The organism is Mesorhizobium sp. RCC_202, assembly GCF_041355295.1.
Classification (GTDB): domain Bacteria; phylum Pseudomonadota; class Alphaproteobacteria; order Rhizobiales; family Rhizobiaceae; genus Mesorhizobium.
Genome location: NZ_JBFUPO010000002.1, coordinates 225,647 through 282,312 on the forward strand (window position 1 = coordinate 225,647; position 56,666 = coordinate 282,312).

Genomic DNA, 56,666 nt, shown 5'->3' on the forward strand with positions numbered 1-56,666 from the left:
CCTCGATCTCGACCGGCAGGTCGCGCACGAAGGTGGTGAGCACCCAGACGGTGAACGGCAGGGTGAAGATCATGTAGGACAGGATGAGCGCCAAGAGCGAATTGTAGAGGTGCAGCGCCCGGATGATCTCGAACAGGCCGGCCAGAGCGGCCACCTGCGGAAACATCGAGACCGACAGGATGGCGAGCATCAGCAGCGAGCGACCGCGGAAACGGATGCGCGCCAGCGCATAGGCCGAGGTTACGCCGAGCAGCAGCGAAATCGCCACCACCGCGCCGGAGACGATCAGCGAATTCATGAGATTGCGCAGGAAGGGCCCTTCGGTCAGCACGTTGCGGTAATTGGCGAGGCTAAACGATCGCGGCCACAGGCCGGCTTCGAACAGCTCGGTTCCTGATTTCAGGCTGGTGACGATGGCATAGTAAAACGGAAACACCGCGACCAAGACGATCGCCAGAAGCAGCAGGTAGAAGCCGGCGCGCTTCACCAGTTTCATGTCAGCGACCTCCATCCAGGCTCAGCCGGCCGATCCGGATATAGGCGATCGTAAGCAGGCCGACGATCAGGAAAAGCAGCGTCGAGGCGGCCGAGCCATAGGCGAACTTGTCGAACTCGAACAGGTTCTCGCGCGCGAAGATCGACATCGACTTGGTCTCGACATTGTTGGGCGTCAGCACATAGATCAGGTCGAAGATGCGCAGCGCGTCGAGCGCGCGAAAGATCACCGCCACCATCACCGCCGGTCGGATCAGCGGCAGGGTCACCCAGCGGAACACCTGCCATGGGCTCGCGCCATCGAGCCTTGCGACCTCGACGATCTCGCGCGGCAGCATCTGCAGCGCCGCCAGGATCAGCAGCGCCATGAACGGCGTCGTCTTCCAGATGTCGACGATGAGCACGGCGATCATCGCCGTGTCGGCGCTGGCGGTCCAGGCGATCTTGGCATCGATCAGGCCGAGGTTGAGCAGCACGACATTGATGATGCCGAACTGGTCGTTGAGCATCCATTGCCACATCTTGGCCGAGACGATCGTCGGGATCGCCCAGGGAATGAGGATCGCCGCCCTGACGATGCCGCGTCCCGGGAATTCGGCGTTGAGCGCCAGCGCGACGATCATGCCCAGCACCGTCTCGCAGGCCACCGACGCCACGGCGAAGCGCATCGTGTTCCACACCGCGCGCCACCAGGCGGGATCGGCGAGCAGCCCGTCATAGAGCAGCCGGCCGCTCGGCAGGCGCAGCACCGAGAAGTAGTTGTCGAAGCCGACCCATTGCCGGGCATCGAGATCGGCCAGCGAGGCGTCGGTGAAACTGTAATAGACGGTGCGCAACAGCGGCCAGCCGGCGACGGCGGCGAGCACCAGAAGCATCGGCGCGACAAACAGCCATGCGGTGCGCACGCGCTGGCGCATCAAGGCCGATCGCCTTGCCGGCGTCGCGGTCACCAGCCCTTGCCTTTCAGCCTGGTCAGCCTCGCTTCGAGATCGGCGAGATTGTCTGCAGCGTCGCCCTCGCCGGACAAGGTATTGTGCACCGCGGTCCAGAACTCGCTCGATGCCTCGTTGTACTTGATCCTGGCGGTCGCCGAGGGCCGCGGCTGAGCATCGAGAAAGATCGGCTTCCAGCGCGGCACGATCGGCTGCTGCCTGGCGATGTCGGCGTCGTCATAGAGCGCCGCGATGGTCGGCAGGTTGGACGTCTTCAGCGTGCGGTACTTCTGCATTTCGGGCGAGGCGATGAACTTGACCAGGTCGATCGCCGCGTCTCGATGTTTGGAATATTTCGAGACGGCGAGGTTCCAGCCGCCGAGCGTCGCGACCGGCCGCCCACCTTCGCCCGCCGACAGCGGCGCCACGTCGAACTTGCCCTTGATCGGCGAATTCTCGCTGTTGCCGAGCGCGTAGGCATAGGGCCAGTTGCGCATGAAGACGGCATTGCCGGTCTGCCAGACGCCGCGCACCTCCTCTTCCTGATAGGCGAGCACGCCTGGCGGCGCGATGGTGCCGATCCACCCTTTCACCATGTCGAGCGCGGCCGCCGCTTTGGGGTTGTTGATGGAGATGGTTCCGTCCGGTTCGACGATTCCGCCACCGCCGTTCGACATCACCCATTCGAGCGCGTTGCAGGTAAGCCCTTCATAAGCATTGCCCTGGAAGACATAGCCCCAGATGCCCTTGTTGCCGGCGGCCCGCTCCTTATCCATGACGAGCCTGGCGGTGTCTTGCAGCTCCTTCCAGGTGGCCGGTACCTTGGCGCCGTATTTGTCGAGCAGGTCCTTGCGATAGTAGAGCGCCGGCGCGTCGGTGAAGATCGGCAGGGCAACCAGCCTGCCGTTGACGGTCTGCGACTTGATGATCGATGGAAAATGCGCGCCGACGACGTCTTTCGTCGCCTCCGTCAGGTCGACGAGCTGGCTGGCCAGCTGCGGCGCCCAGATGACGTCGGTCTGGTAGACGTCGATGTCGCTGCTGCCGGCGGCAAGCCACAGCCGGTATTGCCCGAACTGGTCGGTGGTCGAAGGCGGGATGACGACGATGTCGACCTTGTTGCCGCTCTTTTTCTCGAAGCGGTCGAGGATCTCGCGCAGCACCTTGATGCCATTGCCGGTGTCGCCCGACACGATCGAGAGCTCGACCGCATGGACCGGAGCAACCATAAGCAGGATGGTGGTCATGAATGCCAGAAATGCGGGAAAGAACTTCACGGGGCGGCCGATCTCGCTTCAAGGCCGGCGAGACGGATGTCCGCGCGTCGTCAGCTCGTCAGCACCCCCGCCCTGCGTTGAATGCGGAGCGCCGCATTCGGTTCCGTGGCGTGACGATCAGGCCGGTGGATCGGCGAAGCTTGGCTCGGTCGGCTCGACCACATCGGTGTCGCGCTCCCAGCCTTCGTTCTCCAGCTTCATGGTCTGGATAGCCACGGCGTTGGCGTTGGCATCGAGCTCGGGCAGCATCTGGACTTCGGACGGCCAGCAGCGAAAGATCCTGTAGACGAGCGCCACCTGGCCGGCCTCGTTGAGGAATTCGAGGATGATGTCCTTGCGAAAGTCCTTCAACGACACTTCCGCGCCAAGGCCGTTCTGCAGGTCCCACACCTTGTTCGCCCAGCGCTCGAATTCGAGGTCATGGGTCACGCCGCGTTCGATGGTGATCGGCTCGAAGCGGGTGATGCCTGGCGATTTGCGCGTGTTGCCGGGAGAGCCGCCGTCGCGGTGTTCAATGACTTCGGTGGTGCGCTTCAGTCCGCTGACCTTCGAGATACCGGCAACGTATTTGCCGTCCCATTTCAGCCGGAACCGGTAGGTCTTGTAGGGATCGAAGCGCTGTGTATTGACGGTGAACGGAGCCAAGGCGGACATCTCCTCCATGGGCTTTGCACGAAAGCGGGCGGGCTCCGAAACCCACCGCCCCGGAGCCCGCCTGGGAGTGGCTGACGCATGCCGGCACAGCCCCCTCCGACGCCTTGCCCGCGTCGATCCGCCGATCGGCCGCCCGGCACGACGACGAATTAGCATGCCCTAACGTCAGCCTATGTGAAGGAATTCACAATGCCTGTGCGGATTCCGGGAAGTTTCGGGATCCGCACAGGCGCCGAAAACATCAGTCGCCGATCGGATTGAGCGCCTTGTCGGGATTGGCCGGATCGGCCGCCTTGGCGACGAACTTCAACAGGTCGGTCATCAGGAAAGTGCCGGGCGTTGCCGCCGGCAGGTCGGGTTTCCAGCCCGGCTTCGACAGGAAGGAGGTTTCGTCCCCCTGCACCAGGCCGACAAAGACTTCGCCGACGATGCGCGCGCCGACCGGTCCGAGCCGCTCGGCACCGCCCTTTATCTGCGCTTCCTTGAGGACGTAGTACCAGAGCGGCGTGTTCTTGTGGAAGCCGAGCGACTTCGCCACCGCGCCGTCGGGTCCGCTGGCGATCTCGTCCTCGGTCAGCGGCGTGAAGGCGATCTGCTTGCGCATCTCCTTGGCCACCGCCTGTCCGGACGGCAGGCCGATGCGCACGCCGCGTTTCAGGTTGCGGAAGGCGAGGCTTGGCGGCGCGCCCGGTCCGCCTGATCCAGGCAGATTGTGCAGCGCCGGCGTCAGCAGCGGATCGAGCCGGCGCGAGAAGTTGAACTCGAACTGCGCCTTGTTCGCCGGCGGCGGCAATTCGAAGAAGCGGCGCCAGTCGATCACCCAGTCGCTGGGCAAGGTGCCGTTGCCGGGCACGCTGCTGGAGAGCGAGCCCGAAAGATTGGTGAAGCGGAACAGCAAGCCGAGCGTTCCTTCGGCAAGGTGTGGAGAAGGCGTGCGGAAAATACGGTTGTGGCTGTATTTTTCGCGCACCATCGAGTGTCCGAGACGATAGGCGGCCGCCGAGAATTCCCACGGCATGAATGGCTTGGTCTGGAAGCGGTAGAATTTGCGGCCTTCGTGCAGAACCTGGGCCACGAAACCGGGACCGGTCAGTCGCTCCACCCAATCGTGCAGCACCATCCATTGGTAGTGCCAGCGCACCGTGCGCGCGGCTTCCTCGAACAGCGTGTCGTCGGGCACGCCGTTGGCCTTCAGATGGTCGATCACCGCATTGTGGAATTTCAGGAACGTCAGATGCAGCTGCGCGACGATCAGGTTCTCGTCGTTGCGATGGTCGCCGATCAGCGCGACGCCTTGCATGTTGCGCGGCAGGTCGTTGGGCAATTCCGGCACCTGTTGTCCTGGACGGTCGCTGTTTTCGCTGGAGGCCTGCGCGGTGCCGATCAGAAGTTTCGGCGTATCCACGACAGCGCCGCCGGGCCCTGGCCCGCGCGCGAACAGGAAGCGATGCGGCCCGGGGCCGGCGCCGTAGACGCAATCGAGGTCGAGGCTCGGCGAGCGGAAATTCTTCACCATTTCCGGATCGGCGAGCGCGCTGCTCAGCGGCGTCATGTCGAGCGTGATGTCGTGGTCGACGAACTGGCCGAGATAGGTGAATCCCGACGGGATCTTGGTGTTGTCCAGCGGGTCGGGATTGGGCTGGTCGACGACAGCCGTCTCCTTCATCGCGTTCGCCAGCGTCTGCAGGTCGGCGTCGCTGGCGCTGAAGGCGGGAAGTCCCTTGAACATAAAATCGAAGAAGCCTGACCCTTGCTTGCCGCCAGGCGTGACCTTGGCCGCCGCCAATCCCTTGGCCTTGGCCAGGCCTTTGGGTGCTGCCGGCGCGGCTTGTGCCTTATCGGCCTGGGCTTCCTTTACAATCGCGGCTTCGGCAAAAACCTGCCGGCTAACGAAGCCATGTCCAATTCTCTGCCTAAGATTCGGGCCTGCCATAGTGTCGTCCCTCCGTGATGAAATCGCTTTTGAAGAAAATATTGATGGGTAGGAAAAAATAGTAATGGGTAGGCACTGCATGACGACTTTATATTATCGCTTACTTATGATCGATCGATGTGAAGCACATCACAGAACCTGTCGCTGCGCTCTCCACTGACAATAAAGTTTGCGGCGACAGCAATGCTGACAATGTCTTGAAAAAGCCGGAGATCTAACCTTCCCAGGCGACCCGGATCATGCCGAGCCGTTCGTAGAGCCTGACGGCCGCGGCGTGCTCCACCCTATGGGTCTTGAGGTCGACATGCGCGGCGCCGCGGTCGCGAAAGGCGGCAAAGACCCGCCCCACCAGCGCCTCGCCGATGCCGTGGCGCGCGCTTCGGGATGGACGACAAGGTCCTTGACGAAAGCCGAGGCCCAGCACAAAGCCGCTGCCGCCAACCGATCCCTGGCATCGATGACGAGGAAACACAACGCCGGGTCGAATTCGGCGTCGCCCGAGACGGCTGGCCACCACGCGTCGAACGGTGCTTCAGCGCCTTTGCTATAGGCTAGGTCGAGCAGCGCATGCAGGGCGATCGCATCGGCCGGTTCGAAGCGGCGCATGGCAAAGCCAGCCGGCCAGCGCGGCGTTATCAGGCTATCGTCGAGGATCTTGCGCGGCCGGATATCGTTGGGTCCCTCAGGGCCCGTCCGAACATCGGCTTCAGGCGTCGGGTGGCAGGCGGTGCCGCTTGCGGTCGACGCCGAGGCCGGTCGCCTCGAGCAGGCCCTTGCGCTTGGCGTCGTAGTAATAGCCGGTCTGGTAGAGCATGTCGGCGCGCTTGGCGTTGCCACCGGAGACGAGCCAGGCGCCGCGCAGATACTTCACCGCGTATTTGAGATTGGTCTCGGCGTCGAACAGACCGGTCGCCGGCCCGGCATAGCCCATGCCGCGCGCGGTCGCGTGCTTGATCTGCATCAGCCCCCAATGGCCATGATTGAAGGCTTTCGGGTTGAAGGTGCTTTCACGGTTGACGACATGGCGGACCAGTTCGACCGGCACTTCATAGATCGCCGAATATTTCTCGATCAGCCGCTCGATCTCGGCGCGCGGGCCGGAGGCGTGCTGTTCCGTCTGGCCGGGTGGCGCAAGCAGCGCCGGATTGTCCGGCAAAACATAAGCGACCTGTTGGACGCCAGGCATCGGCGCGATCTTGGCCGTCTGGCCAGTGACCGGCATGGCGACGCCGGCGGTGGTGTAGACCGCTGCCTGTTTGAGCGCGCCGGGGCCGGTCGGCGAGGCGCCGGCCATCAGCACCGGCGGCGGCGGAAACTTGCCCGCGACAGGCGTCGCGCCGGCAAAGGCCGCGGGCTGCGCCAATATCATTGCGGACTGCGGCGCGCCGGGCTGTACAGGCGGCGGCAAAAGCGCGCTTTGCGTCGCGGGCGCACCTGGGGTCGTCGCCAAGGCCACGGCATCGCCGGCCAAGGCCGCTGTCTGCACCTGCGCCAGGCCGGACGGTTCCGGCAGCACCGCTACGGTTTCCGGCAAAGCGAGGGTCGGCGTATCGTCCGCGACAACAGGCGTCGACGCCGCCGCAAGCGTGGGCGCGGCCTTCATTTGCGAGGTCGTGTTGCAGCCGCTGAGACCGGCTGCTGCAACGAGCACGCCCACCGCGGTGATGATGATCTTAACTGGCAAGCCGTGCGGGTCCGGTTTGTCGGGTTGTTAAGGAGTCCTTACACCAGCGATTCACACCCGGCAATCGGGGCCGGTCGGCGGTTTTCGGGTGGCAAGAACAGGGCCGAGATGCCATATTGTTCCGGATATGTACTCGTTTTTCGCCGTTTTACGGAAGGAACACGCCATGAAACCCACCTCTGAGATCACGGCCGGCCACGCAGTGTTAGAAACAGTGATCGGCTTCATGGCGATAGCCTGGAGCGAAAAGGGCCTGATCCGCGTCTGCCTGCCCGAGCGCAGCCGCGAAACGGTCGAGCGCCGACTGTTCCGTCACCCGGGCGTCTCCACCTCGACGGAGCAGCCAGGGTGGATCGTCGAGCTGATCGCTTCGATCAAGGCCTATGCGGCCGGCGAGGATATCGACTTCTCCGGCGTGCCGGTCGACCTTGACGGCGTCGATGATTTTCGCCTCGCCATCTACGGCGCCGCGCGCAAACTCGGCTTCGGCGAGACCACCACCTATGGCGAGCTGGCCAAACGCGCCGGCCACAGCGGACTTGCCCGCGAAACCGGTGCCGCTCTTGGCGCCAACCCGGTGCCGCTGGTCATCCCTTGCCATCGCATCCTGGCGGCAGGCGGCAAGATCGGCGGCTTCTCGGCGCCGGGCGGCTCGTCCACCAAGGAAAAGATGCTGGCCATGGAAGGCGTGCGCGTCGGCCCGCCGCCCGCCGCGCAGGCGTCATTTGGGTTCTGAGGGCGCCGCACTTAGAGTCCGTTTCGAAACTCGCTCCCGCGAGTCAGATGGCGGTGGCATCGAGAACCGGAGCGGAGCGTACTTGTAGTACGTGAGTAGAGTTTCCAAATGAACTCTTAGCGGCGGTGGGGGAATCGGCGACGGAAATGGTCGAAATCCGGCCGCTTGCAGACATAGACCGCGCAGGACTTGGTGTCGGCGCTCGGCACATAGGCGCGGGACCGCACCTCGCCCATGTTGCAGAAGCGCTCGTCGCGCACATAGCGGTCGTAGAGCGGCAGGCCTGGCACACGTGTCGACTGGTAGCGCAGGATGACCGCGCCTTGCCTGGCGATCGTCGCCTGCACCCGATCGCAGCTCATGCGGGTCGGGTCGTAGCGCGAGACGGCCTGTGCCTCGGCGGCCACCAGCACGAGGCAAGCAGCAAGCAGAATGGTTTTCATGGTTCCTCTCCCAAAGCAATTCCAGGAAAAGTGCGCAGCGGTTTTCCGTCTGGAATTGCGTCAAAGCAGAATTTAGAGCGGTTCGACGTTTTGTAAAACGACGACCCCTCCAGAACGGCGAGCATGTTCATCCCTCCACAACGCGCGGCGCGTGTCAAAACTTCCTTCGATACTTCTGTTCGGTTCCGGCGGTTTGCTGTCGGCGCCCATGCGGACCATCTTGTTTTCTAGGCAAAATCATCCTATATGCGTCCCATTGAATTTGGCCGATCGATCGGGCCTCGCGATACCTCGCGTTTGCTGACGTCTATCTCCAAAATTTCGATGCAACCGGCCGGACGTTGGTCCGGTCAAACGTAAGCAAATGTGGAAGGGCATTTAGATGGCAACTGGTACGGTCAAGTGGTTCAACGCCACCAAGGGCTACGGCTTCATCCAGCCTGACAATGGCGGCGCGGACGTTTTCGTCCACATCTCCGCTGTCGAGCGGGCTGGCATGACCAGCCTCGTCGAAGGCCAGAAAATCAACTTCGAGATCGAGCAGGACCGCCGCACCGGCAAGTCCGCCGCTGGGTCTCTGAGCAAGGCAGCCTGATTTTTGCGAATGGCGCGCACTGGGCGAGAGCCTGGGGCGCGCGGCAAGTCACGGATGTACTGACGGTCGCGCGATAAGCGCGCCGGAGCGAAAGAACCGACACGCTGGAACAGCAGATAGCTGCCAGCCCGGACCGGACGCTCCCGATCAGGCTACCGAAATGGGAAGGCGGGATTTATCCCGCCTTTTTGTTTGTCTGGAGTCGGGGCGAAGCTGCTTTCTTCTCCCCGTCACTATACGGGGAGAAGTGCCCGGCAGGGCGATGAGGGGCGGCGCCAACATTTCAGGACTACCCGTCACAGATCAATTTGTAAAAGCTGGCGCTGCCCCTCATCTGGCTGCCGCCATCTTCTCCCCGTAAACGGGGAGAAGGACGCTGTCGCCGAAGGTTTCGCCAATCGCAGAAGTCGCTTCCTACCCCATCCACTCGATCGGCACGTGCCCCTTATCCAGCTCGACGCGCTTCAGCCAGGCCGCCACGGCCGGATAGGCATCGAGCTGGAAGCCGCCTTTCTCGGCGGTGTGGGTGTAGGCGTAGAGCGCGATGTCGGCGACGCTGTAAGAACCGCCGCTGAAAAACGCGTTCTGCTCCAGGTGCCTGTTCATCACACCGAGCGCCTTGTTGCCGCGCTCCAGCGTCGCCGCCAGCCGTTCGGGCGTGGCGTCCTTCGCTCTTTCGGGGAATGTCAGCAGCGCCTTGCGCACGGCGATATAGGGCTCGTGGCTGTACTGCTCGAAGAACAGCCACTGATAGGCCAGACCGCGCTCGTATTTATCGGCCGGCAGGAAGCGGGTGCCTTCGGCGAGATAGAGCAGGATGGCGTTGGATTCGGCGATACGCCGGCCGTCGTCGAGCTCCAGCATTGGCACCATCGCGTTCGGATTCTTGGCGACATAATCGGGCTTGCGCGTGTCGCCGCTATGCGAGCTGACCTCGACCCGGGTGAAGGGGATGCCGAGCTTGGCCATCAACAGCCGCGGCTTGTAGCAATTGCCGCTGTCGCTCATGTCGTAAAGGATCATGCCGTCACCTCGCGCGTCGATAGCAGGCTCTACCGCGCTTCAGCGCAGCTCATCCAGTGATTTGTTCTTGGGGGAAAGCATCAGCGATGCTGATGTGTTTCTGGGGATCCCGCATCAGCGCCGCTGATGCAGGGGCACGACCTTGTTGTCGGTGCCAAGCAGCGCGTCGATGGACAGCGGCTCTTCATTGAAGATCGTGCCGGCGAGCGCCGGGCGGGCAAGATGGAAGCCCTGCAGGAGGTCGACCCCGCCATCCAGCGCGACACGCAGATGCGTCGCCCGCTCGATGCCTTCGACCAGCACCTTGGCGCCACGGTCGTGCAGCATCGAGACCAGCGGCCGGAAGAAGCGTTCGGCCGCGGCATGGCGGCAGAACTCGGCGAACCAGGTGCCGTCGATCTTGACGATATCCGGCGCAAGCAGGCCGATCCGCTGCTCGGTCGAATGTCCGGTGCCGAAATCGTCGATCGCGATGCGGATGCCGTGGCGCCGCATCTCGTGCACCAGGCTGATCAGGACGCCATCGTCGGCCGCCTGTTCGGTGATTTCGCACACAAGCAGGCCCGGCTGCAGGTCGAAGTCACCGAGATGCCTGGTCATCAGCCGGATTTCCGCCAGCGCCCGCCCGAGGTGATCGTTGATCATCGGATTGTAGTTGAAGAACAGCGTCAGCCCATCGGCGCCAATGTTGCGGTAATTGCCGAGATGCAGCATCCGGCACATCGTCTCGACGAACAAACGGTCGGCTTGCGGCACACTGTCGAAGAAGACGGAAGGCGCCACGGGCTGCGCGACACGGCGCGGCTCGATCAGTCCTTCGACGGCCACAGGCTTCAGCACCCTGCCCTGCGGCGCGAAGATCGGCTGATAGGCGCTCCACAGCCGGAACTCGCCATAGACGCCGAACTGGATGCCGATCTCGTCGGCGAAGATCGCCTCGGCGGCGTTGCGCCGCCTTTCGGTATGTCCGGTCATGGCGCGACCTTGCGCCCGAACACCCTTGCCGGTCGCGCCGGCGAAACCGGGCCCGGGGTCGCAGCGGGCGAAATCTTGCTCTCCCCGACCTGGGGCGGCTCGGTACCCTTGCCGAAAACGCGAAAGCTGGTCGGCGCCAATTCCGGCCGGGCGAGCACATAGCCTTGCACCATCGAGGCGCCGGATTTCTCGGCGAGCTCCAATTGCCAGCCTTCCTCGATGCCTTCGAACACGGTGCGGATGCCCTGGTTCTCGAAACTCTGCACCATGGCCGTCAGCAACGCGAAACCGGCGCCGGACTCCATCAATTGCGTGATCCATTGGGCGTCGAATTTGACGATGTCGGGCTTGAGTTCCTTGATGCGGTTGATGTCGGAATCGTCGGCGCCGTAATCGTCGACGGCAATTCGGAAGCCATTGGCCCGCAGCGCCTCGACGAAACTGTAGAGCGTTTCCTGCGAGGCCGACTTCTGCTCGGTCACCTCGCACACGATACGACGCGCATCGATACCGGCCTCGTGCAGCACCAGCCGCATGTCGCGCAACGCCTTATCGGCAATGCTGCGATCGGTGAACACCGACGGGTCGAAATTAACGAAGATCGACGCTTCCTGCGGCAGGCAGGCGCCAGCGTTCAAAAGATGCAGCGTCCGCGTCAGCGCTTCGATATGCAGCCTGTCGGCGGCCGGGCATGTGCCGAAGAAGGCCCCCGGCGACTGCGGCTCGCCATTGCGAAACGGCCGGATCAGGCCCTCGAAAGCCGCGACCGAAAGCTTGCCCTCCTTAAAGGCGAAGATCGGCTGAAACGCGCTCTGCAGCGTATAGATGCCCCAGACACCACTGGAGGTGCCGTCATCGTTGCGGATGATGTGGGCAAGCCCGATGCTGCGCGACAAAGGTTCCTCGTTTCGCAATTCAACCTGCGATCGTGCCAGTCAAGGGTTTACCGGTCGTTGATGAATTTAGCGTTGCCGCTCACGCGGGCTTGACCATGGTCACGCCTCCTTGACCTCTGGCTCATCCAACAATGCTTGCGCTTCCCGCCATGTTGCGACATGAGAAGCGCCGCGGCCGCTCGTGGCCGCTTTCCTAGGAGACATTTTGTCATGGCCTTTCTCGCCGACGCCCTTTCCCGCGTTAAGCCTTCCGCGACCATCGCGGTGACGCAGAAAGCGCGCGAGCTGAAAAATGCCGGCCGTGACATTATCGGCCTCGGCGCCGGCGAGCCGGATTTCGATACGCCCGACAACATCAAGAACGCGGCGATCGAAGCGATCCGCCGCGGAGAGACCAAATACCCGCCGGTTTCGGGCATCGTGCCGCTGCGCGAGGCGATCGCCAAAAAGTTCAAGCGCGAGAACAACCTGGACTACCGGCCGGAGCAGACCATCGTCGGCACCGGCGGCAAGCAGATCCTGTTCAACGCCTTCATGGCGACGCTGAACCCCGGCGACGAGGTCATCATTCCGCGCCCCTACTGGGTTAGCTATCCCGAGATGGTGGCGATCTGCGGCGGCACCTCTGTCTTTGCCGACACCTCGATCGACAACGGCTTCAAGCTGACACCGGCCGTGCTGGAGAAGGCGATCACGCCGAAGACCAAGTGGCTGTTGATGAACTCGCCGTCCAATCCGTCGGGCGCCGCCTACACGGAAGCCGAACTGCGCGCGCTGGCCGATGTGCTGTTGAAGCACCCGCATGTCTGGACGCTGACCGACGACATGTACGAGCATCTGACCTATGGCGACTTCGTCTTCAAGACCATCGCCGAGGTCGAGCCCAGCCTCTATGAGCGCACGCTGACCATGAACGGCGTGTCGAAAGCCTATGCCATGACCGGCTGGCGCATCGGCTATGCGGCAGGTCCAGTCCAACTCATCAAGGCGATGGACATGATCCAGGGTCAGCAGACGTCGGGCGCCTGCACGATCGCGCAATGGGCTTCGGTCGAGGCGCTCAACGGCCCGCAGGATTTCATCGCCAAGAACAAGGCGATCTTCCAGGGGCGGCGCGATCTCGTCGTGTCGATGCTCAACCAGGCGCGCGGCATCACGTGCCCGTCGCCGGAAGGCGCCTTCTATGTCTACCCGTCTTGCGCGCAGCTGATCGGCAAGAAGACGAAGGCAGGCAAGGTCATCGACACCGATGAGACGTTCTGCGCCGAACTGCTCGAGGCCGAAGGTGTGGCGGTGGTGTTCGGCTCGGCCTTTGGCCTCGGTCCGAACTTCCGCATCTCCTACGCCACGTCGGACGCGCTGCTGGAAGAAGCCTGCACCCGTATCCAGCGCTTTACGGGATCGCTGACCTGATCGGCGCAAAGCCACTCAACACCAGAAAAACCCGGCTTCGGCCGGGTTTTTGTTGACGCCTGCATCTGTTGTTTTGCTTCTCTGGCCGAGCGGCAGCGCGACATTGACGATGCTGACATCGAGAAGCGCGACGAAGGAGCCGAGATAGACGGCGCGACGAGCGGCAGGCGGTTGTTCGGTATCATGAATTCCAAACGTGACTCGGCGGCGATTGCGCCATCCGAAAGGGCCGCATCAAGGCGACGATGTGATCAGGAAAGGTCGAGCGGCGCCATTTTGTGCGGGACGCACGGGTAGAGGCGCCGCTATCCGCGATACTGGTCGTCGGAAACCTCTTCCAGCCACTCGGCGTGGACACCGTCCAGCGCCTCCTGCATGGCGATATGCGTCATGACGGTTTTCGCCCCGGCGCCGTGCCAGTGCTTCTCGCCGGGCGCAAACGAGATGACGTCCCCCGCCCTGATCTGTTCGATCGGCCCGCCCCAGCTCTGGGCAAGCCCGGCGCCGGAGGTGACATAAAGCGTCTGGCCAAGCGGATGCGTATGCCAATGCGTGCGGGCGCCCGGCTCGAAGCTGACCAGCGTCGCCCTCAATCGTGCCGGCGCTTCCTTCTCGATGATCGGCGTCTGCAGCACCCGCCCGGTGAAATACTTATCCGGTGCTATGATCGTCGGCACTGTGCCGCACGCAATGATCTTCATCGTCGATTCCCTTTCTCGCGAAACAGCTTGCCGCGAATGCGTGTCCTGCAACACAGTTTCATGCCGACAAGGGTTTGCGCAACCGACGTTTTCAGCTGCCTGACGACGGCGCCGAGGCGGCCCGATAGAAGTTCATTGGCCAGTCAACAAGTTGTCATAAATCGTTGCTTTTTAATCATAAATTCCAACCGATTAATGCCGCGGGGCGGTAGCCGAACTCAATGTTTGTTAACGGCCGCCCCCTAGCCATGTCGTGTGCTGCGGGGGTGCGGACATGAGTACCCTGGCGACGATCAAGGATCACAGCGGCCGTATCTATCGCGGCGTCCAGGCATTGCTCCTGCTGAGCATCGCCGCCACCTCCATTGCCGATTTCGGTCTGACGGATGCTGCTTCGCGCACCGGCGCGTTGGCCATATCGGCGACATCTACCTTGATGGCGCTGCTGGTGCTGCGGCCTCGGCTTCCAGATCGCGTTAGACGACTTCGGCACTGGGCATTGCGGTTTCAACTATTTGAAGTCGCTGCCATCGACAGCGTCAAGATCGACCGCTCCTACATAAGCAGCCTCGCGCATGACCAGGCGGCGCAGATCTTCGTCTCGGCGCTTGCCCAGATCGCGCGCATCCAGGACATCGCCACCGTCGCCGAAGGTGTCGAGACGGCGGAGGAGTTCATGCTTGCGCGCGCGGCCGGCTGCAGCCGTTTCCAGGGCTATTTCTTCGGTCGGCCGGGGCCGCGCGACAAAATGAGCGCCTTGTGCGCCGCGGCTTCCGAGCCGCTCGCTCTCACCGCGTGACAAACAGGCGACCGCCGACAAAACCAAGCCGGCGAATTTCCTATTTTTCTTGCCCTCTCCGCAAACCCGTGTGACGATGGCTTTGGGCAGGAGGAAATAAACCGCCCGCGACGGCCGAACAGGCCGGCCGCCGCTCTTCTAGAGAGTGCGATCCGACGCAAAACCGGTTTCCACTTTTGCCGATCGCTCTCTCGGGAAACGCCTGAGTGGAGGTCAGCCATGGGTACTCGCGCCGGAGGACGACGCACGGGACCGAAATGCATCGCCATAGTCGGTCCCTTTGCAAGCGGTAAGACGACACTTCTCGAAGCAATCCTCGCCCGCACGGGCGCCATTCCCCGCCAGAACCCCGTTTCATCGGGCAGCACTGTTTCCGATCATTCGCCCGAGGCTCGCGCCCACGCCATGAGCGTCGAGGCGAACTTCGCCACCACCGAATTCATGGGCGAGCAATTGACCTTCGTAGACTGCCCCGGCTCGATCGAATTCGCCTTCGAGGCCGAGCCGGTGCTTGCCGCGTGCGATCTCGCGGTTGTCGTCGCCGAGGCCGACGAGAAGAAGATCCCGGCGCTTCAGCTCATCATGCGCAAGCTCGATGAGCTCGCCATTCCACGCATCCTGTTCCTGAACAAGGTCGACAAGGCGGTCGCCGGTGTGCGTGACACGCTGAAGATGCTGCAGCCGGCGAGCTCCATGCCGTTGCTGCTGCGCCAGATTCCCTTGCGCAAGGATGGCGTCGTCATCGGCTCGATCGATCTGGCGCTGGAACGCGCCTACATCTACCGCGAATATGCCGAGAGCGAGGTGGCCGAAATTCCCGGCGACGACAAGGCGCGCGAGCTGGAAGCGCGCTTCTCCATGCTGGAGACGCTCGCCGACCATGACGATCATCTGATGGAACAGTTGCTGGAGGAGATCGAGCCGCCGAAAGATGCGGTCTTCGACGATCTCTCGGCCGACCTGCGCACGGGCGCGGTGACACCGGTGCTGATCGGCACCGCCGAGAAAGGCAACGGCGTGCTGCGCCTGTTGAAGGCGATCCGCCACGATGCGCCGGACGTCGAGGCGACCAGAAAGCGGCTGGGCGTGCCCGACGGCAACCAGACGGTCGTGCAGGTGATGAAGACCATCCACACGGCGCATGGCGGCAAGCTGTCGGTCTCGCGCGTGCTTTCCGGTCAATTGGCCGACGCGGCCGAGTTCTTCCTTTCCAATGGCGACACGGCGAAGGTGTCCGGCATCTACAAGATGCTTGGCAAGGACCAGATCAAACAGACATCCGCCAAGGCCGGCGACACGGTCGCGCTCGGCAAGCTCGATAACGTCAAGACCGGCCAGACGCTGAGCTCCGCCAAGGGCGGCATCAGGCCGCTGGTCGCGCTTGACCCGCCACAGCCGGTCTTTGCCTTTGCGCTGCGTCCCAAGGAGCGCAAGGACGAGGTCAAGATGTCGGCGGCGATCCAGCGCCTTGCCGAGGAGGATCCTTCGCTCGGCCTGCGCCACAACCAGGACTCCGCCGAGACCGTTCTATCTGGGCACGGCGAGATGCATCTGCGCGTGGTGCGCGAACGCCTCGAGGGCAAGAACCAGATTCCGATCGAGGGCCATGCCCCGGCGGTGCCCTATCGCGAAACCATCCGCAAATCCGTGCAGCAGCGCGGCCGCCATAAGAAACAGTCGGGCGGCCACGGTCAGTTCGGCGACGTGGTCATCGAGATCAAGCCGCTGCCGCGTGGCACGGGCTTCCAGTTCTCCGACACCATCACCGGCGGCGTGGTGCCGAAGACCTACATCCAATCGGTGGAGACAGGCGTTCGCGACTATCTGAAGACGGGTCCGCTCGGCTTCCCTGTGGTCGATGTCGCGGTCAACCTCTCGGACGGCTCCTACCACGCGGTCGACTCCTCCGACATGGCCTTCCAGATGGCGGCCAAGCTCGCCATGAAGGAAGGCATGGCCGCCTGCTCGCCGGTCCTGCTGGAGCCTGTGATGAAGGTAGCGATCGTCACGCCTTCCGATGCGACCTCGAGGATCATCGCGCTGATCCCGCAGCGGCGTGGCCAGATCCTCGGCTATGACGCAAGGCCGGACTGGCCGGGCTGGGATGTGGTCGAGGCGACCATGCCGCAGGCCGAAATCGGCGACCTGATCATCGAGCTGCGCTCGGCGACCGCCGGCGTTGCCAGTTACAAGGCCGTTTTCGACCATATGGCCGAACTGACTGGACGCCTCGCCGACGAGGCGATGAACGCCAACGGCAAAGCCGCCTGATCAGGTCGCCAGCCTGAGTAACTGTCGAAGACATGAAAACGGCGTCCGGATGACCCGGACGCCGTTCTATTGCGGACCGTCTTCCTGGGAGGCAACGGCAGGTCCGCCGCATCCGGAAAAATGGTTCGGACGCGGCAGCTGCCTGAGCCCGGTCTTCCGAGTGATGCCCCCATCTCCCGAACCGACCAACCGCGTCCTATGGTCTACTTAATCGATAGAGTGCGTCGGCGACATGTTACCCGATGTTACATGTCACTGTTACGTGGTGGATTTTTTCGATTCTCCCGGAGCCCGCAGGCAAACGGGCAACAAAAAAGCCGGATCAGTAAAGATCCGGCTGAGTTTGATTGGAAGTGCCGATTAAGGCTAACCTCCAGAGGGGAACACTCGAGGGCGCTAATGGGAGGAGAACGCGCCCCGGAGATGACACTATATATCTACTCATCATGCCCAAGAAACAAGCATCTATTTTGCAACACACGCATGCAAAAAGGCGCAGGCTGTGGTCCAACCCATTCCCGGAACCCATAGGACCAGCAAAATAGCCGATTTCAGAACGTTTTCGGGCCGATAGCGACTGCTAAAATACAAAATTGGGGCGTTTTTTCTCGGAATTACGTGAGTCGGCAAATGCTGCCGGTTTCATCAGGCCAAGTTTATTTTTGCGGCAGGAGACCCACGATGCGAACTTTATCAGCAATCGCCGGCAGCGCGCTGTTCCTGGTCGTCGCGCCCGGTGTCGTTGCCGGACTGGCGCCCTGGCTGCTGACCGACAGCTATCGCGCCCCGCTGTCCGCCGTGCCGGGCTTCGTGCCGGCGGGCTTTGTCCTGGTGGTCGGAGCGACTGCAATCCTGCTCCATGCCTTCGCGCGCTTTGCGCTTGAAGGCCTCGGTACACCGGCGCCGGTGGCGCCTACCGAGAAGCTGGTTGTCGGCGGCATCTACCGCCATGTCCGCAACCCGATGTATGTGGCAGTGCTCTCGATCATCCTTGGACAGGCGCTTATTTTCTCGAGCTGGCCGGTCGTGATCTACGGCCTGATCGCCGCCACCGCGATGGTCTCCTTCGTCAAGGTCTATGAAGAGCCGACGCTGGCGCAACGCTATGGCGCCGAATACGAGGCGTACCGCCGCGCCGTACCCGGCTGGCTGCCGCGCATCACGCCGTGGCGCGATTAGCTGTTTAACCGGCGCAGGGTGTGTCGAGATTCAGGTCAGGCCGAGTCGAAAATGGTGGGTTCCGAGAACCGGAGCGGAGCGTACTTTTCGTACGTGAGCACCGGAAGCGCAGGAACCCGCCATTTGCAGGCCGGCCTCACCTGAATATCGACACACCCTAATACGACCAGCTGCGTGCCTTGGCGATGATAAAGTCGCGGAAGACATGCAGCTTCGCCTGGTTCTTCATCGCGTCCGGATAGGCGAAATAGGTGTCGAAGGACGGCACCTCGGTTTCGGGCAGCAGCTGGACAAGGTTGGTATCCTTGCTGATCACGTAGTCGGGCAGCATGGCGATGCCGGCGCCGCCCTGCACGGCCCGCTTGATCGACAGGATGTCGTTGATTTGCAGCGTCGGCACCCGCTGCCCGCCCTCGAAATCGCCGACCGTCTCCAGCCAGTTCAGCTCCGACAGATGCGAGGGCACCGGCAAGCCGAAGGTAACGATGCGATGATTCCTGAGTTCGGCGATCGAAGCCGGCTTGCCGAATTTCGCGATATAGGAGGGTGCGGCATAGAGATGGAAATGCACGGTGAACAAGCGGCGCTGGATAAGGTCCGGCTGTTGCGGCTGGCGCAGTCGTATAGCGCAATCGGCCTGGCGCATGGTGAGGTCGAGCTCCTCATTGGCGAGGATCAGCTGCAGGCTGATCTCTGGATAAAGCTCGATGAATTCCTGCACGCGTTCGGTCAGCCAGCCAGCGCCCAGGCCCACCGTGGTCGTTACCCTCAGCACACCGGACGGCCGGTCCTTGGTCTCGGTCAACCGGGTCTTGATCGTCTCCAGCTTCATCAGCACGTCATGCGCCGTGCGAAACAGCATCTCGCCCTGCTCGGTCAGCACCAGCCCGCGCGCGTGGCGATGGAATAACGGCACGCCGACATCGTGCTCCAGCGCGCTGACCTGCCGCGAAATCGCCGATTGCGACAGGTGCAGTGTCTCGGCGGCGTGGGTGAACGATCCAGCCTCCGCCGCTGCGTGAAATACGCGTAGCTTGTCCCAGTCCAGCGCCATGATTCCCCTCGCGTTGCGTTTGGCGTCTGAATGAAAAATCAGGCTTTTAAACGGCCTTTCTCAGCCGATTTGTCATTCCGCCGCTTCGCGGTGAACCTCGATCCCCGCCAGGTACTTCTCCGCCTCGAGCGCCGCCATGCAACCAAGCCCGGCCGCCGTCACCGCCTGGCGGTAGACATCGTCGGTAACATCGCCGGCGGCAAACACGCCGGGCACATCGGTGCGGGTCGAATCCGGCGCCGTCCACAGATAGCCGTTCGGCTTCTGCTTCAGCTTGCCGGCGAAGAGCTCGACCGCCGGCGCGTGGCCGATGGCGACGAACACGCCATCGATCTTGAGATGGCTGATCTCGCCGGTCACCGCATTTTTGAGCTTCAGCCCTTCGACCGAAGGCGGCAGCGGCGTCTTGCCCGGCCGGCCGGTGATCTCGTCGACGACCGTGTCCCAAATGACGTGGACATTGTCCTTCTTCAGCAGCCGCTCGCGCAGGATGCGCTCGGCACGGAAATCGTTGCGCCGATGAATGACTGTCACGCTCTTTGCCAGATTGGAGAGGTAGAGCGCCTCCTCCACGGCCGAATTGCCGCCGCCGATGACCGCCACATCCTTGCCGCGATAGAAGAAGCCGTCGCAGGTGGCGCAAGCCGACACGCCAAAACCCATGAAGGTCTGTTCTGTCGGAATACCCAGCCACTTGGCCTGCGCGCCCGTGGCGATGATCAGCGCGTCGGCCGTATAGGTCGTGCCGGAATCGCCCTTGGCGCGGAACGGCCGCACATTGAGGTCGACCTCGGTGATGATGTCGTTGATGATGTCGGTGCCGACATGCTCGGCCTGCTTGAGCATCTGCTCCATCAGCCAAGGTCCCTGGATTGGGTCGGCGAAGCCGGGGTAGTTTTCGACATCGGTGGTGATCATCAGCTGGCCGCCCTGCTGCAGGCCGGCAACGAGCATCGGCTTCAGCATGGCGCGCGCGGCGTAGACCGCCGCCGTATAGCCGGCAGGGCCGGAACCGATAATGAGAACAGGCGCGTGTTTGGTGCTCATGAAAAAGTCCCCTGCGGCGCAAGGCCGTGGTTTTGTCGAGGATAATGTAAGGGTTGCCACCCATGGCAGCAAGGCGAACGGACCGTCGTCCCCGGAAAGCTGTGGCCAATCAGCTATTCGCGAAATCGCGGCTTTTGTTACGCTAGAAAAATCGCGCCGATGAGGGCTGGCGCGGACACAAAAGTCGTTTAATTACAAAATTGCGAAAGATTCTTGCGCCTAAGCCGAGACAGCCATGCCGCTCAAAGCCGACCTCGACGCCATCGACTGGAAGATCCTGCGCGAGCTGCAGGGTGACGGGCGCATGACCAATGTCGAATTGTCGAGCCGTGTCGGCATCTCGGCGCCGCCCTGCCTTCGCCGTGTCAGGCGGCTGGAGGAGGCAGGCATCATCCGCGGCTACCGCGCCCTGCTCAACGCGCCGGCGCTCGGCATGGATGTCGTCGCCTTCTGCCTGATCGGCCTGCATCACCAGGCCGATGCAGAGCTGAAAACCTTCGCCGAACGCACGCGCGGCTGGCCGATCGTGCGTGACGCCTGGATGGTGTCGGGTGAATCCGATTTCCTGCTGCATTGCGTGGCGAGCGATCTCGGCACCTTTCAGACCTTCGTCATCGAGGAGCTGGCCTCGGCGCCCAATGTCGACACGGTGCGCACCGCTTTGACCATCCGTCGTGTCAAGGATGAGGGGCTGGTGGCCTTTCCCCCTTAACGCGCCGACCTTCGATAACGCGTCGGAAATCAATGGCCTGGGGCCCGGCTCTGAATCAATCCGTGATCAAAGCGATTGGATGGCGGTAACCAGTCCATCCAGGTCATGCGCATCGCGGAGCGGCAGAACCGAAAGCCCATCCATCGTTGAAGCGTCGCCGTCGACGAGCCAGCCGCGCGCGAGGCCGGCGCCCCGGCCCGCTTCCATATCGGCGGATTTGTCGCCGACGATCAGCGATCGCTTCAAGTCCAGGCCAAGCCGCCGCCCTGCCTCGATCAGCATGCCCGGATTTGGCTTGCGCATCGGATGGTCGGCAACAGCCAACGGACCCGATCCCGCCTCATGGTAAGCGCAGGCAAGCACCATATCGACGAAGGCATTCTGTTCGGCCAGAAGATCGAGCACACGGCCATTGACCTTGGCGAAAGCGTCCCAGCCGAAATAGCCGCGCGCGATGCCGGACTGGTTGGTGACGACAGCGACCGGAATGCCGCGTTGGTTGGCGGCCTCGATTACTTGCGCCATGCCGTCGCGCAAAATTATCGCATCCGGATCGTCGGGATAGCCGGTATCGACATTGATCGTGCCGTCGCGGTCGAGAAACAGCGCCGGCAGGCCGGCTGCAAAGGCCCTTGCTCCGACGCGTTCGACCCAAAGGCCGGGCTCGGCAAGCGGAAGACCAGCGTCGCCGTCAGCCATTGCTGAGGCGCGCTTCGACCACCTCGCACAGATAATGGTAGAGGCACAGATGCCCCTGTTGGATGATCGGCGTCGAGGTCGACGGCACGTTGAGCAGGATGTCGCTCAGCAGCGCGAGCTTGCCGCCGGTGTCACCGGTCAGGCTGATCACCGTCATTCCCATCGTCCGCGCCTGTTCGGCCGCCGCGAGGATGCTCGGCGAATTGCCGCTGGTCGAGATCGCCAGCAGCACCGCGCCTTCCGATCCATGCGCCTCGACCTGGCGCGAGAAGACGGTGTCGAAGCCATAGTCGTTGCCCCAGGCCGTCAGCACCGCCGCGTTGGCCGGCAGCGCGATGACATTGTAGGCCTTGCGCTCCTTGAGGAAGCGGCCGACCAGTTCGCCAGCGATGTGGATGGCATCGCTGGCCGAGCCGCCATTGCCGCAGATCAGAAGAGCTTTCCCCGACGCAAGCGCCGCCACCACCGCGCTCGCGGCGCGTTCCATTGCGCCCGACAGGTCACGCTCGACCGTCGCGGTGATCGCGGCCGCGGAGCGGACCAGATAGTCGTTGAGTTCAGACATCGAAACCCTCAGTTTGCGGCGCGCATCTTGCCGATCGTGTTGGTCGTGCTCTTGCCGGCGACGAGATCGACCAGCACCACGCGCCCGCCCGCCTTCTGCACCACATCGGCGCCGACGACGGTCTCGACCGTATAGTCCGCGCCCTTGACCAGAATGTCGGGGAGCAGCGCCTCGATGAGCTTGAGCGGCGTATCCTCTTCGAAGACGACGACGGCGTCGACGGAAGCAAGGGCGGCGAGCACGCAGGCGCGGTCATGCTGGTCGTTGACCGGGCGGCCCACCCCTTTCAGCCGGCGCACCGAGGCGTCACTGTTGAGGCCGAGCACCAGCCGGTCGCATTGGCTGCGCGCGGCATGCAAGAGGCTGACATGGCCGGCATGCAGGATATCGAAACAGCCATTGGTGAAGCCGACCGTCAGCCCTTCATCCTTCCACGCCGCGACCATCCGGGCGGCGGCATTGGCGTCGAGAATGGCATCGATATGGGCGACCGGCCCATGCGAGCGGAACAGCGCGCCGGAAAGCTCCTCCACCGACAGCCGCGCCGTGCCGCGTTTGCCGACGACGACGCCGCCCGCCGCATTGGCGATCACGGCGGCGTGCACCCGGTCGGCCCCGGCTGCCAGCGAAAGCGCGAAGCTTGCAATGACGGTATCGCCGGCGCCCGAAACGTCGAACACTTCGCGCGCCTGCGTGGAGATATGGCGGGCGTCTTCGGCGCTCACCACGCTCATGCCCTTTTCGCTGCGCGTGGCGACGATGAATTCGAAATCATGCGCCGCGATCAGATCGCGCGCGGCAGCCACGATCTCATCGTCGCTGAACACCTTGCGGCCGGCCGCCTCGCCAAGCTCCTTGCGGTTCGGGGTGACCGCTGTGGCGCCCGCATAGCGCGCATAGTCGTGGCCTTTCGGATCGACCAGCACCGGCTTGCCGGCGTCGCGGCAGATCGCGATCAGCTCGGCTGCCACGCCCTCGAGCAGGATGCCCTTGCCGTAATCGGACAGGATGACGATGTCGGCGCGGGCAAGTGCGGCCTGGAAATGGTCGATGAGTTTTGCCCGCTCGGCGGCGGTGAGCGGCTTGATCTCTTCCTCGTCGAAACGCAGCACCTGCTGGTTGAGCGCGCTGAAGCGGCTCTTCGACGAGGTCATGCGGCCCTTCCGCTGCAGCAAGCCGTCGGTATCTACGCCGACCTCGCCGAGCATGCGCATCAGATTGTCGCCGGCCTGGTCGGCGCCGATCACCGAGACGGGAATGGCGGCCGCGCCCAGCGATACAATGTTGGAGACGACGTTGCCGGCGCCGCCTATGGCCAGCATTTCGCCCCTGCCGTGCAGCACCGGTATCGGCGCTTCCGGCGAGATCCGCTCGATGACGCCGCTGACGAAACGGTCGAGGATGAAATCGCCGACCACCAGCACAGTGGCCTCGCCAAAGCCGGCGATGGTGCGATGCAAGGGTTCAGGAGAGGGCAGATGCTGTTTGATCATCTTAACTCGAGGCAGGCCAAAAAAGGGCCAGGCTTGGTTAGGTTGCGGCGCCGAAATTGTGACGCCGATCGTTCAACGCGATGCGGATATACCGCAATTCGGGTCAGTGCAACGCTGGCCCGCCTACCTCAGCTCTTCTGCAGGGCGACATGAACGCCGAGACCGACCAGCACGGCGCCGCCTGCCCGTTGCATCAGGCGCTGCGCCCGGCTGGACCGGCGAAGGCGCGCGATCATGGCGCCGGCGAGGAACACGCAGGCGATATCGGCCGAGGAGAACATCAGGTTGACGATGGTTCCTAGCACCACGAATTGCAGCCAGACCGGCAGCGCCGTCGAGGCGTCGATGAATTGCGGCAGGAACGCCATGAAGAAGATCGCCGTCTTGGGATTGAGCACCTCGACGGTGATGCTCTCGAAAAAGGCGCGGCGAGCCGATTTCCGCTCGATGGCGGGCAAGGCCGCCTCGCCATCCGCACGCTTTCGGAACAGGCAGACGCCGAGCCAGATCAGATAAAGCGCGCCGATCAGCTTGACCGCCATATAGAGCGGCGGCACGGCGTGAAACAGCACCGACAGGCCGGCGGCGGCCGCGAAGACATGCACATAGCCGCCGAGATGGATGCCAAGTGCGGCTGTCAGCCCGGACCAGCGCCCACGCGCCATGGTCTGCGCCGCCGCATAGAGCATGGCGGGACCGGGAATGTAGGCGAAGATCGCCGTGGTGGCGAAAAACGCGACAAGCAGTTCGGGCGACGGCATTTCTCTTGTCCCTCATGATCCGAATTTAGGCGGTTCAGTCTGCACGCGGAATGGATTTGGATTGGCTTGTCCGGACAGCTGCTATGAAAGCGGCCATGACTTTCTTATGAAATGACGGACTGAACGCGCCGATCCGGGCATTGGGTTCAGAATAGGCTGAAGATTCCAGGATATCGTGATTGTACTCGTCGACTATGACCCAAAGGGGAATGGGGTCAAGACCGGCGCGGCGGCATTCAATTTCCGGAACGCTGACGGCGATGCGATCACGGCCCGGCTGCGAGGAGGTGATTGCAAGGATGAAGAGATTCGTGCCGCCGGCTTTGCCGGGAAGGACGGCCACGAAGGCGGCGGGTCGGGCCTTGCGGCCTTCGGTCTCGCCGTCTTCATGCTGGCGATACCACAGATATGGATACCGCCAGACGTCGGCGGCATGAGGTTTAATCACGATTCAACTCTGCGGAATATTCCTCAAGCATCTCGACATGATCGGGCGGGGCGTCCTTGGCAGCGTAAGCGCGGCGGCTGTCGTCGACGAAGCGAGCCTCGTAGGTCTCTATGCTCATTAGAACGTATCTCGGCTTGTTGTGACGGGTGATGGAAACGGGTTGCTGGCTGGCAGCTGCAAGCACGTCACCGAGATGCTGTTTCAGATCGGTCGACGGATACTGTTTCATGGGACGCTCCATTTTATACATAATAGACAAAACAGACAAAATGGACAAGCGTGGGAATGGTGGCGGAGGGCGACGCCCGCTTTTGTCGACAGCCCGGCTGACCTCCCTTATAAGAGCCGGAATCGCAAGCAGACAGAGGCCATCATGATCATCGTCACGGGCGGCGCCGGCATGATCGGCTCCAACATCGTCGCCGCTCTCAACGCTGAAGGGCATGACGACATCGTCGTCGTCGACGATCTGACCGACGGCCACAAGATCGCCAACCTGGCAGATCTCAAGATCGCCGACTATCTCGACAAGGATGATTTCTGCGCGCTGCTCGAAGCAGGCGCGCTCGGCCGCATCGAGGCGGTGTTCCATCAGGGCGCCTGCTCGACCACCACGGAGTGGAACGGCAAGTTCATGATGGAGGTCAACTACGCCTATTCGAAGCGGCTCTTGCATGCCTGCCTCGAACTGCGCGTGCCCTTCCTCTATGCATCCTCGGCCTCCGTCTATGGCGGCGGCAGCGAGTTCCGCGAGGAGCCCGCCTTCGAGCGGCCGCTCAATGCCTATGCCTATTCGAAGAAGCTGTTCGACGATTACGTCCGCCGCAACGTCTTCGACACCGATCATTCGCAAGTGGCGGGCTTGCGCTACTTCAATGTCTACGGGCCGCGCGAGGCGCATAAGGGCGCCATGGCCTCGGTCGCTTTCCATTTGTTCAACCAGGTCGAGCGCGGTGAAAACCCGAAACTGTTCGGCGCTTATGGCGACTTCGGGCCCGGCGAGCAGAGCCGCGACTTCATCCATGTCGGTGACGTCGCCGACGTTAATCTCTGGCTGTGGAAGCGGGGGCTGAGCGGCATATTCAACTGCGGCACCGGCCGCGCGCAGCCGTTCCGGGCGATTGCCGAGACCGTGATCGATACGCTTGGCAAGGGCGAGATCGAGTTCATTCCCTTCCCCGACCACCTCAAGGGCAGCTATCAGAGTTTTACGCAGGCTGATATGTCCCGCTTGCGCGCGGCCGGCTACAATGGCCAATTCCGCACCGTCGAAACCGGCGTGAGAGACTATGTCGAATGGCTGAAAGCCCAACGATCCTCGTGATCGGCCCACGCTGGGTGGGCGACATGGTCATGGCGCAGTGCCTGTTTTCAGCGCTGAAGGAAAGATATCCCAACGCCGCGATCGACGTGCTGGCGCCTGGCTGGGCAGCGCCCCTGGTCAAGCGCATGCCGGAAATTCGCTGCCAGATCGACTTTCCGCTGATGCCCGGCGCGCTCGAATTCCGCAGCCGCCGGCGTTTCGGCCGCCTGCTGCGCGGCCGCTACGACATGGCTTACGTGCTGCCCGGCAGCTGGAAATCGGCGCTGATCCCGTTTTTTGCCCGCATTCCGCGCCGCGTCGGAAACTTGCGCGAAATGCGTTACGGCCTTTTGACCGATGTCGTGCCGCTAGCCGACGGGCTGAAGCGGCGCACGGCGCGGGCCTATTTCGGCCTCGCCCGTGGCGGCACGTTCCGCATGCCCAAGCTCACCATCGATACCGCCAACCAGGCGGCTCTGCTGGCACGGTTCGGACTGACCGGACAGGATTTCGTCGCCTTGATGCCGGGCGCCGAATTCGGCCCGGCAAAGCGCTGGCCGAGCGACCACTATGCCGAGCTTGCGCGGGACATGATGGCAAAGGGCCTCGGCGTCGCCTTGCTCGGCTCGAAGAACGATGCCGACGTGACCGGCGAGATCGCAGCGCTTGCGCCTGGAGCCATCGACCTTGCCGGCAAGACCCGGCTCGAGGACGCCATCGACCTGATCGCCGCGGCAAAACTCGCGGTTTCGAACGACAGCGGCCTGATGCATGTCGCGGCTGCCGTCGGCACGCCGATCGTCGCCGTCTACGGCTCGACCTCGCCCGAGAACACGCCGCCGCTGACGGACCGTTCGGAGCTGATCTGGCTGCATCTGTCCTGTTCGCCCTGCCACAAGAAGGTCTGCCCGCTCGGCCACCTCAACTGCCTGAAGACGCTCGATGTCGCGCGCGTCGCGGCGGCCGCCGACCGGCTACTCAAGGTTCCAGCGACCGCATGAAGGTGCTGATCGTCAAGACATCGTCGATGGGCGACGTCATCCACACTTTTCCCGCCGTCGAGGACGCGCTGCGCAATCGCCCCGATGTGACGTTCGACTGGTGCGTGGAAGAGACTTTTGCCGGCATCGTTGCCCTCCATCCGGCGATCCGGACCATCCACAAGGTGGCGATCCGGCGCTGGCGCAAGCAGCTTTTCGACAGCGGCACGTGGCGCGAGATGGCTGGGCTGCGCCGGGCATTGCGAGCTTCCCGCTACGATCTGGTCATCGACGCGCAAGGCCTGTTGAAGTCGGCTCTGGTCGCCGTCCAGGCTGGCGCGCCGATTGCCGGCTTAGACCGCGCCAGCGCGCGCGAGCCCTCCGCGACGCTGTTTTACCGGCGCAAATATGCCGTGCCGCGCGATCTGCATGCCATCGAGCGCACGCGCCGGCTGTTCGGCCTGGCGCTGGATTATCAGCCGGACCTAGCGGTGCTTGGCTCCGGCATCGTGCCGCCGGCGGGCGGACTTTCCAATGTCGAGGGCAAGACCGCGTTCCTGCTGCACGGCACCAGCCGCGAGGACAAGAAATGGCCGGTCGAGGGCTGGATCGAAACCGCACGCTTGCTGGCTGCCAGGCAGTTCACGCCGGTCGTCACATGGTCGAACGAAGCGGAAAAGAACGTCGCGGAAGCGATCGTTGGCGCTGTGCCGCAAGCGGTGCTGGTGCCGAAATCGCAGCTTTCCGAAATAGCCGCGATCCTCGGTCGGTCGGCGCTCGTCATCGGCGCTGATACCGGCCTGACCCATCTCGCCAGCGCCTTCGGCCTGCCGACGGTCGCCATTTTCCTGGCGACCGAACCTGGCCTCACCGGCCCCCACGGACCGTTCGCGTCGACCTTGCTGGCGCCAACCGACGGCAAAGTTACGTCGGTTGAGGTGATGGCCGAGGCGGAACGATTGCTGGCGCTCAGATCAGCGGCGCCAGCGTGAGGACCTTTTCAGAATTCGCTCTGGCGAGTCGAATGGCGTGGTTTTCGAGAACCGGAGCGGAGCGTACTTAAAGTACGTGAGCACCGGAAGCGCAGAAAACCGCACGCACATGACCCCGAAAATCGAGTTCGATTTTCGGAAAGGATCATGCGCAAACCAAGTTCTACCGCGTCCTTTGCGCGTCCGAAAGGACGCGCGGCGCTGTAGTCGGCCGCCAGAGTAATTATCAAAAGGTCCTTAGATGAACTGCACCTGGACGATCTCGTAACCCCTGGCACCGCCAGGAGCGTTGACCTCGATGGCGTCGCCGACTTCCTTGCCGATCAGTGCCCGCGCGATCGGCGAAGAGATCGAAATGCGGCCGGACTTCACGTCGGCTTCCTGGTCGCCGACGATCTGGTAGGTCTTCTTCTCTTCGGTGTCTTCGTCGACGAGCACGACCGTCGCGCCGAACTTGACCTTGTCGCCGGACAGCTTCGAAACGTCGATGACCTCGGCGCGCGCGATCAGGTCCTCGAGTTCGTTGACCCGGCCTTCGTTGTGGCTCTGCGACTCTTTGGCCGCGTGATATTCGGCATTTTCGGACAGGTCGCCATGCGAGCGCGCCTCGGAGATCGCCTCGATGATGCGCGGACGCTCTGACTGCTGGCGCCAGCGCAGTTCTTCCTTCAATGACGCGAACCCCTCGCCTGTCATCGGGACCTTGATCATGATGCCTGACCTTTCCTGCCGCCACCCCCGCTTTTCGGGAATGGCCTTGTCAATGGGTACAAAAAGAAAACGGTCCGGCAGCCTCGGGCTAACGGAACCGTTTCACCGCAATTTCCCGCAATATAGCGATCTTCGCGCGATTTTCACGCCCAAAAATGAAAGTCCGGCAAAATGATCACCGCTTTCGCGCAAGGCCGCCGGCGACCGATAGAAGCGATCGATGTCAAAAAACCGGCCGCGATCGCTCGCAGCCGGTTCGAAAGCCAGGGACGCTCGATCAGCTCCTCAGGAAATGATCGATCTGCTCGGAGAGCATGCCGTATTCGCGCGAGTCCTTGCCGGTGCGCTTCTCGATTTCGCTGAGCTGCTGCTGGGCGCCGGCGAGATCGCCGATCTGCAGATGCGCCTCGCCGAGATATTCGCGCACCAGCGTGTAGTTCGGATCGATGCGCAGCGCTTCCTCATAGTAGCCGAGACCGACGGTGACGCGGCCGGAATGGCGATGCGAATAGCCGAGATAATTGAGGATCCGCGGGTCCTGCTTGTTGGCGGCTAAAGTCAGCACCGAGATCGCCTCGTCGTAGCGTCCGGCCATCGCCAGGTCGTGACCCGCCGCATAGATGCTGTCGTCGTCCAGCATGCCATATTGCGGCACGACGCATTTCTGCTTCTTCTTGTCCCAGACCTCGCCCTTCTTGCATTTGGTGGTCGTCTGGGTATCGCCACCACCGCCTGCGCCGGCGGTATAAGCCGGCGCGACGAACAGCGGCAGCGCCGCAATCGCCAGAACCTGAACAAGCAAACGTCTGCGCATCGAAGCCTCCATGTTGAGCTTGAGAATTCCAGACTAACGCCGCCTCGCTCGCGTTTCATCCCGAAATGCCGGCCAAGGCGCAACTATTTCGAAAACCCGGCAGGGCGGCCTTGTCCACGGACGTGACGCGCGCCGCAAATCCGCTATCATCGCGGCAGCGCATCACGTGGAGAAGGCCGTGCAGCAGCGCATCGAGCAGGAATGGGATCTTTCGATCGACCCGGACACGGTGCGCCTGTTCATCCTCAAGGCCAAGGCGCTGAGCGCGGCCGTCAATGAGGACTATGACGACGGCGCCGAGCATGAGGTCGAGTTCGACGGCGATACCCATGACAACCACCATCATGACGGCCTGGCCGAGGAAGCCTCGGAAGACCTCACCGAAGAGGAATTCCGCGAGCTGATCAACGATCTCAATGTCGACGAGGCAGCCGAACTGGTTGCGCTCGTCTGGGTCGGGCGCGGCGACTATGACGCTTCCGAATGGACTGATGCCGTGGCCGCCGCCAAGGAGCGCTCCAACAAGCGCACGGCCAAATACCTGCTCGGCATGCCGCTGCTGGCCGACTGGCTGGAGGAAGGGCTGGAGGCGATCGGCGCATGACGGCGTGGTAACCGATCGTGATCGAGCGCAGGCGCCCTGTGCAGCAACTTGCCGAGGCCGGCGCCGTTTAGGGCAAATGGCAGCGCTTTTCCTTTCCAGAATGTGCGTGTTGGCGCTGGCCATGGTGATGGCCGGCTTGTTCGCCACCTCTGCCGACGCCAGGCATCACAGGCGTCACAAGCCGCTGACACCGCGGGTGGAGCAGCCACTGACGCCGCGGGCCGACCAGCCGCTGAAGCCGCGTGGCAAGCACCACCTGAAGGCGCGGGCCAACCGGCATATCGCCCCGAAGAAGACAAAGGACACGCCAGCTCCGCCGCCCTCGCCCGATAGTGTTTCGATGCCGAAGGCAGGTCCCCCAGAGGCAAAGAAACCCGACGCTGGGATTGAAGACCAAAACACCAAAGCTCCCAAGACCGACGGCCCGCCAGAGCGGTGGAAAGAAGAAAAGCCTCTTGATAAAAAGCCGGGCGAGCCCAAACCGTCAGCCCCGGAGCCCTCAACCGATACGCAAAGCGAGCCCGAACCGCCGGCCGTGGTTCCGATTCCGACAGAAAAGCCTCTTGAGAAAGAACGGGCTCTGCCCGAACCGTCGACCGTGGTGCCGATCCCTACTGAAAAGCCCCTTGAGAAGAGGCAGGCGGAGCCCGAACCCTCAGCTCCGGAGCCGTCAACCGATACGGAAAGCGAGCCCGAGCCGCCGGGCGTGGTGCCGATCCCTACCGAAAAGCCCGACATCGCAGAACCGCAGGGTGAGCCGCCGGCCGTCGCCCCGCAACCGCCCGAAAAACCGACCGATGTCGAGAAGATGCTTCCCGATCCGCGCTCGGCCGACCTGCCCGACGCGAAAATGCCCGCCGACGAGATCGCCTGTCGCGAGCGGCTGAACGCGCTTGGCGTCGAATTCGAGGAGCACAAGGCGGAAAGCTATCCCGAAATCGGCTGTTCGATCCCCTACCCGATCGTGCTGAAGTCGCTCGGCAGATCCGTCGCCATCGGACCGGCAACCGAGCTCAATTGTCCGATGGCCGAGGCCGCCGCCCGCTTTGCCGTCGATGTCATCCAGCCGGCGGCGAAGGCTGAATTCGGCGCCGACCTGAAATCGATCGACCAGGCATCGGCCTTTGTCTGCCGGCCACGCCACGGCACCAGGAAACTATCCGAGCACGCCTTCGGCAACGCGCTCGACATCGCCTCCTTCACCCTCTCCGACGGCAAGAAGATCGAAGTCGGCCCGGCTCCGCCCGAGAAGGATGCAAAATTCCTCAACGCGGTCCGCAAAGCCGCCTGCGGGCCGTTCAAGACCGTGCTCGGTCCAGGCGCCGATCCCGACCATGCGCTGCATTTCCATCTCGACCTCGAACCGCGCCGTCATGGCGGCACTTTCTGCCAGTAATTGAACAGAACAGCGCCGCAATTCGGCCCCAGGCGTGAATGACGCCGCTGATCTTTCCTTTACTCTTGCCCGTTAACCTTGTGCCATTCGGGGACAAGGATGCCTTTCGATGGCTCGAAGACTTGGCGCCATGCTTGCCGTTGCGTGGCAGGGCAGACGTGCACGCGCGATAGCCGCTGTAACCGTCGCGGGCCTCGCCATCGCCACGGTATCGGCCTGCACGACGGGCGACGTCTTTGCGCTGCAGCCGGCGGTCGATGTTGGCAGCCAGACCGCCGCAGTGCCTCCGGCGCCGCAATATTCCGGCATGCAGCGGCTTGTCCCGTCCAACCCCTATTTGACCCAGGCTGCCTATCCGCGCATGGACGAGCCGTTGTCGGAGCCGCAGCAAATGCCGGCCAGCGAAATCGACTGCCGTAACGAGTTGAAGCGGCTCGGCGTCGTCTATCAGGACATCCAGCCGATCCATGAAGGCCAGTGCGGCATCGATTTCCCGGTGAAGGTGACAGCGATCGGCAGCGTCGCCATGAAGCCGGCCGCGACGCTGACCTGCAACATGGCCGCGACCTTTGCCGCCTGGACAAAGAATGAGTTGCAGCCGGCCGCCCGCTGGCGCTACTTCTCCGGCGTCAAGACGATCCACCAGGGCTCGAGCTATTCCTGCCGCAACATCGCCGGCGAAGGCGTTCTGTCCGAGCACGGCAAGGGCAACGCGCTCGACGTCATGAGCATCGAGCTCAACAATGGCGACGACATCGACGTGCGCAAGCCCGGCCTGTTCGCCTTCCGCACCCGTGGCTTCCTCAACAATGTCCGCGCCGACGGCTGCGAATATTTCACCACGGTGCTCGGCCCCGGCTACAATTACGACCACCGCAACCACTTCCACTTCGATATCAAGAACCGCAAGAGCGGCTACCGCGCCTGCCGCTGATCGCAAACAGTTGGCTTTGCTCGACGCGTCCAGCGCCGCATAGATTGATGGCGTGGCCGGTGTTGGGAGTGCACTATCGTGAGTGAAGGAAGCCTACGGCGGCGGGCGGCCATCTGGCTGGCGGCGTTCTGCGTCGGCTACCTGGCGCTGGCCTATCTGGCCGCGCCGGAATTCTGGACCTGGCGGGAGCGCGGCTTCCGCACCCGGCCTTTCGAGATGGTGACGCACACGCCGCAAGGCATTCCCGGCGACCCGATCAATGTCGGCCTGGTCGGCAGCGAAAAGGAAATCGTCCACGCCTTCGCCGTCGCCGGCTGGGACACCGCCGACGCCGTCACGCTGAAGACGGCGATCGACATCGGCGAGAGCGTCCTGTTTTCCCGCCCCTACCCCGATGCGCCGATGAGCCGCCTGCTGTTCGAGGGCCGCGCCCAGGACGTTGCCTTCGAAAAGCCGATCGGCGACAGCGCCGACCGCCGTCACCACGTCCGCTTCTGGCGGACGGATACGGTTGGCGATGACGGCCGCCCGCTCTGGCTGGGCGCCGCCAGTTTCGATCGCGGCGTCGGCCTCAGTCATGAAACCGGCGCCGTCACGCATCACATCGGTGCCGACATCGATGCCGAACGCGACTTCCTGATCGGCGACCTCAACGCAGTCGGCCTGCTGGCATCGACCAGCAAAATACCGGGGATCGGCGCCACCAAAACGGGACGCAACGGCGGCGGCGATCCTTATTTCACCGACGGCATGGCCGTCATCGGCGTCTTGAAGCAGTCGCAGTGATGCCTAGAGCAATTTCAGGAAAAAGTGCGCAGCGGCTTTCCGTCCGAAATTACGTAAAAACAAAGAGTTAGAGCGGGTCAGCGATTCTATCAACACTGAACTGCTCTAAGGTTGTTCCGGCGGTTTCGAACTGTCCCTCAGGGCTTTCGCTTCCCTGATCAAAGACGACCAGTTCAACCCGAGCAGCGAAACCAATTCAAACGCTTGCGCCTCGGTAATGCCGGTCTCCTCCAGAAGCTTCTGGACAAGGCCATGTTTCGGTCCGAGCGCCAATGTGTCGTTCCCCGCAAGCTACCCTAACCATATCATTTGATAATGGTTCCGCTCTATCCCATTGATTTTTAACGTGGTGCCTTTGGTGCCCCGGCGCCGGGCGCGAATGGCCCGCCACCTTGACCACGCGTCTACCGGACAATTCCTTTGACAGCCGACGTGTCAGGCAGCCAAACCTGTCATCTTTCAAAAATACCGGCGGGCTATTTTCGAATGCACTGCAGCAATGCTATTGACCCGCCATGCTATACGTTGAAATCGCCATCGTGGCCGTCCTCATCTGTGTGAACGGCCTTCTGTCGATGTCGGAGCTCGCCATCGTCTCGTCGCGGCCTGCCCGCCTCAAGGCGATGATCGACCGCAACGTCAAGGGTGCCGGCCGGGCGCTGGCGCTAGGCTCCAATCCCGGCAAATTCCTGTCGTCGGTGCAGATCGGCATCACGCTGGTCGGCGTCCTGTCCGGCGCCTTTTCCGGCGCCACTCTGGGCGAGCGGCTGGCGCAGTACCTGGCATCGACCGGCATCCGCGAAAACATCGCCGACCCGCTCGGCGTCGGCATCGTCGTGGCTTTGATCACCTATGGCTCGTTGATCGTCGGCGAGCTGGTGCCCAAGCAGATCGCGCTCAAGGATCCCGAGCGCGTCGCCGTGCGGGCGGCGCCGGCGATGACCATCCTTGCCAAGGTTTCGGCGCCGGTCGTCTTCCTGCTCGACATTTCCGGCCGCGCCATTCTGTGGATGCTCGGCCAGAGCGGCGAGGGTGAGGAGAAAGTCACCGACGAGGAGATCAAGATGCTGGTCGCCGAGGCCGAGCATCACGGCACCATCGAATCCGACGAGCGGCGCATGATCGCCGGCGTCATGCGCCTTGGCGATCGCGCGGTGCGCGCCGTGATGACGCCGCGCACCGAGGTCGATTGGATCAACCTGCAGTCCGATGAGGCGAACATCAGGCGGCTCTTGATGGAAACGCAGCACTCACGCCTGCCTGCCGGCGAGGGCAATGTCGATGCCATGGTCGGCGTCGTACAGACGCGCGACGTGCTGGCGGCGATCCTCAACGGCAAGACACTGGAGCCGCGCCAGCATGTGCGTGCGGCTCCCATCGTCCATGACCAGGCCGACGCGCTCGACGTGTTGCAGCGGCTGAAGGAATCCGACGTGCCGATGGCGCTCGTCCATGACGAATACGGCCATTTCGAAGGCATCGTTACCCCGGCCGATATGCTGGAGGCGATCACCGGTGTCTTCCGCTCGGATCTCGAGGCAGGCGAGGACGAAGAAAACGCCGTCAAGCGCGAGGACGGCTCCTGGCTGCTCGCCGGCTACATGCAGGCCGACGAGATGGCCGAGGTGCTCGGCATCGACCTGCCGGAAAACCGCGACTACGAGACCGTCGCCGGCTATGTGCTGTCGCATCTGCATCATCTGCCGACGACCGGCGAATGCGTCGACGCGCAAGGCTGGCGCTTCGAGGTGGTCGACCTCGATGGCCGCCGCATCGACAAGCTGATCGCCACACGCCTGCCCGACGGGCATCGACCGGTCGCACGCTGATAATCCCGCAAAGGGTGTTTCAGACCTGGCTTCGGACGCGACGCCGCCTGTCTGCGCAATGGCGCGATCCATACTCAAGTAAAGCCTTATATTTCTATTTGCTTATATTTCGACAACTAATGTTGCTTCAAAGTAACTGTTGGAAAAAATCCAGTTTCGGCAGTTCAACTGCAAGACAAGAATCAAACCGCGCATTAACCTCTTAGCGCTTTGGTCGGCGCGCGCCACCCGGACCCTCAGGCAACCGGTATGGGTTGGCGGCGGATTGCAAGGGGCATCGCCAGATGAAGACTAGCAGCGGCGCGCTTCGGCGCATTCGGGGCAGGATCCTTCTTGCGGGCGCGAGTGGCTTAGCGATCGCGTGCCTGCTTCCAGGCACAGCCCCGGCCGCGACCTATTTCGTCAGCAACGAGATCCAACTGACCGCCGCCATCAACGCGGCCAATGCCGACGGCGACCCAAGCTCGTCGATCGTGATGACGAACAGCTTCGGCGTGACGGCGCCGAATACTCTGCCGGTTCCGACCAAATCGCTGTCGCTCGACACACAGGGTTTTACGCTGTCAGGCACCACCGTGCCCTCCAATCCGGGCACTGTCAGGTTCAGCGGCGGAACCCTTACAAGCGGAACGGTGACTTTGTCGGGTAATATCACGGGCGCCAATCAATCTGGCGCCACGTCTGCCGGTGGCGGCCTGATCTTCGACAGTGGCGTAACAACGGTGGGTGGTACCACCGCGCAGCTGGTCAACAACGGGGTAATTACCGGCGGTGCTGCTGCAGCAGCAGGCGCCTCTGGCGGCATCGGCGTTGCGCTCACGAATGTTGTGACTCTCGTCAATAACGGCACCGTCACAGGTGGAACGGGAGGGACCAGCGGAGGTCTCGGAAACAACGGGTCCGGCGTGAATATCTTCAGCTCGGGCGCGACGGTCATCAACAATGCCACCGGCACGATCCAGGGCGGCAACAGCCAGGGCGCATATGCCGGCGCCGGCGTCTTTATGACCGGCACCGCCGCGAAACCCGCGACCCTCGTCAACTACGGCACGATCCGTGGCGGCTCGGACCTGACTGGGAACAGCGCAGGCAATTTCGCGGTCCGCGCCCGCGGCCCCGGCGTCTCGATAACCAATTACGGCACATTGGAGGGCGGCAATGGCTCGGCGGCGATCGGCCGTGATCAAAACACGGTCTGGAACGTCACGGTCATCAACAACGGCACGATCCGCGCAGGCGCCGGCTCGACCACCGCCATCCTGTTCGGCAACAACACCGGCTCCAAGGCAACGCTGGAGCTTTGGGCCGGCTCGCAGATCATTGGCGATGTACTTGCCGGCGACGTGAGCCCCAGCGATACGCTGCGGCTTGGCGGCTCGACGAACAGCAGTTTCGACGTCTCGTCGATAGGCGCATCGGCTCAATATCGGAACTTCGAGCTTTTCGAAAAAACCGGCACCAGCACCTGGGCATTGACCGGCACCGGCACGGCCACCACGAACTGGACGGTCAGCCAAGGCACGCTGCAGATCGGCAATGGCGGCACCACCGGCTCGATCATCGGCGACGTCTCCGACAACGCCACTTTGGCCTTCGACCGCTCCGACACCTACACCTATGGCGGTGTCATCTCCGGCAGCGGCGGGGTAAGTCAGATCGGCAGCGGCACGACCGTTCTCACGGGCGCCAACACCTATGGCGGTGGAACCACGATCTCCAATGGCGTGCTTTCTGTCTCCGCCGACACCAATCTCGGCGCCGCTTCCGGCGGCCTGACCTTCAACGGCGGCGGGCTGCAGACGACGTCCGCCTTCACCAGCAGCCGCAATGTCACCCTGACCGGCAACGGCACGTTCCAGACCGATGCCGACCTTGGCCTGACGGGCGTCATCAGCGGCAGCGGCCTTTTCACCAAGACCGGCGCCGGCACGCTGACCTTGTCGGGCAACAACAGCTATACCGGCGGCACGCGAATTCTGGGCGGGACCCTCGAGGCCGAAGGCGGCAACGCGATCGGCGACCAGTCTGCCGTGATTGCCCAGGCCGGTGTGTTCCGCGTCCTCGACAACGAGACCATCGGCACGCTCTCTGGAGATGCCGGCACGGTGGAGCTTGTCGGCGACCTCACGACCAGCACGAATTTCGCCAACACGACCGCGCTGTTCTACGGCGGCATCACCGGAACCGGCGGCTTCGTCAAGAACGGTGCCTACCGCCAGGTGCTGGCCGGCAACAATAGCTATCAAGGCGCGACACAAATCCTGGCCGGGACGCTCTATGCGGTCGGTACCGGGATCGACTCCATTCCCGACGCCTCAGCGGTGACGGTGGCCGCCGGCGCCACGCTGTCGCTCGCACGACCCCCTATTTCATCGATCTTTACGGGGATAGACAGCGATGACGAGACGATCGGCTCGTTATCGGGCGCCGGCAATGTGAATCTCGGCGACAGGAAATTGACGATCGGCGGCGACACCAGCACCGCGTTCTCAGGCTCGATCTCGGGCACCGGCGGCTCTCTTGCCAAGCTGGGCGACGGCACGCTCACGCTCTCAGGCATGAACACCTATACCGGCGCAACGACGGTGAATGCAGGCAGGTTGCGCGTCGATGGTTCGCTCGGAAATACAGCCGTCAGCGGGCCGGTGACGGTGGATGGCACAATCGCGCCGGGCGACAGCCATGGCACGCTCACGGTCGGTTCGCTGACGCTCAACGCAGGCGCGAAACTCGACTACGAGCTCGGCGTTGCCGGGACGGTCGGCAACGGCGTCAACGACCTGATCGTGGTCAACGGTGATCTCACTCTCGACGGCACGCTGAATGTCACCGATGTCGGCGGCTTCGGCCCTGGCGTCTACCGGCTGATGGACTATGGCGGCGCCTTTACCGACAATGGGCTGGTGTTGGGCAGCCTGCCTGCCGGCGTCGATCCGTCCCAGCTCTTCGTGCAGACCAGCATCGCCGGCGAGGTGAACCTGATCTCCAGCGCCGGCGTGACGCTGGGCTTCTGGGATGGCGGCAACGCTGCGCTGCATGATGATGGCACGATCAGCGGCGGTGACGGCGTATGGCATGCGACGAACCGCAACTGGACGGAAGCCGACGGCGCGATCAACGGCAAGTGGGGGCAGGATTTCGCGGTGTTCGCCGGTCAGGCCGGCACCGTCACGGTCGACGATTCCGCCGGCACGGTCGGCTTCACCGGCATGCAGTTCATGACTGACGGCTATGTGATCGACGGCGACACGCTCACCACCAACACCGCCGCCACGACGATCAGGACCGACGCCGCCGTGACGGCGACAATCGCCGCGGAGATCGCCGGAACCGGCGGTCTGGTGAAGACCGATTCCGGCACGCTCGTGCTTTCCGGCACGAACACCTACAGCGGCGGCACCACGATCTCGACCGGCACGCTGATAGGCCAGGCGACGAGCTTCGGAACCGGCAACATCCTTGATAACGCGGCTTTGGTCTTCAACCAGCCGGCCGATGCAACCTTCTCCGCCATCATCGACGGCACTGGCACGCTCACCAAGACGGGCGCCGGCAATCTCAACCTCACCGGCATCAATACGCTGAGCGGCGCGACGACGATCGAGGCCGGGAAGCTTTCGGTCAACGGCTCCCTCGCCAACTCCGCGGTGACCGTCCTGAGTGGCGGCGCGCTCGGCGGCAACGGCACGGTCGGCAACACGACGCTACAGGCCGGCGGCGTCATCGCGCCAGGCAACTCGATCGGGTAGCTCACCATCCAGGGTAATTTCACCGGCGCCGGCGGCACGGTCGAGATCGAGGCGATGCTCGACGGCGACATCTCTTCCACTGACAAGCTTATCATCACCGGCAACACCTCGGGTACCGCCAACGTCAAGGTGATCGCCCTTGGCGGCGCTGGCGCGCAGACCGTCGACGGCATCAAGATCATCGATGTCGGCGGCGCCTCCGCCGGCACGTTCAACCTGCAGGGCGACTATGTCTTCGAGGGCGATCAGGCTGTGGTGGCCGGCGCTTACGCCTACCGGCTCTATCAGAACGGCGTCAGCACGCCGGCCGACGGCGACTGGTATCTGCGCTCGGCGCTGATCAATCCCGTCGATCCGGGCGGGCCGACCACGCCGCTCTACTCGCCGGCCGCGCCGGTCTACGAGGCCTATGCCGGCGGGCTGCAGAGCTTCATCCAGCTCGGCACGCTGCAACAACGCATCGGCAATCGCTCATGGACTGCCGCCGACCAGTCGGCGACAGGCGGCGCCAGCCAGGGCGGGAACCCGATCTGGGGACGCATCGAGGCCTCGCACAGCGAGTTCGAGCCAGGCACGAGCACGACCGGCACCGACTACGACGCGGACCTGTGGCGGCTGCAAGCCGGCCTCGACGTGCTGCTCTCCGAGACCACCTCCGGCATGCTGGTCGGCGGCCTCACCGTCCACTACGGCACGGTGAAATCGGATGTCTCCTCGTCCTTCGGCATCGGCTCGATCGACACCAATGGCTATGGCTTCGGCGGTACGCTGACCTGGTACGGCAAGAACGGTTTTTATGTAGACACCCAGGCCGAACTGACCTGGTTCGACAGCGATCTTTCTTCCGCGACGCTCGGCAGCAGGCTGAGCGAGGGCAACAACGGTTTCGGCTACGGCCTCGGCATCGAAGCCGGACAGAAGATCGCGCTCCAGGGCAACTGGTCGCTGACGCCGCAGGCGCAGCTAAGCTATGCCTCGGTCGATTTCGACAGCTTCACCGATCCCTATGGCGCTTTGGTCTCCAACGGCAGCAGCGACAGCCTGATCGGCCGCCTTGGCCTTTCCGCAGACTATGAGAGCGATTGGCAGGACAAGGCGGGCCGGACGAGCCGCTCGCATATCTACGGCATAGCCAACCTCTATTACGACTTTCTGGACGGCACCTATGTCGACGTCTCAGGCACCAGGTTGACCAGCACGCCGCAGCAGCTGTGGGGCGGTGTGGGCATCGGCGGCTCGCTGAGCTGGGCCGACGACCGCTATTCCGTGCATGGCGAGCTGCTCGCGCGCTCGAGCCTGGAGGATTTCGGCCACAGCCATGCCTTCGGCGGCTCGGTCGGCTTCAGCGTGAAGTGGTAAGCTCCAAGCCGGTGAGCGTCCTGCTCAATGCGCATCCGGCGGCGGCGCCTTGGGCGTCACGTTGCGCAGGAAAGGAACGAGCGCCGTCGCGATGACGAAGGCGACCATGATCACCAGGAACGCATCGGCGTAGGCCATCGTCGATGCCTCGCGATAGGCCAATTGCCAGAGCTGCTTCAGCGCCGCGGCATGACCATCATCGATGGCGCCGGGCAATTGGCCGTAGCGCTGCGCGACATTGTTTAAGACTTGCATCGCGGCCACGTTCTGCGGCGTCAGATGCGAGGCGATCGTCAGGAAATGAAAGTTGGTGCGATCGTTGAGGATCGCACCGCAAATGGCGATGCCGACCGCGCCGCCGAGATTGCGCATCGTGTTGAACAGGCCGCTGGCATATTTCAGCCTTTCCGGCGGCAGGCTGCCGAGTCCGAGATTGACGCTCGGCGCGACGGCAAAGACCTGCGGGAAGCCGCGGAACAATTGCGGGATCAAAAGCTCGGCCGAACCCCATTGGCTGGTGATGGCGCTGAAACTCCACATCGACGCGCCAAAGGATGCCAGGCCGAACATCATCAGCCAGCGCGTGTCGAAGCGTTTGGCGAGGAAGATGTAGACCGGAACGCCGATCATCGAGGCGACGCCCGTGGAAAACACCGCGAGCCCGGTCTGCAGCGCGTCATACCCGCGCACGTAACCCAGGAACAGCGGCGTCAGATAGATCGTGGCGAAGATGCCGATGCCGGTGATGAAGGACAGGAAGCAGCCGATGGCGAAATTGCGGTTGCCGAAGGCGCGGAAATCCACCACCGGCTGCGCATAGGTCAGGCTGCGGATGACGAACAGAACCATGGTGATCCCGGCAAGGACCGCGCCGTTGCGGATTGTTGCGTCGTCGAACCAATTCCAGCGCGAGCCTTCCTCCAGCACATATTCGGCCGTGCCGAGGCTGACTGCCATCAGCGCCATGCCGATATAATCGGCGCCCTTCAGCAACGTCGGATCGGCTTTGTCGATCTTGACCAGAGCTGCAACGAGGATGGTGATGATGACCCCCGGCACGACGTTGATGTAGAACAGCCAATGCCAGCTCAACGTATCGGTGATCCAACCGCCGATGACGGGCCCGAGTGTCGGCGCGATCGAGGCGATGCTGCCGACCACCGCGGCCGCATAGACGCGCCGGGGACCCTGGAAATAGTGGAACGACGAAGTGAACACCGTCGGGATCATCGATGCTCCGAGCAGCCCCTGCAGCGCCCGGAAGACGATCATGCTTTCGATGTTCCAGGCGAAGCCGCACAGCATGCTGGCCAGCGTGAAACCGGCCGCCGAGATGGTGAACAGCCAGCGTGTCGAAAACACCCTCGTCAGCCAGCCCGACAGCGGGATGACGATGATCTCGGCCACCAGATAGGATGTCTGGACCCAGCCGATCTGGTCCTGCGCCGCCGACAGGCCACCGCCGATATCCTGCAGCGAAGACGCCACGATCTGGATGTCGAGGAGTGCTATGAACATCCCGACGCACATCACCATGAAGGGCAAAATGCTCTTCAGGAAGGATTCCTGCGTGGCGCTCTCCGGCATGGCTGCAGCCTCAGTGCGAACGCGTGTCGACCGTGACGACCGTCGACAGTCCAGGCCGCAAGGCGACTTTCTGCGCCTGTTCAGGGTCGATGCTGATGCGCACCGGCACGCGCTGCACGATCTTGGTGAAATTGCCGGTGGCGTTTTGCGGCGGGATGACGCTGAAGATGGCCCCGGTCGCCGGGCCCAGGCTGGTGATATGGCCCTTCAGCGGCCGGTCGGGGGCGACATCGGCATAGACGGTGGCCGCCTGGCCATCGCTCATATCGCGCAACTGGTCTTCCTTGAAATTGGCGTCGACCCACAGCCCCGACGACGGCACGATCGTCAGCAAATAACTGCCCGGCGAAACATAGGTGCCGACCTGCGCCAGCCGGTTACCGACAACACCGTCTATCGGCGAGCGAACTTCCGTGAATCCGAGATCGAGCGCGGCCGTATCGAAATCCGCCTTGGCGGCCGCGACTTCGGCGATAGCCTCCTCGATCTGCGTGTTGAGGACATCGAGCTGCTGCCGGGATGCGGCGAGTGCCGCCCGGCCGGCGGTGACGGATGCCTGCGCCTGGCCGTCGGCCGCCGCACTCTTCTGCGCGTCCTGCTGCGAGCCGGTCCTGGCGCTGGCAAGCACCTCGTAGCGCTTCGCATCTTGGGCGGTAAATACGGCGGCCGCACTCTTGGCCTCGAGATCGGCCTCGGCTTGGGCGATCAGCGAGTTCTGCAGCGAAATCTGGGCGCGCAGATTGCCGAGCGCCGACTGCTTCTGCTGCACCGATGCCTGTGCGCGCTCCAGCGCCGCCTGAAACGGCCTGGCGTCGATGCGCATGACCAGCTGGCCGGCGGCGACGTGCTGATTGTCCTCGACGAGGATCTGGTCGATATGCCCGGCGACTCGTGGCGCCAGCGGCGTGACATTGCCGCCCACATAGGCATCGTCGGTCGAGACAAGGAAGCGCCCGAACTGCCACCACTGCACGCCGTACCAGCCGGCAACACCAATCGCGATCAGAGCCCCGAGCATCAGAAGCGGCTTACGGCGCGACTTGGGCGCCGGCGGCGGAACTTGAATGGCCGACGGCTGCTGCAGCTCGGCCGAGGAAAGCAGCTTGTTCATTTGGCGCGAGCCTCGTCCTGGTCGCTCACAATCGGTCCGTTTTCGCTCAGCGGAAGTCCAGAGCCTTCCGTGCTGAAGCGATAGCGCTGTCGCATGCGGTCGCTCGCCATCGGCGCGGTCGCCATGGTGAAGCCGCCGCTGTCGAGTTCCCTGCCGCTGTCGCGGTCGACCATGACCGGCTCGGCCCAGCGGCCGTCGGTCTTGTCCACCACAACCAGGCTCGGCCCCTCGGGTGCGAGATGCTTGTTGCCCCAGGCGAGCAGCGAAAGCAGCACCGGCCGGAAATCTCGCGCCTTGGCGGTCAGCACATATTCGTGGCGAAGCGGCCGCTCGCAATAGACGCGCTTTTCGAACAGGCCGCGCTCGACCAGGCTGTTCAGCCGCCGCGTCAGGATGTTGGGCGCAATCTCCAGGCTCTTCTGGAACTGGTCGAAGCGCGTCAGGCCCTGGAATGCGTCGCGCAGCAACAGGATGCTCCACCACTCGCCAACGGCGTCGAGGCTGCGCGCGATGGGGCACGGCCGTGTTTCAAAGCTTGTTTTGGCAACCATGGCGAAGGTCTCTTTCAAAATGAAAGTGACTCATAGCCAAGTTAGTTGCACTATGCAAGTCACTCGGACGTGATCGCCGTCAATCGACAGCTTTTGCCTTGCTCACCGATTGTTGATGCGCCGCAAGAATGGGAAATGCGGCCGCAGTTCCCCTATATCGACAGTCATGGATGCATCGACCGAACACCCGCTGAACGACGCGCTGCTCCAGGACATCCAGCGCCTGTCATTTGAGTATTTTCTCAACGAGGCCAACCCTGAAAACGGCCTGGTCGCCGACCGCAACACACCGGTCTCGCCTGCCAGCATTGCCGCCGTTGGGCTCGCCCTGTCGTCCTATCCGGTCGGTGTCGAGCGCGGTTTCATGAACCGCGCCGCCGCGACGGAGCGAACCCTGGCCACGCTTCGCTTCTTCTGGAATGCGCCGCACGGGCCGGAGCCGAATGCCACCGGCTACAAGGGCTTCTACTATCATTTCCTCGACATGGAGACCGGCCGCCGCGTCTGGAATTGCGAGCTGTCGACGGTCGATACCGCACTTCTGCTGGCAGGCGTTCTGGCTGCCGGCGCTTATTTCGACCAAGACGACGAAGCCGAACTGGAAATCCGCCGGCTGGCCGATGCGCTCTACCGTCGCGCCGACTGGCGCTGGGCGCAAAATGGCGGCGCGACCGTCACCCATGGCTGGCGGCCTGAAAAAGGCTTCCTGCGTTATCGCTGGGAAGGATTTGACGAGGCGCTGATCCTCTACGTGCTCGGGCTGGGATCGCCGACCTACCCACTGCCGCCCGAGAGCTACGCCGCGTGGCTGTCGACCTACAGCTGGAAAAAGATCTACGGCCGCGAGCTGATCTATGCCGGCCCGCTTTTCATCCATCAGTTCTCGCCCATCTGGATCGATTTTCGCGGCATCCGCGACGCCTTCATGCAGGGTCGCGACAGCGACTATTTCCACAACAGCCGCGAGGCGACTTACTTGCAGCGCGATTATGCCATCCGCAATCCGAAGGGGTTCGTGGGCTACGGCGAGAACTGCTGGGGCGTGACCGCCAGCGATGGCCCAGGCCCAGTCGCGCGTGGCACCGACGGCCGCCGTTTCTTCGGCTATCGCGCGCGCGGCGCGCCTTTCGGCCCCGACGACGGCACGCTGTCGCCCTGGGCGGCGATCGCTTCCCTGCCCTTCGCGCCGGAAATCGTGCTGCCGGCAATGCGCCATTTCCACAAGATGGACCTGCACATCGGCAACCCTTATGGCTTCGTTGCAAGCTTCAATCCAACGATCGCTGCCGACGACGGCCGCGCCTGCGGCTGGGTCTCGCCGGACCATGTCGGCATCAACCAGGGACCGATCGCCCTGATGATCGAGAACTACCGGTCGGACTTCCTGTGGAAACTGATGCGTGACGTGCCAGCGATCACCACAGGCCTGCGCCGCGCCGGCTTCTCGGGCGGCTGGCTGTGACTCGACCCCTGCGCTTCCTGAAATGAAAAAGGGCGGCGCAAGCGCCGCCCCGACGGAACGATCTGATTAAGCTCAGGCGGCCTGGGCTTCGCCGGCGATCGCGTCGGCGGCGCGGGCTGCCTTCAGCACCTTGGCCCACCAGGCGACGTCGTTGACCAGGGCCGTGGCGGCCTGGTTCAGGTGCTCGATGTCCTCGAGTTTCTTCTCGCCCTGGCGCACGGCCAGGAAATCGGCCCAGGCGATATGGACGGCGGACTTGACCGGCGCCATCTGCAGCTCGACGGCGGCGAGACGAAGGTGCTCGACGGCGCGCGAGCCGCCGACGCTGCCATAACCGACAAAGCCGGCCGGCTTCTTGTTCCACTCATTGGCGGCGTAATCGATGGCGTTCTTCAACACGGCCGTCGGGCCGTGATTGTATTCGGCGGCGGTGAAGATGAAGCCGTCGAACGAGGCGACCTTCTTCTGCCAGCGCTGCGCCACTTCGTTCTGCGACGGCGCCCAGGCGGACGAGGCGACTTCGTCGAAGAACGGCAGCGGCCAGTCGCGCAGATCGACGATCTCGACCTCGATGTCGGCATGCGCCTTGGCGATCTTGGCAATCCACTGCGTCGGTACGTCGGCGAAGCGGGCGGCGCGCGTCGAACCGACGACGATGGCGATCTTGGGCTTGGACATTAGGGGGCTCTCCTTAGGGAACTTGTGGTATCGTTTGGATACCGGCGCTATATGTGATACTGACAACTTGGCGCGCAAGGAGGCACTTCTTTGATACTGAGGCACCCGCACAACACCGAGGACTGCCGGGCCGTGTCGGAAATCCTGCAACGGGTCGGCGACAAATGGACGGTTCTGGTCGTCGGCAAACTGGGCGGCGGACCGATGCGCTTCAATGAATTGCGCGCAGCCGTCGGCGGCATTTCACAGAAGATGCTGACCACCACATTGCGCGGCCTGGAGCGCGACGGCTTCGTCACCCGCGAGGTGTTTCCGACCATTCCGCCGCGCGTGGATTACGAGCTGACGGAGCTCGGCCACGAGCTTCTGGTGCCGGTCGGGGCGCTCGGCGAATGGGCGCGCAAGAACACCGCGCGAGTGCAGGCGGCGCGTACGAAATTCGACGGCCAGCACGCCTGAAACCCTTGCGATGCAAGGGGTTTAGGATCCCCGCATGACGGCAACTGCAATTCGCTAGTTGCGTCCTTTGTTCTATTTTCTATTGAGTTACCTGCAGCCGTCATCCGCATAACGCCCGCAGCCGCATAATCGCTGTGGGATCGTCTTTAGCGGCAATCGTCAGGCGTTGGGGATCATCGTCCCGCAACATACCGCCCCGCAATTTCCGACTCGCATGACTTTGTTGTCGGAGGACTTTTGGCTGTGGATGCAGGCGACGCGCGGAAGCTCTGTCCTGACCTCCAGATAGGCGGTGACGCCAAGCAGGCAGACCAGGGCAAGCAAGGCTGCGAGGAGCCAGCCGTTCAGCATGTGTTGACGCATTGTCTTCCTCCAGTGCCGGGACAATCCGGTGCGGAGGCAACCACCGGATGTCGCCCGGCGCATCTCCCGCGCGGGCGTTGTTACAAAACCGCAACCTTGGAGAATCAGCTCTCGGCCGGGACCGGCTTCGGCTTGCCCTCGCCGTCGAGCGCCACCATGACGAAATCGGCGTGGGTGACCTTTTCCATCAAGTCGGAGAGGTAGCGTTGCGCCCAGGCTTCGACCTTGAGCGTCATCGAGGTGCGGCCGACACGCTCGACATGGGTGTAGATGCACAGCGTGTCGCCGATCTTCATCGCCTTGGCGAAGGACATTTCCTTGACCGCCGCTGTCACGACGCGGCCCTTGGCGCGCTCGGCGGCGCGGATGCCGCAGGCAAGGTCCATCTGCGCCATCACCCAGCCGCCGAAGATGTCGCCGGCGGCATTGGCGTCGGAGGGCATGGCGAGCGTCCTCAAGGTGAGATCGCCGAGCGGCCGTCCTTCTGCGTAATGCACCATGCCAGAAATCCCCATGAGCGATTGCCCTCGATCCCGTAGCGTCACGGCGTCTGGAGGTCAACGCGCCCCGGACTCAAGCCCGGAGCCGTCAGAAATAGCGCTTGAGGTTCGCGCGGATGCGGTCCAGCACGGTCGCCCCGGAAACATCGGGGATAAATTCCTTGCCTGTTATCGCCTCATAGGCCTGCGAGTAGACGCGCGACGCCTGCTTGATGACCTCGTCCGGTATTGTAGGGATGGGGTCCTTGTAAGGATCGCACCTTGCCACCACCCATGAGCGGATGAAGTCCTTGTCGAAGCTCTCCGGACGCGTGCCGCTCTCCAGGGCCTGTTCATAGCTCGCGGCGATCAAGTAGCGGCTGCTGTCGGGCGTATGGATTTCATCGGCGAGGATGATGTTGCCGCTCTTGTCGGTGCCGAATTCGTATTTCGTGTCGGCAAGGATGAGGCCTCGCTCGGCGGCGCGCGCCTGGCCGCGGGCGAAGAGTTGCAAGGCGTAGCCCGAAACCGTGTCCCACTGCGCCTGCGTGAGAAGCCCCTGTTCGATGATCTCGGCCTTCGACAGCGGCTCGTCATGGCCGCCATCGGCGGCCTTGCTCGTCGGCGTGATGATCGCCTCGGCCAGCTTCTCGTTGTCGCGCATTCCGTCCGGCAGGCTGATCCCATACATATCCCGCTCGCCGCGCTTGTAGCGGGTCAGGATCGAGGTGCTGGTGGTACCGGCGAGATAACCGCGCACGACGATCTCGACCGGCAGGATGTCGAGCCTGGTACCGACCACGACGTTGGGGTCGGGATATTCCAGCACATGGTTCGGGCAGATGTCGGCGGTTTCCTCGAACCAGTAGCGGGCCGTCTGGGTAAGGATCTCGCCCTTGAACGGGATCGACGCCAGGATGATGTCGAAGGCGCTGATGCGATCGGTGGCGATGATGATGCGACGCCCATCCGCGAGGTCGTAGTTTTCGCGGACCTTGCCCCGGTAGTGTCCGGGCAGTTCGGGAATGAAAGCATCCGACAGGATACGCATGTTGATGTCCTGCCTTGCGCAGTGTGATGGGCAGCGCATGAATCCGAAAAGTTGCAGACTTTTCGGAAAAAATCATGCGCCAAAATAATACTCCTCCGCATAAGGCGTCCGCCCCTTGGATATCAAGCGCGATTGTCGGTATTCCCCGCAACTCCACCACTTATCCCAGTCGCTTTTTTCACAACCGATGCCGGATGGCCCGGCGACTTGGCGGACCCGCCGCGCCTAGGTTGGTGTCGAATTTCAGGAAGCGCCCACATTCACCATGCAGACTTTTGATTTCATCATCGTCGGCTCCGGTTCGGCCGGCTCGGTCGTTGCCGAAAAGCTGTCGGCCTCGGGCCGCTTCTCGGTGCTGGTGCTGGAGGCCGGCGGAACCGACCGACGCTTCTATGTCCAGATGCCGCTTGGCTACGGCAAGACCTTCTTCGACCCGGCCGTCAACTGGAACTACAAGGCCGAGCCCGATCCGGGCCTCGGCAACAATGCCGACCATTGGCCGCGCGGCAAGTTGCTCGGCGGCTCGAGCTCGATCAACGCCATGGTCTTCATCAGAGGCGCGCGCGAGGATTTCGACGCCTGGGCCGCGGCCGGCAATCCGGGCTGGAGCTATGGCGACCTCTTGCCATCCTTCAAGGCGATGGAGGACAATGCGGCCGGCGCCGATCAATGGCGCGGTGTCGGTGGTCCGCTGCACGTCACCGATTGCACGAGCGCGGTGCATCCGCTGACAAAGCAATATCTGGCGGCCGCTCAACAGGCCGGCCTGCCGTTCAATCCGGACTTCAACGGCGCCAGTCAGGAAGGCGTCGGCGTCTACCAGATCACGACCAAGAACGGCCGCCGCATGTCGGCCGCGCGCGCTTTCCTGCGCCCGGCCATGAAGCGCCGCAACGTCCGTGTCGAGACCAATGCGCTGGCGACGAAAATCCTGTTCGAGGGCAAGCGCGCCGTCGGCATCGAATATGAACAGGGCGGCCAGACGAAGACAGCCCGCGCCGGCCGCGAGGTGATCCTGTCCGGCGGCTCGATCAACTCGCCGCAGTTGCTGCAGCTTTCCGGTGTGGGTCCTTCGGCGCTGCTTGGCAGTCTCGGCATTCCGGTCGTCCACAGCAACGACAATGTCGGCGCCAATCTGCAGGACCATGTCGGCATCAACTACACGTTCAAAGGCAAGCTGCCGACGCTCAACCAGATCCTGCGTCCCTGGTGGGGCAAGATGCTGGTCGGCATGCAATACATTCTGACCCAGTCCGGCCCGCTGTCACTGTCGATGAACAATGCCGGCGGCTTCTTCCGCACCGACCCGTCAATGACGCGGCCCAACATGCAGCTCTACTTCCAGGCTTTCTCGACCGTCATCCCGAAGAGTGGCGAGCGGCCGATCTTGACGCCGGACCCGTGGCCCGGCTTCTCGATCGGCCTCTCCAACTGCCGCCCGTCGAGCCGCGGCGAAATCATGATCCGTTCCAAGAACCCGCGCGAGTATCCGAAGATCACGCCGAACGCCTATTCGACCAATGCCGATGTCGACGAGATGCTGTCGGCGGTGAAATTCGTGCGCAAGATCGCCTCGATGCCGGCCATGGCCGAGATCATCCAGGAAGAGGTTTTGCCGGGGCCGTCGATCACCTCCGATGCCGACCTGATCACCGACTTCAGGAAACGCTCGGGCACCGTCTATCATCCGGTCTCGACCTGCCGCATGGGTCCGGACGCCTCGCGCGCCGTGGTCGACTCCCGGCTCAAGGTGCACGGCCTGGCTGGCCTGCGCGTCATCGACGCCTCGATTTTTCCCGACAACATCACAGGCAATACCAACGCCGCCTCGATCCTTACCGGATGGAAAGGCGCGGAGCTGGTTCTGGAGGACCATAAATGAAGATCACCGACGTCAAGACCTGGGTTGTCGGCAATCCGCCGCCCGGCATCGGCGGCAAATATTTCATCTTCGTCAAGCTGACCACCGATGGCGGCGTGGTCGGCTATGGCGAGGCCTACAACGCGACCTTCTCGGCGCATGTCACGGCCAAGCTCGTCGAGGACATGGCCGAGCGCTATTTGATCGGCCACGATCCGCACGACATCGAGAACTTCTTCCGCCGCGCCTATTCCTCAGGCTTCACCCAACGCCCCGACGTGACCGGCATGGGCTGTTTCTCGGCGCTCGAAATGGCCTGCTGGGATATCGTCGGCAAGGAAGCCGGCAAGCCGGTCTACAAATTGCTCGGCGGCCAGGTGCATGAGACGTTGCGCTCCTACACCTACCTCTACCCGCACACCGGCAGCGTCCATTCCGAGGATGCGCGCGGCAAGAATGTCTACAATGATCCTGATATGGCGGCGGCCTGCGCGCTCGAATATGTCGAGCAGGGGTTCAACGCCGTCAAGCTCGACCCGGCCGGCCCCTACACCGCCTATGACGGCCACCAGCCGCGCCTCGTCGACATCGACCAGTCCGCTCGCATGATCAAGGCGATCCGCGAGGCGGTCGGCACCCGCGCCGACATCCTGTTCGGCACGCATGGCCAGTTCACCGCGTCGGGAGCGCTGCGCATGGCGCGCGCCATCGAGCCTTATGACCCGCTGTGGTTCGAAGAGCCGGTGCCGCCTGACATGCCCGAAGTGATGGCGCAGGTGGCGCGGGGTACGTCGATCCCGATCGCCACCGGCGAGCGGCTGACGACCAAGTTCGAGTTCGCCCGCGTCATCGAGAACCGCGCCGCGACCATCCTGCAGCCGGATCTCGGCCGCTCCGGCGGCATTCTGGAAACCAAGAAGATCGCCGCCATGGCCGAGGCCTACCACATCCAGATCGCGCCGCACTGCTATTGCGGCCCGCTGGTGGGCGCCGCCAACATCCAGCTCGCGGTGACGCTGCCCAACTTCCTCATCCTCGAATCGCTGAAGCAGTGGGATGGTTTCCACGCCACGCTCTTGAAGAAGAAGATCGAGTGGCAGGACGGCAATGTCATCCCATCGAAGGAGCCCGGCCTCGGCGTCGAGCTCAACGAGGCCGTCTGTGACGCCCATCCCTACACCGGCAAGGACCTGCATTTGCAGATGATGCAGACGCCGCTGATGCCGTGAGCGAAAATTACGCCTTCATCGGCCTCGGCCATCTCGGCGGCAACCTTGCCGCCAGCCTGCTGCGCAACGGCTTTGCCGTCACCGTCGTCGACCGCGATCCGGCTGCCGTCGAGCGCCTTGTCGCGCTCGGCGCCACCGCGGCTACAAGCCCGGCCGAGGCCGCCGCTTGCGCCGGCAACGCAATCTCTTGCCTGCCCTCGCCCAAGGTGAGCGAGGCGGTGCTGGCCGGCCCCGACGGGTTGCTCGACGGCCTGCCGGCCGGTGGCACCTGGATCGAGATGTCGACCAACGGCCGCGACGAGATCGTGCGGCTCTCCGCCCTCGCCTCGGCGAAAGGCATCGAGACGCTCGAATGCCCGGTCACCGGCGGCGTGCATCTGGCAGCCGCGGGCAAGATCACCGCGCTGGTCGGCGGCGATGCCGCGCTCTACGAACGGCACCGGCCGGCGATCGAGGCGATGTGCGCGAAATCCTTCCTGATGGGACCGGTCGGCTCGGCGGCGGTGATCAAGGTCATCACCAACATGCTGGCCTTCATCCATCTGGTCGCCGCCGGCGAGGCGCTGATGCTGGCCAAGCAAGGCGGGCTCGACCTCGCCCAGGCATACCACGCCATCGTCGCCTCTTCCGGCAACAGCTTCGTCCACGAGACCGAAAGCCAGCTCGTCTTGAACGGCTCCTACGACATCGGCTTCACCATGGATCTGGCGCTGAAAGACCTCGGCTTCGCGCTTGCAATGGGCAAGGATTTCGGTGCGCCGCTCGATCTCGCCACGCGCGTCAACACGATCTTCGAGGAAGGCAAGCGCGCCTATGGCGGCGATGCCTGGTCGACGCAGATCGTCAAGTTGCTGGAGGACGCCGTCGGCACGCAGCTTCGCGCGCCGGGCTTTCCGGCCAGGCTCGTACTGTAATCCGGGAACAATTTAGCCAGCTATTTCAATTGCCTGAGCGCAGCGGCGGAATCGATGATCGAGGCTGTTGAATCAACACCTCAACGTCAGCGCGCCTGGCAATATCTCGAACGTCGCCGGTATCCGGCCCGGCGACTCGCCGTCTATATCGACCAGCGCGCCGTTCTTCTCGGCGTCGCCGAGCGGCTCGACCAGCACCTTGCGGCCGCGCAGGATGGTGATGGCCGGGTGGTTGCGGTGCCGGCCGCCATAGAGCAGGCGGATGTCCCTTATAAGGCCGAGCTTGCCCGCCGCGCGCAGGATGACGATGTCGAACTGGCCGTCGGAAAGCTCGGCGTCCGGCGCGATCATCATGCCGCCGCCGAAGAACCTGCCATTGGCAACCGCCACCAGCGCCATGCGCGCCTCTACCGGCTCGCCGTCGTCGACGGTGATCCTGACATCCTGAAAACGGTAGCGGACGAATTCCACCACCGTGCGCCAGAAGAACAGCGCCTTGGCCGAGACCCTGCCCTTGCGCTTGTCGGCATTGACGGCGCGGTCCGTCGCGCCGGATAGGCCAAGGCTGGCTATGTTGATGAAGTGGCGGCTGGCCAGCTTGCCGTGGTCGTCGATGTAGCAGATGCGGCCGGCATCGATTTTTCGCGGGTGGGCATCGGCGATCTGCTTCAGCGTGGCATCGATGCCTTTCGGCAAGTTGAGCCCGCAGGCGAAGTCGATGCCGGTGCCGCATGGCAGCAAGCCGAGTTCGGTGCTCCGGCCGGTTTCCGCTGATGCCTGCAGCAGGCCGTCGGCAACCTCGCTGGCCGTGCCGTCGCCGCCGGCCGCGATCACAAGCTCGAAGCCGCCAGCCGCCAGGTCGATCGCCAGCCGCTCGGCATCACCGCTTGCCTGGGTCTCGCGCAGATCGAACGCGCCGAAATGCCTGCGTAGCGACGCGGCGGCCTCCGGCCAATGCCGCTTGAGCTTGCCGCCGCCGGCAATCGGATTGAGAACCACCCCGACCTTCAATCCCGCCTCCCGGTGCATGTCATTCAAGGACCTGCACTCCCCAAAGGGTACGGGACTATCGTCCCGATCCTTTGCCGGCATTGAAACCCGCGCGAACCCGCAGAGCAAGACTTCCTTCCGGCCAGGCAGCGAAAAGCGGGGCAGGCTGTCTAAGGGGTCCAGCCTTGAATTTCCTAGGCTTCTGGCGACGATCCCCGATAATCCCGCTATCCACAGGGTCGAGGGCATTCCGCAAACCGCTTACCCGGCGTACGTTAAACCCATCTCAGGCGGCTACCGATCGCCCAGCCGAAAGGCGAAAGTGAAAGGCGGATTTCCTGAGGCCCGTACGGCCCAGAACGAGAGCAGGCTTGCCTGTTCGAGGGACGGAAGCCGAGACCTACGGGGCCGCGGAAAGCGTGCCAACGCCGACGGCGGACCGATGCTGCCATGAAGGACGGCAAAAACCTTCGATGGCGCGCAGGGCAAAGCCCGCAAGGGTGGAGACCGGCGTGGTCTGGAACGGGCGCCGCCCTCGGGTGGCGACTGGCAGGACCGTCAAAATCAAGGCCGACCTGGCGCGACATCTTTCGGGAGTTGCTGCCGAGATCGTGTCCTGATCTGGCAGGGAGGCGCTGGGAGAAATCCCAGCGCCAACTGTCTTTTGGGTCCAGCGCTGCGGCCCGTTTGTCGCCGATACATTGCCGAAGATGCAAAGACGACGGCGGGCGATAGCCCCTCGCCGGTAACCAGCTTCGCGCTTTGTTGCATCGGCGGGCTGTTCCTCGTGCCAAAATCGGCTAACGTCGAGCGTGACGTGAAGGGGGATGCTTCATGCCGCCGACTTGGAAGCCTGCCACTGCCGGCATCTTCGCCGACCGCGCCTGCCTTTGCTTGCCGCCATGCCGCGACTTCGATCCAGAGCATGATCCCGAAAAGTGGGAACCGGTTTTCGGAAGAAGATCATGCTCCGACAAAGAACGCGCGGCCTGACATGTTCCTGCTGCGCTGGCTGAGACGGCTCATCAAGACAATCCTCCGGCTGATCGTTCTCGTCGTGTTGATCCCGGTCGCCGGACTGGCCTACGGTTTCCTGACCACCTCGTCCCTCGACAAGACTCCGCTGCCCGGCGTCGCCGATGGTACTCCGCCGTCAGCGTTGGCCTCCAAGATCAGGCAAGCGGCGCAGGACTATCAGGTGCCGCCGCAGTCGACTTGGCTCGCTTACCCGAAATGGGCGGCCGTCTATGCCGCGCGCGACTACGCCGCCTTTGTCGACAAGGACCAGCCGAGCGGCTTTCCCTATTGGAGCTACATCGGCCACTACTGGCAGGATTACGCGATCGTCATCCGCGTCACCTCCGCGCACGGCATCGACATCCTCGACTACGTCGTGCCGACGGTCATCGGCACCGGCCTGACGATCGACGGCGCCCTGCAATGGGCCTACGAAAACACGGTCGGCCGCGTCACAGAGGTAATCGCCGGCAAGCGCATCGCGGTCGATATCTATCAGGCGAAAGCGGCCGGCGAGTACGCTTCCCTGCTTGCCACCAAGCCCTGGTCGGATTTTCCCTATGCCGAAAAGCGCGCCGGGCTGTTTGCCGTCCAACCCGCCGTCGGCGACGATTCCATCCGCACCAGCGAACGCAAGCTCGCCTTCGGCCTCGCCGACACCGTCAAGCAATGGTGCGCCGATCTGACCAAATCGCTATACCCCGCCGTCGACGATCCGGGCCCCTCCGACATCCATATCTGGGCCAAGGGCCCTGTTGGCGAGACGACGCGCAATGAGCCCGACACGCTTCTCGAACGCGATCTTGGCGCCGACGGCACCGTCTTCATCACCAGGCAGGCAACGCTCGCCGAGATGATCCCGCGCCTCATCGACAAGGGCGTCTCCTTGGTCGAGATCGGCGGGAATGACGAGGTTCTTGTCACGGTGACCTCAAGCGCGGCGATCACCGCGCCCGAAGGCTCGCGCGCGTTGTTCAGCCACCCGGTTCCGATCGCGCCCGACACACGCCGCACTGCTCTTAGCGTCGCGGTGCGCAAGCTGCACACGGTGCTGCCGGCCCTGGCCGAGGCCGGCGCCAAACTGGAGCGCATCTATACCGACTAAGGCGATATGGCTGTCGGACGGAGGCGAGCCGGCACGTCAGTGCGACCAGCTTCCCGTCGAAACGACGCCGCTTTCCACGGCGACGCTGTCCAACGCGCCGCCCGCTCTCGTTTCGCGCTGGAAGCCAAAATCCCGCCTTGTTCGCGCGCGATGGGATATCGTGTGTCGCTGGAGCCATTGGCGACATGGACCTGAATGGCTGCCGGGGGGCATCTCGAAGGGACGAGACCGTGATCAAGACCGCCCTTATCGCCATGACCATTGTCGGCTGCGACTGCGACGCCAAGCTGTGCGAATATATCGGCGAGACGCCGGCCAAATGGGCAACGATCGCCGATTGCGAAGCGGCGATGAAGAGCCAGATCCTGCATCAGCGCAATTTCAATTATCCGCTGGTCTCGGGCATCTGCCGCGAGAAGGGCTCGGCTTCCTCCGCCGAGCTCGCCGCCAAGGCGTCGAAGCCCGACCTCAAGCCGGCGAACCGCGCGGTCGAGACCGACGCACCGCTGCCGCCGGAACTCAGCCATCGCCCGAGCGCGCCGGTTGGCGGAACGGTGACAGCCAGCGAAACGGCGGCCGCCAGGCCGGTAGCCTTCGAAAGCGCGGTCGACGGTGGCCGCGCGGTCGTCTATCGCACCAAGGCCGGCTATGCGGTGGTCAAGACCGATCTCGGCCGTGCCGCTGGCGCAACGGTGGACGCAGCCAAGCGGTCGGCAAACTGGCTTGCCGGTTTGACCGGACTCTAGAGCATTTCACCGTTTCATGGAAACGGTGAGATGCTCTAACTATTTGTTTTTACGCAATTCCGGACGGAAAACCGCACACACTTTTCCTGGTATTGCTCTAAGGCAATTCCAGGACCGAACCGCAGGCCGTCCCCAACGTCGCCGGCCAGGAGCTCTAATTCACCCCGGCCGATATTTTCGACTGGGACTACACCAAAAACGGCCGTCGGGTCGGCAGTTTCACCGTCTGCGTGCCGTTCAAGACGATGGCGCAGGAAAAGGCCGACTATTATCGGCTTCGACTGCTAATCCGTCGCAATCCCGTCAGCGACCGCTTTAGCCGGCCGCCTCGTCCTTCGCGCCGATCTTGCGCACCAGCGCCGCCGTCGCCAGCATCGCGCCGAGATCGGCGATCATCGGCGCGACATGCGTCTGATAGTCGATCGGCACGGAAATCTCCGGCAGTTCGAAGAAGTTTTTCGACCGCGGCATCAACAGGAACCCGTCGCTGCCGCTGAGCGCGACGCGGGCCTGGTCGAAAGGCCAAGTCTCGCCAAGCCAGGTCAGCGCCTGCGCCAGCCGTCCCGTCACCAGCGGCCGCGCCGCCTCGACATTGTCGGTGCGGAATTCGTAGGCAGCATCGAGTTCGGCCACCCCTGACGTCAATTCCTGCATCTTGCCGGCGAACATGCCGCGGAAGAAATGCACCACCTTGTTGGCCTTGCGCGCCGCCACCAGAGTTCCCGCAAAGGGCTCGATGGTCTCGAAGGCAACGACGATACCTTTGAAGGCGACGGTCTCGCCCTTGCCGGTTCCTTCCGAAAACCTTGCCTCGTAAAGCT

Annotated in this window: 54 protein-coding genes and 1 pseudogene (2 of these 55 running past the window's edge); 24 read left to right on the forward strand and 31 right to left on the reverse strand. The window is 63.3% G+C overall.

The genetic code is table 11. The annotated features are described in order from the left end of the window. The 7 genes from AB6802_RS05310 to AB6802_RS05340 form a co-directional block, all read right to left on the reverse strand. Positions 1–496: the 5' portion of a carbohydrate ABC transporter permease gene (locus AB6802_RS05310; protein ID WP_371008972.1), read on the reverse strand. The gene continues 329 nt to the left of window position 1, outside the view; only the first 496 of its 825 coding nucleotides appear in the window; its start codon is at positions 494–496; its stop codon lies off the left edge, out of view. Between the two features lies 1 nt (position 497). Then, positions 498–1,412 (reverse strand): carbohydrate ABC transporter permease, encoded by a 915-nt coding sequence (locus AB6802_RS05315; RefSeq protein WP_371009318.1) that lies wholly within the window; start codon positions 1,410–1,412, stop codon positions 498–500. Between the two features lie 29 nt (positions 1,413–1,441). Further along, positions 1,442–2,704: an ABC transporter substrate-binding protein gene (locus tag AB6802_RS05320; protein ID WP_371008973.1), complete on the reverse strand. Its 1,263-nt coding sequence runs from the start codon at positions 2,702–2,704 to the stop codon at positions 1,442–1,444. A 117-nt stretch (positions 2,705–2,821) separates the two neighbouring features. Next, a complete protein-coding gene (locus AB6802_RS05325) occupies positions 2,822–3,349 on the reverse strand; it encodes a phage tail protein (protein ID WP_371008974.1) in 528 nt (175 codons plus the stop codon). 250 nt (positions 3,350–3,599) lie between these two features. Continuing rightward, positions 3,600–5,291, reverse strand: a complete 1,692-nt coding sequence (locus AB6802_RS05330; protein ID WP_371008975.1) for a heme peroxidase family protein — start codon at positions 5,289–5,291, stop codon at positions 3,600–3,602. A 214-nt stretch (positions 5,292–5,505) separates the two neighbouring features. Further along, complete coding sequence (locus AB6802_RS05335; RefSeq protein ID WP_371008976.1) at positions 5,506–5,808, reverse strand: GNAT family N-acetyltransferase; 303 nt, start codon at positions 5,806–5,808, stop codon at positions 5,506–5,508. Between the two features lie 189 nt (positions 5,809–5,997). After that, entirely contained in the window at positions 5,998–6,975 is a 978-nt protein-coding gene (locus AB6802_RS05340; RefSeq protein ID WP_371008977.1) for a transglycosylase SLT domain-containing protein, read from the reverse strand. A gap of 166 nt (positions 6,976–7,141) precedes the next feature. On the opposite strand from AB6802_RS05340, the gene AB6802_RS05345 reads away from it, so the two are divergent. Further along, positions 7,142–7,711 (forward strand): methylated-DNA--[protein]-cysteine S-methyltransferase, encoded by a 570-nt coding sequence (locus AB6802_RS05345; protein ID WP_371008979.1) that lies wholly within the window; start codon positions 7,142–7,144, stop codon positions 7,709–7,711. Positions 7,712–7,827: 116 nt separating this feature from the next. Here AB6802_RS05345 and AB6802_RS05350 read toward each other — a convergent pair whose 3' ends face one another. Further along, positions 7,828–8,154 carry a hypothetical protein gene (locus AB6802_RS05350; protein WP_371008980.1) on the reverse strand — a complete coding sequence of 109 codons (327 nt, stop codon included), beginning with the start codon at positions 8,152–8,154 and terminating at the stop codon, positions 7,828–7,830. Positions 8,155–8,536: 382 nt separating this feature from the next. Between AB6802_RS05350 and AB6802_RS05355 the strand changes: the two genes are divergently transcribed. Then, a complete protein-coding gene (locus tag AB6802_RS05355) occupies positions 8,537–8,749 on the forward strand; it encodes a cold-shock protein (RefSeq protein WP_140821395.1) in 213 nt (70 codons plus the stop codon). Positions 8,750–9,163: 414 nt separating this feature from the next. Here the strand turns inward: AB6802_RS05355 and AB6802_RS05360 are convergent, their stop codons facing one another. The 3 genes from AB6802_RS05360 to AB6802_RS05370 form a co-directional block, all read right to left on the reverse strand. Then, on the reverse strand, positions 9,164–9,772 hold the full coding sequence (locus tag AB6802_RS05360) for a glutathione S-transferase family protein (RefSeq protein ID WP_371008981.1): 609 nt from the start codon (positions 9,770–9,772) through the stop codon (positions 9,164–9,166). Between the two features lie 114 nt (positions 9,773–9,886). After that, entirely contained in the window at positions 9,887–10,747 is an 861-nt protein-coding gene (locus AB6802_RS05365) for an EAL domain-containing protein (protein WP_371008982.1), read from the reverse strand. Beyond that, positions 10,744–11,643 (reverse strand): EAL domain-containing protein, encoded by a 900-nt coding sequence (locus AB6802_RS05370; RefSeq protein ID WP_371008983.1) that lies wholly within the window; start codon positions 11,641–11,643, stop codon positions 10,744–10,746. Before AB6802_RS05370 ends, AB6802_RS05365 begins: the two co-directional genes overlap by 4 nt. Positions 11,644–11,853: 210 nt before the next feature. Here AB6802_RS05370 and AB6802_RS05375 point away from each other — a divergent pair, with 210 nt between their 5' ends. Continuing rightward, the gene (locus AB6802_RS05375) at positions 11,854–13,056 is read left to right on the forward strand and encodes a pyridoxal phosphate-dependent aminotransferase (RefSeq protein WP_371008984.1); all 1,203 of its coding nucleotides are present in this window, start codon (positions 11,854–11,856) and stop codon (positions 13,054–13,056) included. 305 nt (positions 13,057–13,361) lie between these two features. On the opposite strand, the gene AB6802_RS05380 is transcribed toward AB6802_RS05375, so the two are convergent. Beyond that, positions 13,362–13,757: a cupin domain-containing protein gene (locus AB6802_RS05380; protein ID WP_371008985.1), complete on the reverse strand. Its 396-nt coding sequence runs from the start codon at positions 13,755–13,757 to the stop codon at positions 13,362–13,364. 455 nt (positions 13,758–14,212) lie between these two features. Between AB6802_RS05380 and AB6802_RS05385 the strand changes: the two are divergent. From AB6802_RS05385 to AB6802_RS05395, 3 genes and pseudogenes are all read left to right on the forward strand, one after another. Continuing rightward, positions 14,213–14,556 (forward strand): annotated as a pseudogene (locus tag AB6802_RS05385) (EAL domain-containing protein); the annotation flags it as partial. 219 nt (positions 14,557–14,775) lie between these two features. Next, on the forward strand, positions 14,776–16,827 hold the full coding sequence (locus AB6802_RS05390) for an elongation factor G (protein WP_371008986.1): 2,052 nt from the start codon (positions 14,776–14,778) through the stop codon (positions 16,825–16,827). 681 nt (positions 16,828–17,508) lie between these two features. Then, positions 17,509–18,006: an isoprenylcysteine carboxylmethyltransferase family protein gene (locus tag AB6802_RS05395; protein WP_371008987.1), complete on the forward strand. Its 498-nt coding sequence runs from the start codon at positions 17,509–17,511 to the stop codon at positions 18,004–18,006. 157 nt (positions 18,007–18,163) lie between these two features. On the opposite strand, the gene AB6802_RS05400 is transcribed toward AB6802_RS05395, so the two are convergent. Further along, on the reverse strand, positions 18,164–19,060 hold the full coding sequence (locus AB6802_RS05400) for a LysR family transcriptional regulator (protein ID WP_371008988.1): 897 nt from the start codon (positions 19,058–19,060) through the stop codon (positions 18,164–18,166). Between the two features lie 72 nt (positions 19,061–19,132). After that, positions 19,133–20,107: a thioredoxin-disulfide reductase gene (gene trxB, locus AB6802_RS05405; RefSeq protein WP_371008989.1), complete on the reverse strand. Its 975-nt coding sequence runs from the start codon at positions 20,105–20,107 to the stop codon at positions 19,133–19,135. Positions 20,108–20,342: 235 nt separating this feature from the next. Here trxB and AB6802_RS05410 point away from each other — a divergent pair, with 235 nt between their 5' ends. Then, on the forward strand, positions 20,343–20,819 hold the full coding sequence (locus AB6802_RS05410) for an Lrp/AsnC family transcriptional regulator (RefSeq protein ID WP_371008990.1): 477 nt from the start codon (positions 20,343–20,345) through the stop codon (positions 20,817–20,819). A 66-nt stretch (positions 20,820–20,885) separates the two neighbouring features. Here the strand turns inward: AB6802_RS05410 and AB6802_RS05415 are convergent, their stop codons facing one another. The 6 genes from AB6802_RS05415 to AB6802_RS05440 form a co-directional block, all read right to left on the reverse strand. Further along, positions 20,886–21,518 carry a D-glycero-alpha-D-manno-heptose-1,7-bisphosphate 7-phosphatase gene (locus AB6802_RS05415; protein WP_371008991.1) on the reverse strand — a complete coding sequence of 211 codons (633 nt, stop codon included), beginning with the start codon at positions 21,516–21,518 and terminating at the stop codon, positions 20,886–20,888. After that, positions 21,511–22,083, reverse strand: coding sequence for an SIS domain-containing protein (locus AB6802_RS05420; RefSeq protein ID WP_371008992.1), 573 nt, complete (start codon positions 22,081–22,083; stop codon positions 21,511–21,513). The genes AB6802_RS05415 and AB6802_RS05420 overlap by 8 nt, the downstream gene beginning before the upstream one ends. 8 nt (positions 22,084–22,091) lie before the next feature. After that, the gene (gene rfaE1 / locus AB6802_RS05425) at positions 22,092–23,576 is read right to left on the reverse strand and encodes a D-glycero-beta-D-manno-heptose-7-phosphate kinase (protein ID WP_371008993.1); all 1,485 of its coding nucleotides are present in this window, start codon (positions 23,574–23,576) and stop codon (positions 22,092–22,094) included. A 128-nt stretch (positions 23,577–23,704) separates the two neighbouring features. Next, positions 23,705–24,337: a LysE family translocator gene (locus AB6802_RS05430; RefSeq protein WP_371008994.1), complete on the reverse strand. Its 633-nt coding sequence runs from the start codon at positions 24,335–24,337 to the stop codon at positions 23,705–23,707. Between the two features lie 34 nt (positions 24,338–24,371). Next, positions 24,372–24,785 carry a hypothetical protein gene (locus AB6802_RS05435; RefSeq protein ID WP_371008995.1) on the reverse strand — a complete coding sequence of 138 codons (414 nt, stop codon included), beginning with the start codon at positions 24,783–24,785 and terminating at the stop codon, positions 24,372–24,374. Next, positions 24,778–25,014, reverse strand: coding sequence for a type II toxin-antitoxin system Phd/YefM family antitoxin (locus AB6802_RS05440; protein ID WP_371008996.1), 237 nt, complete (start codon positions 25,012–25,014; stop codon positions 24,778–24,780). The genes AB6802_RS05435 and AB6802_RS05440 overlap by 8 nt, the downstream gene beginning before the upstream one ends. A gap of 144 nt (positions 25,015–25,158) precedes the next feature. Between AB6802_RS05440 and rfaD the strand changes: the two genes are divergently transcribed. From rfaD to waaC, 3 genes are read left to right on the forward strand one after another with little or no spacing between them, the layout of a single operon-like run. Next, complete coding sequence (rfaD, locus tag AB6802_RS05445) at positions 25,159–26,109, forward strand: ADP-glyceromanno-heptose 6-epimerase (RefSeq protein WP_371008997.1); 951 nt, start codon at positions 25,159–25,161, stop codon at positions 26,107–26,109. Further along, positions 26,082–27,089, forward strand: a complete 1,008-nt coding sequence (gene waaF / locus AB6802_RS05450) for a lipopolysaccharide heptosyltransferase II (protein WP_371008998.1) — start codon at positions 26,082–26,084, stop codon at positions 27,087–27,089. Before rfaD ends, waaF begins: the two co-directional genes overlap by 28 nt. Then, the gene (gene waaC / locus AB6802_RS05455; protein ID WP_371008999.1) at positions 27,086–28,060 is read left to right on the forward strand and encodes a lipopolysaccharide heptosyltransferase I; all 975 of its coding nucleotides are present in this window, start codon (positions 27,086–27,088) and stop codon (positions 28,058–28,060) included. The genes waaF and waaC overlap by 4 nt, the downstream gene beginning before the upstream one ends. 237 nt (positions 28,061–28,297) lie before the next feature. On the opposite strand, the gene greA is transcribed toward waaC, so the two are convergent. Together greA and AB6802_RS05465 are read right to left on the reverse strand one after the other, a co-directional pair. Further along, positions 28,298–28,771, reverse strand: a complete 474-nt coding sequence (greA, locus tag AB6802_RS05460; protein WP_371009000.1) for a transcription elongation factor GreA — start codon at positions 28,769–28,771, stop codon at positions 28,298–28,300. A gap of 277 nt (positions 28,772–29,048) precedes the next feature. Then, positions 29,049–29,585, reverse strand: a complete 537-nt coding sequence (locus AB6802_RS05465) for a tetratricopeptide repeat protein (protein ID WP_371009001.1) — start codon at positions 29,583–29,585, stop codon at positions 29,049–29,051. Between the two features lie 178 nt (positions 29,586–29,763). Here AB6802_RS05465 and AB6802_RS05470 point away from each other — a divergent pair, with 178 nt between their 5' ends. The 7 genes from AB6802_RS05470 to AB6802_RS05500 all read left to right on the forward strand — a co-directional run bounded on the left by AB6802_RS05470 (position 29,764) and on the right by AB6802_RS05500 (position 40,242). Next, entirely contained in the window at positions 29,764–30,189 is a 426-nt protein-coding gene (locus AB6802_RS05470) for a DUF3775 domain-containing protein (protein WP_371009002.1), read from the forward strand. Between the two features lie 706 nt (positions 30,190–30,895). After that, complete coding sequence (locus tag AB6802_RS05475; protein ID WP_371009003.1) at positions 30,896–31,585, forward strand: extensin family protein; 690 nt, start codon at positions 30,896–30,898, stop codon at positions 31,583–31,585. 130 nt (positions 31,586–31,715) lie between these two features. Beyond that, positions 31,716–32,519 (forward strand): extensin family protein, encoded by an 804-nt coding sequence (locus AB6802_RS05480; protein ID WP_371009319.1) that lies wholly within the window; start codon positions 31,716–31,718, stop codon positions 32,517–32,519. Positions 32,520–32,597: 78 nt separating this feature from the next. Continuing rightward, complete coding sequence (locus tag AB6802_RS05485) at positions 32,598–33,305, forward strand: LssY C-terminal domain-containing protein (RefSeq protein ID WP_371009004.1); 708 nt, start codon at positions 32,598–32,600, stop codon at positions 33,303–33,305. Between the two features lie 515 nt (positions 33,306–33,820). Continuing rightward, on the forward strand, positions 33,821–35,134 hold the full coding sequence (locus tag AB6802_RS05490) for a hemolysin family protein (protein ID WP_371009005.1): 1,314 nt from the start codon (positions 33,821–33,823) through the stop codon (positions 35,132–35,134). Between the two features lie 284 nt (positions 35,135–35,418). Beyond that, positions 35,419–38,883: a beta strand repeat-containing protein gene (locus AB6802_RS05495; protein WP_371009006.1), complete on the forward strand. Its 3,465-nt coding sequence runs from the start codon at positions 35,419–35,421 to the stop codon at positions 38,881–38,883. 6 nt (positions 38,884–38,889) lie between these two features. Continuing rightward, positions 38,890–40,242 (forward strand): autotransporter outer membrane beta-barrel domain-containing protein, encoded by a 1,353-nt coding sequence (locus AB6802_RS05500; RefSeq protein ID WP_371009320.1) that lies wholly within the window; start codon positions 38,890–38,892, stop codon positions 40,240–40,242. Between the two features lie 24 nt (positions 40,243–40,266). On the opposite strand, the gene AB6802_RS05505 is transcribed toward AB6802_RS05500, so the two are convergent. From AB6802_RS05505 to AB6802_RS05515, 3 genes are read right to left on the reverse strand one after another with little or no spacing between them, the layout of a single operon-like run. Next, a complete protein-coding gene (locus AB6802_RS05505; protein ID WP_371009007.1) occupies positions 40,267–41,829 on the reverse strand; it encodes a DHA2 family efflux MFS transporter permease subunit in 1,563 nt (520 codons plus the stop codon). A gap of 10 nt (positions 41,830–41,839) precedes the next feature. Beyond that, positions 41,840–42,940 carry an HlyD family secretion protein gene (locus AB6802_RS05510; protein WP_371009008.1) on the reverse strand — a complete coding sequence of 367 codons (1,101 nt, stop codon included), beginning with the start codon at positions 42,938–42,940 and terminating at the stop codon, positions 41,840–41,842. Continuing rightward, positions 42,937–43,491 carry a winged helix-turn-helix transcriptional regulator gene (locus AB6802_RS05515; protein WP_371009009.1) on the reverse strand — a complete coding sequence of 185 codons (555 nt, stop codon included), beginning with the start codon at positions 43,489–43,491 and terminating at the stop codon, positions 42,937–42,939. The genes AB6802_RS05510 and AB6802_RS05515 overlap by 4 nt, the downstream gene beginning before the upstream one ends. Positions 43,492–43,657: 166 nt before the next feature. Between AB6802_RS05515 and AB6802_RS05520 the strand changes: the two genes are divergently transcribed. Then, positions 43,658–44,953 carry a glucoamylase family protein gene (locus tag AB6802_RS05520; protein WP_371009010.1) on the forward strand — a complete coding sequence of 432 codons (1,296 nt, stop codon included), beginning with the start codon at positions 43,658–43,660 and terminating at the stop codon, positions 44,951–44,953. 72 nt (positions 44,954–45,025) lie between these two features. On the opposite strand, the gene AB6802_RS05525 is transcribed toward AB6802_RS05520, so the two are convergent. Then, positions 45,026–45,631 carry an NADPH-dependent FMN reductase gene (locus tag AB6802_RS05525; protein ID WP_371009011.1) on the reverse strand — a complete coding sequence of 202 codons (606 nt, stop codon included), beginning with the start codon at positions 45,629–45,631 and terminating at the stop codon, positions 45,026–45,028. 90 nt (positions 45,632–45,721) lie between these two features. Between AB6802_RS05525 and AB6802_RS05530 the strand changes: the two genes are divergently transcribed. Then, a complete protein-coding gene (locus AB6802_RS05530; RefSeq protein WP_371009012.1) occupies positions 45,722–46,090 on the forward strand; it encodes a winged helix-turn-helix transcriptional regulator in 369 nt (122 codons plus the stop codon). Between the two features lie 159 nt (positions 46,091–46,249). On the opposite strand, the gene AB6802_RS05535 is transcribed toward AB6802_RS05530, so the two are convergent. The 3 genes from AB6802_RS05535 to AB6802_RS05545 form a co-directional block, all read right to left on the reverse strand. Continuing rightward, on the reverse strand, positions 46,250–46,453 hold the full coding sequence (locus tag AB6802_RS05535) for a hypothetical protein (RefSeq protein ID WP_371009013.1): 204 nt from the start codon (positions 46,451–46,453) through the stop codon (positions 46,250–46,252). A gap of 104 nt (positions 46,454–46,557) precedes the next feature. Then, positions 46,558–46,953, reverse strand: a complete 396-nt coding sequence (locus AB6802_RS05540) for an acyl-CoA thioesterase (RefSeq protein ID WP_371009014.1) — start codon at positions 46,951–46,953, stop codon at positions 46,558–46,560. Between the two features lie 88 nt (positions 46,954–47,041). Further along, entirely contained in the window at positions 47,042–47,983 is a 942-nt protein-coding gene (locus AB6802_RS05545) for a phosphoribosylaminoimidazolesuccinocarboxamide synthase (protein ID WP_371009015.1), read from the reverse strand. 265 nt (positions 47,984–48,248) lie between these two features. Here AB6802_RS05545 and AB6802_RS05550 point away from each other — a divergent pair, with 265 nt between their 5' ends. Genes AB6802_RS05550 through AB6802_RS05560 form a run of 3 tightly spaced genes read left to right on the forward strand, consistent with a single transcriptional unit; the run spans position 48,249 to position 51,987 of the window. Then, positions 48,249–49,865 (forward strand): GMC family oxidoreductase, encoded by a 1,617-nt coding sequence (locus tag AB6802_RS05550; RefSeq protein WP_371009016.1) that lies wholly within the window; start codon positions 48,249–48,251, stop codon positions 49,863–49,865. Next, positions 49,862–51,073 (forward strand): mandelate racemase/muconate lactonizing enzyme family protein, encoded by a 1,212-nt coding sequence (locus AB6802_RS05555; RefSeq protein ID WP_371009017.1) that lies wholly within the window; start codon positions 49,862–49,864, stop codon positions 51,071–51,073. Before AB6802_RS05550 ends, AB6802_RS05555 begins: the two co-directional genes overlap by 4 nt. Further along, on the forward strand, positions 51,070–51,987 hold the full coding sequence (locus tag AB6802_RS05560) for an NAD(P)-dependent oxidoreductase (protein ID WP_371009018.1): 918 nt from the start codon (positions 51,070–51,072) through the stop codon (positions 51,985–51,987). Before AB6802_RS05555 ends, AB6802_RS05560 begins: the two co-directional genes overlap by 4 nt. 72 nt (positions 51,988–52,059) lie before the next feature. Here AB6802_RS05560 and AB6802_RS05565 read toward each other — a convergent pair whose 3' ends face one another. Next, entirely contained in the window at positions 52,060–52,998 is a 939-nt protein-coding gene (locus AB6802_RS05565; RefSeq protein ID WP_371009321.1) for a diacylglycerol kinase family protein, read from the reverse strand. Positions 52,999–53,971: 973 nt separating this feature from the next. Here AB6802_RS05565 and AB6802_RS05570 point away from each other — a divergent pair. Both AB6802_RS05570 and AB6802_RS05575 read left to right on the forward strand, forming a co-directional pair. Beyond that, the gene (locus AB6802_RS05570; protein WP_371009019.1) at positions 53,972–55,099 is read left to right on the forward strand and encodes a hypothetical protein; all 1,128 of its coding nucleotides are present in this window, start codon (positions 53,972–53,974) and stop codon (positions 55,097–55,099) included. 230 nt (positions 55,100–55,329) lie between these two features. After that, positions 55,330–55,845: a hypothetical protein gene (locus tag AB6802_RS05575; RefSeq protein ID WP_371009020.1), complete on the forward strand. Its 516-nt coding sequence runs from the start codon at positions 55,330–55,332 to the stop codon at positions 55,843–55,845. Positions 55,846–56,160: 315 nt separating this feature from the next. Here the strand turns inward: AB6802_RS05575 and AB6802_RS05580 are convergent, their stop codons facing one another. Next, positions 56,161–56,666: the 3' portion of a hypothetical protein gene (locus tag AB6802_RS05580; protein ID WP_371009021.1), read on the reverse strand. 466 nt of this gene lie beyond the right edge of the window; 506 of the gene's 972 nt are visible here — the last part of the coding sequence; its start codon lies off the right edge, out of view; it ends in the stop codon at positions 56,161–56,163.

Excerpts from the sequence above, each read along its gene's own strand:
- AB6802_RS05315 (WP_371009318.1), bottom strand. The coding sequence starts at position 1,412 with ATGCGCCAGCGCGTGCGCACCGCATGGCTGTTTGTCGCGCCGATGCTT.
- AB6802_RS05330 (WP_371008975.1), bottom strand. The coding sequence starts at position 5,291 with ATGGCAGGCCCGAATCTTAGGCAGAGAATTGGACATGGCTTCGTTAGC.
- AB6802_RS05345 (WP_371008979.1), top strand. The coding sequence starts at position 7,142 with ATGAAACCCACCTCTGAGATCACGGCCGGCCACGCAGTGTTAGAAACA.
- AB6802_RS05350 (WP_371008980.1), bottom strand. The coding sequence starts at position 8,154 with ATGAAAACCATTCTGCTTGCTGCTTGCCTCGTGCTGGTGGCCGCCGAG.
- AB6802_RS05355 (WP_140821395.1), top strand. The coding sequence starts at position 8,537 with ATGGCAACTGGTACGGTCAAGTGGTTCAACGCCACCAAGGGCTACGGC.
- AB6802_RS05360 (WP_371008981.1), bottom strand. The coding sequence starts at position 9,772 with ATGATCCTTTACGACATGAGCGACAGCGGCAATTGCTACAAGCCGCGG.
- AB6802_RS05365 (WP_371008982.1), bottom strand. The coding sequence starts at position 10,747 with ATGACCGGACATACCGAAAGGCGGCGCAACGCCGCCGAGGCGATCTTC.
- AB6802_RS05375 (WP_371008984.1), top strand. The coding sequence starts at position 11,854 with ATGGCCTTTCTCGCCGACGCCCTTTCCCGCGTTAAGCCTTCCGCGACC.
- AB6802_RS05380 (WP_371008985.1), bottom strand. The coding sequence starts at position 13,757 with ATGAAGATCATTGCGTGCGGCACAGTGCCGACGATCATAGCACCGGAT.
- AB6802_RS05390 (WP_371008986.1), top strand. The coding sequence starts at position 14,776 with ATGGGTACTCGCGCCGGAGGACGACGCACGGGACCGAAATGCATCGCC.
- AB6802_RS05395 (WP_371008987.1), top strand. The coding sequence starts at position 17,509 with ATGCGAACTTTATCAGCAATCGCCGGCAGCGCGCTGTTCCTGGTCGTC.
- AB6802_RS05400 (WP_371008988.1), bottom strand. The coding sequence starts at position 19,060 with ATGGCGCTGGACTGGGACAAGCTACGCGTATTTCACGCAGCGGCGGAG.
- trxB (WP_371008989.1), bottom strand. The coding sequence starts at position 20,107 with ATGAGCACCAAACACGCGCCTGTTCTCATTATCGGTTCCGGCCCTGCC.
- AB6802_RS05410 (WP_371008990.1), top strand. The coding sequence starts at position 20,343 with ATGCCGCTCAAAGCCGACCTCGACGCCATCGACTGGAAGATCCTGCGC.
- AB6802_RS05415 (WP_371008991.1), bottom strand. The coding sequence starts at position 21,518 with ATGGCTGACGGCGACGCTGGTCTTCCGCTTGCCGAGCCCGGCCTTTGG.
- AB6802_RS05420 (WP_371008992.1), bottom strand. The coding sequence starts at position 22,083 with ATGTCTGAACTCAACGACTATCTGGTCCGCTCCGCGGCCGCGATCACC.
- rfaE1 (WP_371008993.1), bottom strand. The coding sequence starts at position 23,576 with ATGATCAAACAGCATCTGCCCTCTCCTGAACCCTTGCATCGCACCATC.
- AB6802_RS05430 (WP_371008994.1), bottom strand. The coding sequence starts at position 24,337 with ATGCCGTCGCCCGAACTGCTTGTCGCGTTTTTCGCCACCACGGCGATC.
- AB6802_RS05440 (WP_371008996.1), bottom strand. The coding sequence starts at position 25,014 with ATGAAACAGTATCCGTCGACCGATCTGAAACAGCATCTCGGTGACGTG.
- rfaD (WP_371008997.1), top strand. The coding sequence starts at position 25,159 with ATGATCATCGTCACGGGCGGCGCCGGCATGATCGGCTCCAACATCGTC.
- waaF (WP_371008998.1), top strand. The coding sequence starts at position 26,082 with ATGGCTGAAAGCCCAACGATCCTCGTGATCGGCCCACGCTGGGTGGGC.
- waaC (WP_371008999.1), top strand. The coding sequence starts at position 27,086 with ATGAAGGTGCTGATCGTCAAGACATCGTCGATGGGCGACGTCATCCAC.
- greA (WP_371009000.1), bottom strand. The coding sequence starts at position 28,771 with ATGATCAAGGTCCCGATGACAGGCGAGGGGTTCGCGTCATTGAAGGAA.
- AB6802_RS05465 (WP_371009001.1), bottom strand. The coding sequence starts at position 29,585 with ATGCGCAGACGTTTGCTTGTTCAGGTTCTGGCGATTGCGGCGCTGCCG.
- AB6802_RS05480 (WP_371009319.1), top strand. The coding sequence starts at position 31,716 with ATGCTTGCCGTTGCGTGGCAGGGCAGACGTGCACGCGCGATAGCCGCT.
- AB6802_RS05490 (WP_371009005.1), top strand. The coding sequence starts at position 33,821 with ATGCTATACGTTGAAATCGCCATCGTGGCCGTCCTCATCTGTGTGAAC.
- AB6802_RS05495 (WP_371009006.1), top strand. The coding sequence starts at position 35,419 with ATGAAGACTAGCAGCGGCGCGCTTCGGCGCATTCGGGGCAGGATCCTT.
- AB6802_RS05505 (WP_371009007.1), bottom strand. The coding sequence starts at position 41,829 with ATGCCGGAGAGCGCCACGCAGGAATCCTTCCTGAAGAGCATTTTGCCC.
- AB6802_RS05510 (WP_371009008.1), bottom strand. The coding sequence starts at position 42,940 with ATGAACAAGCTGCTTTCCTCGGCCGAGCTGCAGCAGCCGTCGGCCATT.
- AB6802_RS05515 (WP_371009009.1), bottom strand. The coding sequence starts at position 43,491 with ATGGTTGCCAAAACAAGCTTTGAAACACGGCCGTGCCCCATCGCGCGC.
- AB6802_RS05520 (WP_371009010.1), top strand. The coding sequence starts at position 43,658 with ATGGATGCATCGACCGAACACCCGCTGAACGACGCGCTGCTCCAGGAC.
- AB6802_RS05525 (WP_371009011.1), bottom strand. The coding sequence starts at position 45,631 with ATGTCCAAGCCCAAGATCGCCATCGTCGTCGGTTCGACGCGCGCCGCC.
- AB6802_RS05535 (WP_371009013.1), bottom strand. The coding sequence starts at position 46,453 with ATGCGTCAACACATGCTGAACGGCTGGCTCCTCGCAGCCTTGCTTGCC.
- AB6802_RS05540 (WP_371009014.1), bottom strand. The coding sequence starts at position 46,953 with ATGGTGCATTACGCAGAAGGACGGCCGCTCGGCGATCTCACCTTGAGG.
- AB6802_RS05545 (WP_371009015.1), bottom strand. The coding sequence starts at position 47,983 with ATGCGTATCCTGTCGGATGCTTTCATTCCCGAACTGCCCGGACACTAC.
- AB6802_RS05550 (WP_371009016.1), top strand. The coding sequence starts at position 48,249 with ATGCAGACTTTTGATTTCATCATCGTCGGCTCCGGTTCGGCCGGCTCG.
- AB6802_RS05555 (WP_371009017.1), top strand. The coding sequence starts at position 49,862 with ATGAAGATCACCGACGTCAAGACCTGGGTTGTCGGCAATCCGCCGCCC.
- AB6802_RS05570 (WP_371009019.1), top strand. The coding sequence starts at position 53,972 with ATGTTCCTGCTGCGCTGGCTGAGACGGCTCATCAAGACAATCCTCCGG.